This is a genomic window from Streptomyces marokkonensis (assembly GCF_008312835.1).
GTDB lineage: Bacteria > Actinomycetota > Actinomycetes > Streptomycetales > Streptomycetaceae > Streptomyces > Streptomyces marokkonensis_A.
Map to the genome: position 1 here is coordinate 110968 of NZ_VSKS01000004.1, position 56124 is coordinate 167091.

Below are 56124 nucleotides of genomic sequence, written 5' to 3' on the forward strand. Positions count from 1 at the left end.
GAAGATCACCTTGGCCAGTTCCGGCGCCTCACCGGTCAGCTCGCCGTTCTTGTCGATGTAGCCGAACGGGATCTCACCGGCGATACCCAGACGGACCACACCCGCGGCCTTGAGCCGGTCCAGCAGGTCACCGCCGTTCGTGCTCGCCTCCGTGGGCACGCGTGAGCAGCCCGCGGCACCCAGCGCGCCGAGCGCCGCGACCCCCGCGAGCAGCGATCGGCGTGAGGGCCCGGAACTCTTTCCGTCTGGTCTATGTGGTTGTCCTATAGGTGGAGCCATGGCGGCGCGGCTACCCGAAGCCATGCGAGTTATTCCGGCCGGTTTCGGCCCCGATTGCGGCCGGGCCGCTCTTGACCGGAGGAGGACGATGGAACGCATGGATGATCGATACATCGAGGTCGCGCTGGTCAAACGCCGTGTCACCTGTACGGCCCGGCTCCTGGACGACCGGGCGCCGATCACCTGCGAAGCCGTCTGGAAATCCCTGCCGCTGTCCGGCGACGTCTACCACGCCAAGTACGCGCGCAACGAGATCTACGCCCTCTTCCCGCCCTTCGCGGACACCGAACCGCCCCTGGAGAACCCGACGGTCACCCCGATCCCGGGCGATCTGTGCTACTTCTCCTTCGCGGGCGCCGAGCTGGGCACCAGGGCCTACGGCTACGACCGGGAGGTCCGCCCCGGCACCACCGTCGTGGACCTGGCCCTGTTCTACGAGCGCAACAACCTCCTCCTCAACGGTGACGTGGGCTGGGTCCCGGGCATCGTCTGGGGCCAGGTGGTGGACGGGCTGGACGCCCTGGCCGACGCCTGCAACGACCTGTGGCGCACGGGCGCGGCCGGGGAGACGCTCAGCTTCCGGCGGGCGTGACGCCCGCCTCGTACAGTGCGTGCGCCGCCCGCAGGACCAGCGCGTCCCGGTGCCGGGCGGCCACCAGCTGGAGCCCGATGGGCAGCCCGCCGGCGTCGGTGCCGACGGGCACGGTCGCGGCGGGCTGCTGGGTCATGTTGAAGGGGTACGTGAACGGGGTCCAGCCCGTCCAGCGGCGGTGGCCGGACCCCTGGGGCACCTCGGCGCCCGCCTCGAACGCCGTGACCGGCAGGGTCGGGGTGACCAGCAGGTCGTAGGTGTCGTGGAAACGGCCCATCCGGCGGCCCAGGTCCATCCGCACGTCCACCGCCGCCAGGTAGTCCGGCGCCGACAGGCGCGCGCCGACGCCGCAGATCTCCAGCAGCCCGGGGTCGAGCAGCTCCCGCCGCTCCCGGGTGAGGTGCTGGACCACCCGCGCCGCACCGGCGAACCACAGGGCGTGGAAGGCCTCCACCGGGTCGGTGAGATCCGGGTCGGTCTCCTCGACGTACGCGCCGAGCCCGGCCAGCCGCTCCACCGCGCGCCGCACCGCCGCCGCGACCGCGGGATCCACCCGCACCTGTCCGCCCAGCGACGGCGAGTACGCGACCCGCAGCCCGCGTACCCCGCCCGCGAGCCCGTCGGAGAAGGACCCGGACGCCGGTCCGAGCGCCGACCAGTCACGGGAGTCCGGCGCCCCGATCACGTCCATCAGCAGGGCCGCGTCCGCCGCGTCCCGGGTCATCGGACCGACGTGCGCCAGCGTGCCGAACGCGCTCGCCGGGTACAGCGGGACCCTCCCGTACGTCGGCTTCAGCGCGAAGATCCCGCAGAACGCCGCCGGGATCCGCACACTGCCCCCGCCGTCCGTCCCCAAGGCGAGCGGTCCCGCGCCCAGCGCCACGGCCGCCGCCGCGCCCCCGCTGGAGCCGCCCGCCGTGCGCGTCGGGTCGTGCGGATTGCGGGTGATCCCGCTGAGGGGCGAGTCCGTCACCCCCTTCCAGCCGAACTCGGGGGTCGTCGTCTTGCCCAGGAACACCGCGCCGTGCTCCCGCAGCCGGGCCACCGAGGGCGCGTCCTCGTCCCAGCGGCCCGCCGGGTCGATCGTCCGCGACCCCTTCAGGGTCGGCGCGCCGCGCAGCAGCAGGATGTCCTTCACCGTGACCGGCACCCCGTCGAGCAGCCCGCGGGGCTCACCCCGCCGCCACCGCTCCTCGGACGCGGCGGCCCGCTCCAGAGCTTCCCCGGCGAACAGCCGGACGAACGCGTTCACCTCCGGCTGGATCTCCTCCGCCCGCCGCAGCGCCGCGCGGGTCGCCTCCACGGGGCCGATCGCGCCGCTGCGGTATCCGTCGAGGAGCCGTACGGCGGTCAGTTCGGTGAGCTCGGACATCCGGCCTCCCGGGTACGTCAGTGACCGGGTACATACCCGCGCTGCTTGTCGACCACGTTCACCAGCGGCTCGCCCGCCGCCCACCGCTCGTACAACTCCACGAACTGGGCGCCGAGTTCGTCACGCCAGCCGACGGTGTCCCCGCTCATGTGCGGCGACACGACCAGTCCCGGGAGCTCCCAGAGAGGGCTGTCCGGGGCGAGGGGCTCGGTCGCGAAGACGTCCAGCGCCGCGCCCGCGATCCACCGCCCGCGCAAGGCCTCGGCCAGCGCCTCCTCCACGACCAGCTGCCCCCGGCCGATGTTGACGAAGTGCGCGGACGGCTGCATCACACCGAACCGGCGGGCGTCGAACATGCCCCGCGTCGCCTCCGTCAGCGGCGCGGCGGCGACCACCCAGTCCGCACGGGCCAGCAGCCGGTCCAGGTCCTCCGGGCCGTGGACGCCGGCCCGTGCGGTGCGCCCGACCAGCGCGGTCGTCACGCCGAGCGCCTCGAGGATGCGGCCGGTCTCCCGGCCGATCGGCCCGGAGCCGACCACACAGGCCCGGGTCCCGGCGAGCCCGCGCGACTCCCGGTGCCGCCAGGTCCGCTCCCGCTGCAACTGAAGCGTCCGCGGCAGATCCTTGGCGAAGGCCAGGACGAGGGCCGCCACGTACTCGGCGATCGGCCGGTCGAAGATTCCGCGCGCGTTGGTGACCACCGTGTCGGAGGCGGCCAGTTCCGGACAGAGCAGATGGTCCACACCCGCGCTCGCCGTGTGCACCCAGCGCGGCCGGGGCCCCGTGCCGGGCCACGCCCCGCGCACCGCGTGCGAGGTGAAGTCCCAGACCAGCAGGACGTCCGCGGACGGCAGACGCTCGGCGAGCGTCGACTCGTCCGCGTGCTCGATCCTGACCCGGCCGGTGAGCCTGCCGAGACGGGGGAGCGGTTCGGCGTCCAGCACGAGCAGCGTGGGGGTGGTCATGAGCCGCCGTTTCTCCGGGCCGGCCGGGGTCGTCGGGGAACGGAATGGCGGAGTCTGTGATGCGCGGATTGACCACGCTCGCACCCGAACCTACGGTCGTCAACACGGGCGTTCTCACGATCCGTCGTGTGCTCGTCTCCCAGCGTGAGGCCGGTGCTGACATGGACGTCTCCTTCCTCGGTGGCCCCGGCCCGCAGCGCGGTGTCGGTGTCGTCGCCCCCTTCGACTTCGCGCTGGACCGCGAGCTGTGGCGCTGGGTCCCGGACGACGTCTCCCTGCATCTCACCCGCACGCCGTACGTGCCGGTCGAGGTGAGCCTCGACCTCGCCCGGCTGGTCAGCGAGCACGAGACCCTCGGCGACGCGGTGCGCACCCTCCACGCGGTCGCGCCCGAGGTCGTGGCCTACGCCTGTACGTCGGGCAGCTTCGTCGGCGGGATCGTCGGCGAACGCGCCATGTGCGAGGCGATGAGCCGGGCCGGCGCGGTCCCGGCGATCACCACCTCCGGCGCACTCCTCGAGGCGCTGGTGGAACTGGACGTCCGCCGGGTCGCGCTGGTCACGCCGTACACCGTGTCGGTCACCCGGGCACTGGAGACCTACGTCGCGCGGGCCGGCGTCACGGTCACCGGCTGCGCGTACATGAGCCTGACCCGGCACATCTGGAAGGTCACCTACCGCGAGGTGGTGGACATGGCCCGGCGGGCGGCGGTCCCCGGACCGCTCGGCGCGGCGGCGGACGCGCTGTTCCTGTCCTGCACCAACCTCCCGACCTACGACGTCATCCCCCAGCTGGAGGCGGAACTACGCATACCGGTCATCTCGGCCAACCAGGTGACCATGTGGGCGGCGCTGCGCCGATTGGGTACCCGAGCGGTGGGACCGTATCAGGCGCTGATCGACGCGTCGGCGCGCTCCGGGACCGCACCGCCGGGCCGGGCGTCCGGTCCCGTACTGCCCGACGTGCCGGAAGAGAAGCAGCAGGAAGGCTGGACATGACCGCACTGGGATTCCTCTACCCGGGCCACTCCGCAGAGGACGACTATCCGCGTATCGAGCAGTTGCTGGGCAGCGACATCCGGGTGGACCTGGTGCACACCGACATCGGTGAGGACGCCCACCGGGTGGACGCCCTGCTGCAGATGGGCGCGCCCGAGCGGCTGGCGGCCGGCCTCCAGCAACTGCGCCTGTCGGGCGCCGAGGCGGTGGTGTGGGCCTGCACCAGCGGCAGTTTCGTGCACGGCTGGGACGGTGCCCACGAGCAGGTGCGCAACCTGGCCCGCGCGGCGGGCATGCCCGCGTCGTCCACCTCCTTCGCCTTCGTGCACGCGCTGCGGGAGATCGAGGCGCGGCGGGTCGCCGTCGGCGCCACCTACCCGGACGACGTGGCCGCGCTGTTCGCCGAGTTCCTGCGGGCCGGCGGCGTCGAGGTGACCGCGGTGCGCGGGTCCGGGATCGTCACGGCCGCGGAGGTCGGCACCTGGGGCGAGAAGGAGCTGTTCGCCCTGGCCCGCGCCGCCGACACCCCCGACTCGGACGCCCTGCTCCTGCCGGACACCGCCCTGCACACCGTCGCCCACATCCCCGCCCTGGAGAAGGAGCTGGGCAAGCCGGTCCTCACCGCCAACCAGGTCACGGCCTGGGAGTGCCTGCGCCTGGCCGACCGCCGGGTGAACGCCCCGGAACTGGGGGCGCTGTTCACCCGGGAGCCGATCGTGCAGGTATGACGGCGGAATAGACGGGGGGTGCCTCCTGTTGTCGAGCGGGGACACCGCACGGCGAGACACAGGAGGCACCCCACCGTGGCCGCAGACGACACCGCAGCCGACGGCATCCGAGGCACCGCCCGGGGGGACGCCCCCGTCCCGCTCTCGGTCCTCGACCTGGTCACGGTGGGCGCGGGCCGCACCGCCACCGACGCCCTGCGGACCAGCGTCGGGATCTCCCGCCTCGCCGAGTCCCGCGGCTACCACCGCTACTGGGTCGCCGAGCACCACTCCATGCCGGGCGTGGCCTCCTCCTCCCCGGCGGTCATCCTGGCCCACCTGGCCGCGCACACCGGCCGCATCCGCCTGGGCTCCGGCGGGGTGATGCTGCCCAACCACGCCCCGCTGGTCATCGCCGAGCAGTTCGGCACCCTGGAGGCCATGGCGCCGGGCCGGATCGACCTCGGCCTCGGCCGTGCCCCCGGCACCGACGGGGCCACCGCGGCCGCCCTGCGCCGCACCGACCGGCCGGACGAGGGCGCCGACGACTTCCCCCAGCAGCTCGCCGAGCTCACCCGCTTCCTGGACGACGACTTCCCCGACGGGCACCCCTACCGCCGCATCCACGCGGTGCCGGGCCCGGTGCAGGCCACCTCGCCCGGCGGCGTGCAGTCGCCGCACCGTCCGCCCGTCTGGCTGCTCGGCTCCTCCGGCTTCAGCGCCCGGCTGGCCGGCATGCTCGGGCTGCCGTTCGCCTTCGCGCACCACTTCTCGGCGCGGAACACGATCCCGGCGCTGGACCTCTACCGTGAGACCTTCCGCCCCAGCGAGGTGCTCGACGCGCCCTACGCCCTCATCGGCGTCTCCGCGCTGGCGGCGGACGACGAGAAGGAGGCCCGCCGGCAGGTGCTGGCCGCCGCGCTCAGCATGGTCCGGCTGCGCACCGGCCGTCCCGGCCTGGTCCCCACCCCGGAGGAGGCGGAGGCCCACCCCTTCACTCCCATGGAGCGGGAGTTCGTCGACTCCTGGAACGCCAACGTGATCCACGGCACCCCGGACGAGGTCCGCGCCGGCCTTGACGACCTGCGGAAGCGCACCGGCGCCGACGAGCTGATGCTCACCGCCAACGCCCACAGCGGTGACGTACGCCTGCGGTCCTACGAACTGATCGCCGACGTCTACGGATTGCCCACGCCCGCCTGAACCCCGGGCGTGCCCAGCAGCTCGGAGATGCGGTCCGGCGACACCGGACGCGAGTACAGCCAGCCCTGACCGGTGTCGCACCCGATCCGGCGCAACCGGGTGGCCTGCGCCGAGGTCTCCACGCACTCCGCGGTGACCGTCAGACCCAGCCGGTGGGCGAGCTGCACCATCGCCTCGACGATGACCTCGTCCGCCGGGCTGGCCTTGGCGGCGCGGTCCTCGAGCTGGAAGCCCCGGACGAAGGAGCCGTCCAGCTTCAGCACCGACACCGGCAGCCGGCTGAGATAGGCCAGGTTCGAGTAGCCGGTGCCGAAGTCGTCGATGGCGATGCGCACGCCCATGTCGCTGAGCGCCTTCAGGGCCTGGAGCGGCCGTCCGGACGAACCCATGACCGCCGACTCGGTCAGCTCCAGCTGGAGCAGCCGCGGTGCCAGGCCCGTCTCGTCGAGGATGTCGGCGACGTCGGCCACCAGGTCGGAGTCCCACACCTGACGGACCGCCACGTTCACGCTGACGAAGATCGGCGGCCCGTCGGGGTGCTCCACCTGCCAGTCGCGGGCCTGACGGCAGGCGGTGCGCAGCACCCAGCGGCCGAGCGGCACGATCGAGCCGTCCTCCTCCGCCAGTGAGATGAACCGATTCGGCGTCAGGGTGCCGAACCGCGGATGGTGCCAGCGGACCAGCGCCTCCACGCCGTGCACCCGGTCGTCCTCCATGCCCACCAGCGGCTGGTACTCCAGCGCGAACTCGCCCCGGTCGATGGCGGGGCGGAGCGCGGACGCGAGGGCCTGGCGGGTCACGCGGTGGGCGTTGCGCTCCGGGTCGAACAGCGTCCAGCGGGCCTTGCCGTCGGCCTTCGCCCAGTACAGCGTCGTGTCGGCGGCCTGCATCAGCGCGGTGGGCGTGGTCCCGGCGGCGTGCCGCTCGACCACCCCGATCGACGCCGAGACCGACAGCATCCGGCCGGAGAGGTCGAAGGGCGCCTGGATCGCGCCGAGCAGCGACTCGGCGAGATCGGCGAGCTGGTCGGTGCCGGTGGAGTCCTCGACCAGCAGTGCGAACTCGTCCCCGCCGAGCCGGGCCACCAGCGGCGTGCCGGTCCTGGTCCGGCCGGCCTCCTCCGCGCAGCGCGTCAGCCGCTCGGCGACGGCGGCCAGCAGCTGGTCGCCGACGCGGTGGCCCAGGGTGTCGTTGACGGCCTTGAACCCGTCCAGGTCGAGGTAGCACAGCCCGATCCGGCCGGTGCCGCTCTCCTCGTACGACTCCGCCTCCAGCGCGGCGGTCAGCCGTTCGAAGAACAGGGTGCGGTTGGGCAGCCGGGTCACCGGGTCGTGCATGCGCAGGTGCCGCAGGCGTTCCTGGAGTTCGCGGTGGTCGCTGATGTCGGCGACCGACAGCAGCACACCCCCGTCGTCGGCGGGCAGCGGGGAGACGGTCACCCGCACCCACAGCGCGTGTCCCTCGGGGTGCTTCAGCCGGCGCGTGCAGCGCAGTCTGGCCCGCCGTCCGCGCAGCATCTCCCGGTAGGCGTGCCAGGTGCGGGCGTCCGAGGCCAGGTCCACCAGGTCGGCGGCGGCGGCGCCGGTCAGCGTGCCGGGGTCGCGCCCGAGCAGGCCGGCGAGCGCGGCGTTTGCGCCGGTCACCGTGCCCTCGCGGTCGACCACGGCCATGGCGAGCGGCGCGGCCGTGAAGACGGAACGGTACGAGGGGGGCGACGGCGGCGACGGGGAACGCGGGGCGGGGGACCCGGTACCGGGAGATGTGATGATCTCACTCTCCGTGATCGTCGGCCGGTCGAGTTCCGTCGCGGGCGCCGGCCCTTCGGACGTTCCGCTCACCACTCGCTCCCGCAGTGCACTCGATCGCTGTCCGCCGCTGTCCGCGGCAGGAAAGTCTCTCAGTACCAGGAAATGTGCCGATCATAGAGGCCCGCGCCGGGGCCTTCCAGCCACTGTCCGGCCTCCAGGACGGTTACGCATCTCTGCCCGATCGTTTCTGCCCACGCCTGGACGGCTTCTGCGGGCCTCCGACCAGTTGTGACGTTCCGTGAGTGCGCGGGGTGTCGACTCCGCCCGGCTTCGTCCGGATTCCCGCCGTTCTCACCCGTCCGGTGCAGTTGAACAGGACGCAGTATGACAAATACCCACAGTCTGGGGGGCGGTGTCCCGCGAACCGTCTCCCGGAGGTCCCCGTGCCGCGTCAGCTCACCCCGAGAGGACTCGGTCGTGAGGCGCTGCGGGAGCGGCTGAGCCGATCGGGTGTACGGCCCCGGCTGCGCAGCACGGCGGCGATGTGCACGACCATGTCGGCGCTCGCGGCGACCTCGATGCTGAGCGTGCCCTCCGTCGCCGAGCCGTTCTCCGCGGAGCCCTGCGCCCTCACCCGCACCGACGCCCACCACTCCGAGGGCCTGGACACCTGGAACGCCGCCTACCCCCGCCCCGCCCGCCGGCTGGACGCGGTGATGGTGTTCCTGTCCTTCCCCGACGCGCACCCCCTGACCACGCCCGACGAGCTCGCCGCCGACCACTTCCCGGCGACCGGCACCTTCTTCCGGCGGGCCTCCTACGGCAAGTTCACCCTGCGCCCGCACCCCCTGCGGCAGTGGATCCGCATGCCGCGCCCGTCCACGGCGTACGCCATACAGCGCGACTGGACCGTCGCCCACCGCGCGGCCTATCTGCGCGACGCGCTCGCCGTGGCCGACCGGCACGTCGACTTCTCGCGCTACGACATCGTGTACTTCGTCGCCGATCCGGACGCGCCGGGCGTGGACTCCGACGCCACCAAGGTCGTCAACCTGGACCGTCCGCTGCGCGCCGACGGCACCGACATCCGGCGGGTCGTCACCGTGTTCGAGAACCACCCCCCGGACCGGCTCGTCCTCGCCCACGAGACCGGACACGTCTTCGACCTGCCCGACCTCTACCACCGGCCCGTGGACGGCAAGGGCGACTGGGACACCCATGTCGGCGACTGGGACCTGATGGGCAGCCAGTTCGCCCTCGCCCCGGATCTGTTCGGCTGGCACAAGTGGAAGCTGGGCTGGCTGGAACCCCGGCAGGTGCGGTGCGTGCGGGACGCGGGGCCGGTGCGGCTCACGCTGGAGCCGCTGGGGGCGGGACCGGGGACGCCGGTGACCGGGGCCGCGGGGGCGCCGTCCTTCGGCCTCGGGCGGGGCACCAAGCTCGCGGTGGTGCGCACCGGCGCCGACAGCGTGCTCGCCTTCGAGGCGCGCGGGCCGGTCGGCAACGACGCGGCGGCCTGCCGACAGGGGGTGCTGGTCTACCGGGTGAACAGCGGCACCCGGTCCGGGCGCGGACCCGTCGAGGTCGTCGACGCCCACCCGCACACCGAGGCCTGCTGGGAGGACTCCGTCTACCCGCCGCTCGCCGACGCGCCGGTCGCCCTCGGCGAGAGCTTCACGGTGCCGGGGGAGTCCGTACGGGTGGAGGTGGAGGGGCGCACGGCGTCGGGGGCGTGGACGGTGAAGATCACCACCGGCTGACCGGCGCGAGGTGGGTACGCAGAAGGCCCCCCGCGTGAAGCGGGGGGCCTTCTGCGTGTCGTGCGCCGCCAGGGACTCGAACCCCGGACCCGCTGATTAAGAGTCAGCTGCTCTAACCAACTGAGCTAGCGGCGCCTGCTGACGTCGTAGACATTAGCATCACGATCGGCGGGAGGAAAAATCGATATCCGCACGACCGCGCGGGCCGCCCGCACGGCCGCCCAGAGCAGCACCTCCGGGCCCGGCAGCCAGGGGCGACGGGTGTCCGGGGCGACCAGCCAGCGGGAGCCGGAGCGGGCGGCGGGCGCGGCCGCGCCGGTGAGGGCGGGGACGGTCACCGCGTCGCCGGTGCCGTGGCACAGCAGCGGCGGCACCCCGTCCGTCCGCGCGCCGCGCGCGTCCCACTCCTCCCACTCCATGAGGGCCGGCAGCCGCTGTGCCGTGCCCGGCGCGGCGAAGAGCAGCATCCGGCCGCGGAACTCCGCCACCGGACCCGAGCCCGGGCCCTCCTCCCACATCCGGTCCAGCATCCGGCGCCCGAAGACCGCGGGCGTGCTCACCACGTCGAAGACCACACCGCAGGGCAGCACCAACGGGGCGTCCGGACGCTCCCTCCACAGCGAGAGCGTGCTGCGCGGATGCGTTCCGGCCGAGGCGAGCCAGGCGGCACCGTCCGGGGTGACACCGCTGACGTCGGAGGCGTTCCGTGTGCTGCTCATGACGGACAGGTCTACCCGCCGTGAGGGAACGGTTCCGCAGAGTCGCCCGAACCGGTCACGCGGAGCCGGGTGAGCGAGTATCGTGCCCACCCGGCATATGCCACGCCCGTTCGAGCAGGGGCCCCGGCGCGGGGCTCACGCGAGGTCGGCGTGCCCCGGGCCCTCGCCGCCCCGCATCAGCTCACGGCCGAACTCGACCATCTTCTTCGCGTAGTCCTCGGTCCACTCGGCGCGCTCGGCGATGTCCGCCGCCGTCAGCCGGTCGAAGCGCCGGGGGTCGGCCAGCTGGGCCGCCGCCATCGCCTGGAACTCCGTCGCCCGGTCCGCCGCGGCACGGAACGCGAGCGTCAGCTCGGTCGCCCGCTCCAGCAGCGCGCGCGGATCCTCGATCGACTCCAGGTCGAAGAAGTGCTCGGGATCCGAGGCCGCCTCCGCGGGCTCGAACAGCAGGGGCGCGGGGCGTAGCCGCGGCTGCTCCCGACGCGGCGTGTGCTCCGCCATGACGTCTCCTTCACGTACGTCGCGATCGACCCCCAGGAAAGCGGGCCACCGTCCATTGTCCCGCGCCCCCGCAAGAGGGCCTCGTTCCGCCGGGAGCGGGACATCAGGGCCGCCACCCCACCCGGTGTTCCGCCAGGTGTGCCAGGACCGCGTGGTTGGCCTCCCAGCCGTCGGGGAACTTCACCAGCGTTCCCAGCTGGACCGGTTCCGTGGACGGGTAGTCGTCCAGGAGGCCGGTCACGCCCTCGCGGCAGACCACGATGCAGGCGTGGCGGTGGCGGGAGGCGAGGACGCACAGGCGGCCCGTTTCCAGGTGGAAGGCGGTGGCGTCGGGGCGCCCGGAGAGGGGGTGGAGGACGACCGTGACGTCGTACTCGCGGCCCTGGAGCCGGTTCGCCGTGTCGACGACCACATCCGTCACGCCGAGTTCCGCGAGTGCCGCGCGGATCGCCGCCGCCTGGTCGCGGTGGGCGGTGCCCACGGCGACGCGGTCCGCGGTGAGGGGGGTGGGATCGGGGGAGCGCTCGGAGGCCGCCGCCCCGCCGCGGTCCAGGAGGCGGCGGACGATCAGGGCCACCGACCGGACCGCCTCCGGGTCCGTGCGCGGGGTGTGGCGGGCGGGGAGTTCCAGCAGGCCCCAGCCGGATTCCGCCGCCTCGTCGATCACCCGGTCGGGGCCGGAACCGTCCGACGGGACGGAGAAGGAGAGCCCGCGGTCGCCGTGGTCCGTGCCGCTGCGGAACGGCGTGTACGGGTAGAAGGCGTCCGAGACCAGGGGCGCCGCCGAGGCGGGGAGGCGCCAGGAGACCGGCAGGCGGTGCTGCGGGAGCTCGGGGTTGTGGGCGAGCAGGGTCGTCACCGCGGAGCCGGAGGGGTCGTAGGACAGGCCCGCCCACTGTTCGGCGCCCACGATGGAGAACGGGTCGAGCTGACCCGGGTCGCCCACGAACAGCGCCCGCTCGAACAGGTTGGCCACGGCGAGCAGCGCGTCCGAGCGCATCTGGTACGCCTCGTCCACGATCGCGTGCGCCCACGGCTCGACGCCCTTGACGTGCGCCCACTTCGCCGCCGTGGAGATCACCACGGGCAGCCCGGTGAGATCGGCGGCCTTCGCCGACGTGCGTACGTGGTCCAGCGCGTCGAGCGCCTTGTCGTACGGGTCGGTGTCACTGCTGTGGAGGCGTCCCACCGGCAGGTCCGGGTTCTTCTCGGCGAGGCGGAGGACCAGGTCGTCGACCTGTGCGTTGGTCTGCGCCACCACCATCAGGGGGCGGCCCGCCTCCGCCAGCTCCAGCGCCGCCCGCACCACCAGCGTGGACTTGCCGGCGCCGGGCGGGGAGTCGACGACGACACCCCGCGCGGTGCCGTGCAGGGTGTCGTGGAGGATCGCGTCGGTGGCGCGGGTCGCGGCCGCACCCGGGTCGAACACGGCCCGCGGGGCAGGGGCGGTCACAGCACGTCCTCCTCGGTCACCGGGTCGGCGGGCTCCGGCGCGGGCTCCTCGCCTGGCGGACCGCCGTGGGTCCACGGGGTCTCCTCCGGGTCGGGCAGCTTCGCCCCGCCGCGCGGTTCGTGCTCGAACAGCGTGAAGCACACGCGGTCGCCCTTCTCGGGGACGGACCCCTCCTCGGGCTCCTTGCCCCTGCCCATCTTGTCCAGGACGCGCAGGACCAGCAGACCGCCCTCCGGCCCGTCCTCGTACCCCGCGAACTCCGCCGTCTGCGGCTTGCCGCCCAGCGAGCGGTACACCCGCGCCCGCTCGCCGAGATGCGGGCGGTCGTCCGTGCGGACGGTGACCAGCGGGCGCGGGCTCGGCCGCTTGCTCTCGCTGTACGCCATCACCACATCGGTGACCTCGCCCGCGAACGCCTCACCGGACAACCGCCGGGCCGCCATCACCAGCGGGTCGTCGAGCGCCTCCTGCGCCTCGAGGCGGGCCTGCTCGCGCTCGCGCGTGGCGAGCTTGTTCGCCGCGGTGACCGCGTCGTCGCGGCGCGGCTGCGGCGGCTCGCCGGCCGCCACCCGGTCCCGGTGCCCGGTGAACGACCAGCGGTCGCGCGTCCAGCGCTCCTCCACGCGCGCGCCCTCCGGAAGCTCCCGCAGCAGGTCGAGGCCCTGCCACACGGCCTTCCAGGTGGGCAGCGTGCGGCTCTCCACCAGCGCGCGGATCTCCCGCTCGGCGGCGGTCAGGGCGCCCAGGCGGTCGTCGGCCTCCAGGCCGTCCTCCGCCGCCGCGAGCGCGGTCCGGGCGCGGTCGTAGCGCTCGATGGCCGGGGCGAGCAGCTTGTTGTCGAACGCCGGATCGGTCGCCGGGCCCGCGGGCGGGCACAGCAGTTGCCCGTCCGCGTCCCGGGCGAGCTCGGCCTCCTGCGCGGCCTCGGCACCCGAGCGGCCCTCCGGCGGGGCGATCCAGGCGAGCAGCGCCCCCAGGTGCTGGTCCTCCAGCGTGGACTGTCCGGTCGCCCAGTGCCGGCCCAACACCTCGGTCATCGCCAGCAGCAGCGAGGAACCGGGCACCCTCGCCCGCTCCCCGAAGTGCGTCAGCCACCGCCCGAGCAGCGGCACCCGGGGCGGCGCCGGGAACGGGGTCTCCGGGTCCTGCTCCGCCGTGCGCCGGAACCGCGTGGAGCGCCCGAGCAGCCGTACGAGGTCGATGCCGGCCCGGCTCGGCACGACCAGCTGGGGCGCGTCCGCGCACAGCTCGACCTCGACCTTGACCCGCTTGCCCGTCCCGGGGTCGGTCTCGGAGCGCTCGGCGGCCTCCACGGCGTCCGCGAACCCGTCGACGTACGGCAGCACCACGTCGGCCAGCTCGGCCAGGAACGCGAACCGCAGCTCGCGGTCGCGCGGCTGCGGCACCACCAGCAGCCGCGGCGCGTCCCGGTCGGTGCCCACCAGCGCGCCGAGCGGGGCGCCCGCCTCACCGGCGGTGGTGAGCGGCACGAAGACCAGGGGACGCCCGGACAGATGCCGGTGCCGGACGGTGGCGGCGGGCTGGGCGCGGCCGGTGCTGACGGCCTCGAGCCGGGCGAGGGTGGCGATCAGCGACAAGGGGCCACCTCCACGGCGGCCGTCTCCAGTGCCTCCGCGCGCAGGGCCGCCGCCCTGCGCAGCGCGGCCACCGCCGGGTCGTCGGGATCACCGGCCTCCCCGCGGGCCGCCGCCAGCACCTCCCCGATCGTCGTCAGACCGCCCAGCTCCGCCCGTACCGGACGGCCCAGGCGGGTCACCATGTCCTGCGCGCGGGAACGGTCCCGGCAGTGGAAGGCCAGCTCGCACGCGGACAGGCACTCCGGCGCGTAGGTCGCCGGGACCGACTCCACGGCATCGGCCAGCCGCTCCGCGGGCAGCTCGGGCGAGAAGCACGTGCCCTCGGGGAGCGTGTCGGCGATCTCCTCGATGCGGGTGAGCCGGACCAGCTGGCGGGCGGTCACCGCACGCTGCTTGCGCACGTCCACGGCGGACGCGGTCGGCAGGTTGGAGAAGTCCTTGGGACACACCAGCAGGATCCGGTGCCGCACGCGCGGGGCCGGGTCCAGCCGCGCCGCGACCCGCTCCAGCGCCAGCACGTACACCGCCGCCTGGCGGGCCGCCGCGCCGACCTTCGCGGGGTCCGCGGCGCCGTCCAGCATCGGGAAGGACTTGATCTCCACGACCGTCCAGCTCCCGTCCGGGTGCACCACCACCGCGTCGGGCTCCAGGAAGGCGGGGGAGCCCGCGACGTCCAGCGCGAGCATCGGGTGGTCCAGCAGCGTCCACGCGCCGGGTGCCTCGCCGGCCTCGCGCAGCGCCAGCTCCGTACGGGCCGTTCGGCCCTCGGGGCCCTGCGCGGTCAGATCGGGCACGCACGCGCTGGCGGGCGGCTCGGCGCCGCGGTCCAGCTTCTCGTGGGCGAGGCGCAGCAGCTCCGTACCGCCGTCCGCCTTGACCTTCGCCTCGAACGCGTTGCCCCGGACGAACGCGAACTGCGACTGGCCGAAGACCGAGGGCGAGCCCAGCGCGCTCGCCAGCGCAGCCTTGTCCACCCCGGCGCCGTCGAGGATCGCGCGCCGTCTGCAGCCCGGGTTGGCGGCGAGGGCGGCCAGGGCGCGCGCGTCCAGCGCCTTGGCCGGTACCTCGGGACCGCGCAGCTCAGCGAGCCGGTGCCGGAGCCCCTTCCCCCGCGTCCGAGGGGGAGGCACCCGGTTCGGTCCCTGCTCCGTACCGCGACTCGTGATGCCGCTGCCGTGGAATTCGCTCACCCGCGGAAGTCTGGCATCCGGCACTGACAATCGAGGCAGGTGTGCCGGACGAGTCCGCCGGGACGGGTGCGGGGCGGGGCAGGAACCGGGCCTTCGCCAGGTCCGCGTACCGCATCACGACGGGGGCCAGCAGCAGGCCGGCACCCATGACGGCGGCGCCCGCGGCCGCGTCGAGGAAGTAGTGGTTCGCGGTGCCCATCACCACGATCGTGGTCACCAGCGGGTAGACGACGGCGGCGGTCCTCATCAGACGCGTGCGCCCGTACTTCCACAGGATCACGCCGCACCACAGCGCCCAGCCCACGTGCAGGCTCGGCATCGCGGCGTACTGGTTGGTCATGCCGCCGAGCCCGCGCGGGGCGCTCGCCTCACCGCCCCACCAGCCGTACGCGCTGTAGTGCGCCATCGTGTCCACGAAGCCGTGGCTCGCGTCGAGCAGCCGGGGCGGGCAGGTGGGCAGCAGGGTGAAACCGATCAGGCCGATGAACGTGGACGTCATCAGCCAGGTGCGGGCCGCGCGGTAGTGCACGGCGCGGGACCGGAACAGCCAGACGAGGATCGCCGGGGTCACCAGGTAGTGCAGCGACGCGTACCAGAAGTCGGCGGGTATCCCGATCCACGGTTCGCGGGTGAAGAGACGGTTCAGCGGGTGCTCGGCGTTGAGGAACAACGCCTTCTCCACGCGCAGGATCGCCAGACCGTGGTCCACGGCGTCGGTGACGTCACCCCGGACGAGCAGCCGCCCCGCCGAGTAGCAGGCGTACACCAGGAGGATGAGCGGCAGCTCGGTCCACCAGCGCAGCCGGGTCGCCGGGACCGTCTCGGTGCCCGGAGTCTCGGTGTGCGGCATCCGGTCGCTCCCCCTTCGTCCTCGCGCGCCGCTTGTCGGCGGCCGTTCACTCTACGGTGTGGGCGCGTCCCCCCGTGAGACGCCCTCGGCCCCGATAGACGCAAAGATCTCCCCCCGGGTTGCCCCCGACCAGCGTGCGCGATGATGGGGACGTCCCGCCTGCGAATTTCCCGGAAGGTACCCCATGGCACCGCGCATCCTGCTGGCCCGGCACGGACAGACGCAGTGGTCGCTGTCCGGCAAGCACACCGGCAGGACCGACGTACCGCTCCTGGAGGAGGGCCGGCGGGGCGCCGAGCTGCTGGGCGAGCGCCTGCGCCGGGCGCCGTACGACGGGCTGTCCGGCGTCGAGGTGCGCACCAGCCCGCTGGCCCGGGCGCGGGAGACGTGCGAGCTGGCCGGGTTCGGTGACCGCGCGGAGAGCTGGGACACGCTCATGGAGTGGGACTACGGGGCGTACGAGGGCATGACCCCGGCGGAGATACAGGCGTCCCGGCCCGGCTGGCTGATCTGGCGTGACGGGGTGCCCGGGGGCGAGAGCCTGGCCGAGGTCACCGCCCGTGCGGACGAGGTGGTGGGCTGGGCCCGGTCCGCCGACCGTGACGTGCTGGTCTTCGCCCACGGGCACATCCTGCGGTCGATCGGGGCGCGGTGGCTGGGGCTGCCGCTGGACTTCGCGGCGCGTGTCCGTCTCCATCCGACGTCGCTGTCGGTGCTGGGGTGGGCGTACGGGGAGCCGGCGATCGAGACGTGGAACGATCTGGGGCACCTGGTTCCCTGACATCCGCTGCGGGCAGTCGTGCCTCCCCCAGTGCCTCGATGGCCTGGGAGGTGCCCCCAGGGGCGATGGGGGTCCCCCCGCTCATGGGGGAGGAGCCGAGAGTGGGGGAGGGTTGGCGCGGCGGCACCCCGCCAACGCCGGGCTGCGCGACCACCCCCGGCCGGCACCCGCACAGGGCACCCCGTGAGCGCCGGCCCTGCGGAGGGGGCTGCCCGCGGCCACCGCGGCTGTCACACCGCCCGGGGCAGCGACGAGTGGCGGTCCAGGAAGGCCGAGACGCCCGCGGCGCGGCGGTGGGGGAGGAGGACCCGGGAGGTGCCCGCCAGCATCGTCCGGACCCGGGAGGACTGGACCTCGTTCAGCAGGTCCAGAACCCGCATGCCCGCCGCCGCCGCCTCGTCCGGCCGTCCTCCGCGGGCCAGGTCGTCCGCCAGCTCCGCCGTGTACAGGGCGATGTTGCGCGTGAAGTGCGGATCCTGCAGCTCCGCCGCCCGCCGCGCGTGCCGCGCCGCCCGCGGCCAGTCGCCCAGCGTCGACCAGCACTGCGCCTCGAGGCCCTCAAGCTCCGCCTCGCCGTAGAAGCTCATCCACTCGGGGTCCGCCTCCGAGGGCCCGCGCTCGAAGTAGGCGTCCGCCCGGGCCAGCGCCTGCTCGCACCCCGTGCGGTCGGCGAGCCCCGCCCAGCCGCCCGCCTCACGCAGCGCCAGCAGCGACATCAGCCGGGGGGAGCCCAGCGGCCTCGCCACCCGCTGCGCCGCCTGCGCCGCCCGCACCGCCTCCCGGGGCCGGCCCGCGTCCCGCGCGAGGAACGCCGTGTTGCAGAAGGCGTGCGCCTCCAGCCCCGGGTCCCCGGTCACCCGCGAGGTCGCCAGCGCCTCCGCGTAGTGCGAGCGCGCGTCGTCGAAGCGGCCCGAGTCGTGCGCCAGCCAGCCCACCGAGATGGCCAGCTCGCCGGCGCCCGAGTAGAGCCGGTCCGCGGTCCGCTGCCGGATCGCCCCGGCGTCCAGCAGCGCGTACGCGGCACGCAGGGGGGCCGCCGCTCGGCGGTAGAGCCCGTCCGCCCCGTGCCGGTCGTCCAGCAGCCGGATCCGGCGGACGGCCTCCTCCAGGGCGCCCGCGTCGCTCGCCCCCGCCCGGCGCACGGCGCGCTGCGCCGCCGAGGCGTCGGAGGCGAACCCGTAGGGGCTCAGTGAGGCGGCGGCCACCGTGGCGCCACCGCCGGTCATGAATGCGCGACGCAGCACGTCGCTCTCCTCGTGGTCGTGCGGGTCGTACGTGTCGTACCGGTCCTGCGTCTCATACGGCTCGTACGCCCCGCTGGTCTCACTCGTGGCGTTCGCCGGGTTCTCGGGGTGGTCCGCGGGGGTGTCCCCGGCGGCCCGGGCCCGGCGCCCGCGGACCGACGAGCGGGGCGCGAAGCCCAGGTCGGTCAGGGTGCGGCCGGGGAACATGTGCAGGAAGACCCGTTCATAGGCGTAGTTGGGGCAGCGGATCTCGCCCGCCTCCACCCGGTGCACGTACCGCGCGTCACAGCTGACCCGCTCGCCGATCTCGCGGGCGGCCCGCCGTACCGCCGCGGCGAACTCGGCCGGCGAGCGCGCACCGCGCAGCTGCCGGAAGACCAGGTTCGGCCGCGGTGGCCGATGGGGCGTGGACGAGGGCACCGTTGACGACGCCATGGCCGGGTCCTCTCTGCGAACCGTCGAACCATGCCGGGAACAGGGCGGGTGGTCCGTGTGCCACCCTGTTTCCGGCGGGCATGAACGTACCTGTTGTGACGGACTCACCACGCAGAGTTTGGCTACAAAACGGATATGTCCTCCGTGATCTGCCATGAACTGCCATCCTTTGCGGCGGACTTCCGCCGTAGCCGTTGACGGCCCGGCTCGTTGCACTCTGCGGACCGGGAGCCCGCCCGACTCCCGACTCGCTTGTCCAAGCAGGGATTCGTGTGGTGGAGGCCGGGGATGATGATGACCAGCCGGAGCGACGATCGGTTAGAACCGCCGTGCACGGACTGTGAGGTGGTCACGGTGCCGGCCCGCCAGGGTCTGGAGGCGGTCGACATCCTGCGGCGCGGAGCAGCCGGCGACGCGGTGGGCCTGGTGCTGCACGACGACGGCGGAGCCACGCTCGGCTTCCTGGTGCCGGCCGGGACGGCCGCCGCCTGGGACGTGCCGGGCAGCACCTGCACGGAGACCGACGGCCGCGGGCTGCGGCCGACCCCCGAGCCGCCGGTGGCGGGCTCGGACTGGCTGCTGCCGCCCGGCGAGGCGGATCTGGCGACGGACCCCGCGGTGCTGCGCGAGGCACTCGGCGAGGCGCAGCGGATGATCGAGGCGGCCGACAGCTGTTCCTGAGCCCCGGGCGGGCTCCCTCCCCGCGCGTGGGGGCGGTAAGACGGCCGGCCGCGGGCGCCTGGGACAATGAGGGCATGGGCAGGGCCAGGAGCGGTGGACGTGGACAGGGCGGCGGCGCGGAGGCCGTCACGGAGAACGTCGACGGCGGACTCGCCCGGCTCGTCCCCGACCGGGACCGTGCGCGGGCCTGGACCCTGCTGATCGACGGGGCCCCGCAGTCGCACGTCGACCTGGACGACCCGTCGTACCTGTCGTTCGAGTACCAGCGCCGCTTCGGCCATGTCGTCGATCTCGCCGCCCCGCCCGGCAAGCCCCTGCGGGCCGTGCACCTCGGAGGTGGCGCGTTCACCCTCGCCCGGTACGTCGCGGCCACCCGCCCCCGCTCCACCCAGCAGGTCGTCGAACGCGACGCGGCCCTGGTGCACCTGGTCCGCCGCGAACTGCCGCTGGACGCCCGGGCCCGGATCCGGGTGCGCTCGGCGGACGCCCGTGACGGGCTCGCCAAGGTGCCGGACGGCTGGGCCGGGCTGGTCGTCGCCGACGTCTTCGGCGGGGCCCGCACCCCGGCCCACCTGACGTCGACCGAGTTCCTCGACGAGGTCCGCAGGGCCCTCGCCCCCGGCGGGGTCTACGCCGCCAACCTCGCCGACGGGCCCCCGCTCACGCATCTGCGCGGTCAGATCGCCACCGCCGCCGCCCGGTTCGGGGAGCTCGCGCTGATCGCCGACGCGGCCGTGCTGCGCGGCAGACGGTTCGGCAACGCCGTCCTGGTCGCCTCCGACGCTCCCCTGCCGATCGCCGAGCTGACCCGGCGCGCCGCCTCCGACCCGCACCCGGGCCGGGTCCAGCACGGCAGGGAACTCCTCGACTTCACCGGCGGGGCCACCCCCGTCACGGACCTCGCCGCGGTCGCGTCACCGGCGCCGCCCGCGTCCGTCTTCCGCTGAACCCTCGGGTGACAGCGGTTCAGTACGTGCCGATCTCCACCCGCGGCGGGCCGTCGTGCCAGGTGCAGAACACCGACACCCGGTCGGCGCCCGAGGCGAACTCCACCCGGATCCACGTCTCCGTCTTCCACACCTGCATCGACCAGCCGGCGCCCGGGGTCGCCGACACCAGCGACGCGGACGTCTCGCCGAGGTCGAAGACCGCCCGGCCGCCCTTGGTGTCATAGCTCCTGACATCGCCGGATGCGGCCGGCGGGGGCGGGGCGGGGGACGTCGCGGGCGCACCGGTCCGGGAGGGCTCCGGCTCCGGTTCCGGCTTCCGGGACGCCGTGCCGGGCTCGTCCGACTCTCTCCGCGACTCCCCGGCGTCCTTCGAGGGCCCCGCGGACGGCCGCCGGGTCGACGACGACACCGCGCGCGACTCCTCCTCGGCCGCCGCGATGGGCAGGGCGCGGGGCGGGTCGTAGGCGGTGCCCTCCATCACGGTGCTGACGCCCCACCACGACAGCGTGACCGCCGCGCCCGTGGCGAGCAGCCAGGCCAGTACGTGTACGAGTCCTCTGCGCATCGTCGGCCCATACTGCCCCACGAGCCCCACGGGTGTCGCGCCCGAGGAGGTGCCCGGAGTTGTCCACAGGCCCCGACGGCCCCCGCCCGGCATGGCGTACGGTGCCGCCCATGGCAAGTGTTCTCGTGGTCGAGGACGACCAGTTCGTACGCTCGGCGCTGATCCGGCAGCTGACCGACGCCTCGCACACCGTGCGCAGCGTGGGCACGGCGCTGGAGGCGCTGCGCGAGGTCGCCCATTTCCGCTTCGACGTGGTCGTCCTGGACCTCGGACTGCCCGATCTCGACGGCTCCGAGGCCCTGAAGATGCTGCGCGGCATCACCGACGTGCCCGTGATCGTCGCCACCGCCCGGGACGACGAGACGGAGGTCGTGCGGCTGCTCAACGCCGGCGCGGACGACTATCTGACCAAGCCCTTCTCGGTGGAGCACCTCTCGGCCCGGATGGCGGCCGTGCTGCGCCGGGCGCGCTCCGGCGGCGGCGAGGCGGCGCCCTCTGCCGTGATCCGGGTCGGCGGGCTCACCGTCGACCCGCTGCGCCGGCAGGCCGAACTGGACGGCGTACGGCTCGACCTGACGCGGCGCGAGTTCGACCTGCTCGCCTTCCTCGCCGGGCGGCCGGGCGTGGTCGTGCCCCGCAAGGAACTGCTCGCCGAGGTGTGGCAGCAGTCCTACGGCGACGACCAGACCATCGACGTCCACCTGTCCTGGCTGCGCCGGAAGCTGGGGGAGACCGCCGCCCGGCCGCGCTACCTGCACACCCTGCGGGGTGTCGGCGTGAAGCTGGAGCCGCCCGCGCACGCGCCCCAAGCGGAGCCGCCGCGATGAGATGGGCCCTGGTGAAGGTGTCGCTGGCGGTGACCGCGATGGTCGTGGTCGCCTTCGCGGTGCCGCTCGGCCTGGTCATCCGGGAGATGGCCCGCGACCGCGCCTTCGCGGGCGCCGAGCGGGAGGCGGCGGCCGTCGCCCCCGCGCTGTCCATCACCACCGACCGCGACCAGCTCGAACGCGTCGTCGCGTCCGCCGGTTCCGGCGCCGCGATGGCCGTGCACATCCCGGCGGGCGCCGGCAGCGAGGCACTCGAGCTCGGGCAGCGGCGGGCCTCCGACGAGGACATCGCGGCGGTGCGGGAGCTGGGCCGCGCCTCCACCTCCACCGTGTCCGGCGGTTCGGCGCTGCTCCAGCCGGTGGCGCTGAGCTCCGGCGAGATCGCCGTGGTCGAGGTGTTCGTCCCCGAGTCCGAGGTCACCAACGGGGTCGGCACGGCCTGGGCCGTGCTCGCCGCGGTCGGAGTCGCGCTGATCCTCGGCTCGGTCGCGGTCGCCGACCGGCTGGGCGTCCGGATGGTGCGGCCCGCCCAGCGGCTGGTCGAGGGGGCGCACGAGCTGGGGGAGGGCAAGCTGGGCGCCCGGGTACGGGAGGAGGGACCGACCGAACTGCGGCTGGCGGCCGTCGCGTTCAACTCCATGGCCGACCAGGTCGTCCAACTGCTCGCCAACGAAAGGGAGCTGGCCGCCGATCTGTCGCACCGGCTGCGCACGCCCCTGACCGTGCTGCGGCTCAACGCCGCCTCCCTCGGCGACGGACCGGCCGCCGAGCAGACCCGGGCGGCGGTCGAGCAGTTGGAGCGCGAGGTGGACACCATCATCCGTACCGCCCGGGACGCCAAGCCGCAGACGGCCGCGGCGGGTCCCGGCGCCGGCTGCGACGCGGCCGAGGTCGTGCGGGAGCGGATGGCGTTCTGGTCGGCGCTCGCCGAGGACGAGGGCCGTAAATGGCGGGTGGCCGGGGCCGACCGGCCGGTGCGCATACCCGTGGCCCGCGCCGATCTGGCCGCCGCCCTCGACGCGCTGCTCGGCAACGTCTTCCGGCACACCCCCGAGGGCACCGCGTTCGCGGTCGACGTGCACAACGGCGAGGACGCGGTGATCGTCCTCGTCTCCGACGCGGGCCCCGGCATACCCGACCCCGAGGCGGCGATGGCCCGCGGCCGTGGCTCCGGCAGCGACGGCTCGACCGGGCTCGGCCTGGACATCGTGCGCCGGCTCGCGGAGGCCACCGGCGGGGACGTACGGATCGGTTCGTCGGTGCTCGGCGGAACCGAGGTGCGCGTCTGGATCCAGCTCGACGGACGCGAGCGGGCACCCCGGCGACGAGGGCACCGGGGGAGCGTACGCCGGCGTCGCGTGCCGGGCCGCCTGGCCGGGTCCTTCAACCGGTCCCGATCCCTTCCTTGAGCGCACCCCAAGGCCGGCGACGGCCACCCGCGTCACCCCGGTGATCGGCGTCGACGACGTCGTCACCGAGGTCTTCACGGTCGACGACGCCACCCAGTTGGTGAACTTCGCCAAGTCCAAGGGCCTCGGCCGGCTGTCGATGTGGTCCGGCACCCGTGACCAGCAGTGCCCCGGCGGCACCAAGCCGTCCGCCGACGCCACCTGCAGCTCGATCCTCCAGGACAGGTTCGCCTTCTCGAAGAGGCGTTCGCCGCCTGCAACTGGCCCACATCCCCTTCAGGGCACGCATGCGAACGGGGCGCGGTGCCCCCCTGGGCCACCGCGCCCCGCCCCCCCCGTACCCCCCGTACCCCGCGTCCCCCGTTCCCCGTTCCCCGGTGCCCGGAGCGGGTCAGATGCCCTCGGGCTCCGGGAGTACTCCCGACTTGGCCGCACGCGCGTACCACAGGGCGCTGGACTTCGGCGTGCGCTGCTGGGTGACGTAGTCGACGTACACCGCGCCGAAGCGCTTCTCGTAGCCGTAGGCCCACTCGAAGTTGTCCAGCAGCGACCACAGGAAGTAGCCGCGCACGTCCGCGCCGTCGGCGATGGCCCGGCGCACCGCCGAGAGGTGGCCGTGCAGGTAGGCGACGCGCTCCGGGTCGTGCACCTTGCCGTCGGCGTCCGGCTTGTCGTCGTAGGCGGCGCCGTTCTCGGTGATGTACAGCGGCAGCCCGGGTGCCTCACGGGTGTAGCGCATGATCAGCTCGTGCAGGCCGGTCGGGTCGACGGACCAGCCCATCTCGGTCCGGTCGCCCGGCGACTGGTGGAAGGCGACGTCGTCCGCGGCGGGCCACGGCGAGTGCGCGCTGGACCCGTGCCCGTCGGCCCGCGGGCCCTTGGCGTCCGGGTCGGCCGCCGACACCAGGGTCGGGGTGTAGTAGTTGAGGCCGAGCGCGTCCAGCGGCTGGTGGATCAGGTCCAGGTCGCCGTCCTCGATGCACGACCAGTCGGTGAGCGACGAGGTCGCCTCGAGCAGCGTCTCCGGGTAGGCGCCGTGCAGGATCGGGCCGTGGAAGATACCGCTGGACAGGTCGTCGATCTTGCGCGCCGCCACCCGGTCCGCCGGGTCGCTGGGCGACAGCGGGCGCACCACCGAGGAGTTGAGGCTGAGCGCGACCTGGTTGCGGGCCGGCATCACCGAGCGCAGCGCCTTGGTGCCCAGGCCGTGCGCCAGGTTCAGGTGGTGGGCCGCCCGCAGCGCGGCCGCCGGGTCGGTGCGGCCGGGCGCGTGCACGCCGGACGCGTAGCCCAGGAAGGCGCTGCACCACGGCTCGTTGAGCGTCATCCACTGTTCCACGCGATCGCCCAGTGCCTCGCCCACGAGCTGCGCGTACTCGGCGAAGCGGTACGCGGTGTCCCGCTCGGGCCAGCCGCCCGCGTCCTCCAGCTCCTGCGGCAGGTCCCAGTGGTAGAGGGTGACGGCAGGCTTGATGCCGCGTGCCAGCAGCTCGTCGACCAGCCGGCGGTAGAAGTCCAGACCGCGCTGCACGGCCGGGCCGCGGCCGGTGGGCTGCACCCGCGACCAGGAGACGGAGAAGCGGTAGGCGCCCAGGCCCAGGTCCGCCATCAGCGCCACGTCGTCGCGGTAGCGGTGGTAGTGGTCGACAGCGATGTCACCGGTCTCGCCGCCGGCCGTCTTGCCCGGCGTGTGGCTGAAGGTGTCCCAGATGGAGGGGGTACGCCCGTCCTCCCGCACCGCCCCCTCGATCTGGTACGCGGAGGTCGCGGCGCCCCAGAGGAAGGCGGGAGGAAAGGTCGCCGGGGTCGCCGGCGTTGCGGAGTCAGACATGGAAGCGCTCCCATAGGAGGTCGTGGAAGACCGACGAGTACGAAAGTAGAAGGTGAGGGGCCGAGGCGGCGGTGACCCGGCCCCCAGGGTGCGAAGGTGAGGTGTGCGTCAGCCCTTGACGGCGCCCTGCATGATGCCGCCCACGATCTGCTTGCCGAAGACGGCGAAGACCAGCAGCAGGGGCAGCGTACCCAGCAGCGCACCCGCCATGATCAAGGACTGGTCGGGGGTGTACCCGCGGCCGAGGCCCGCGACCGCCACCTGCACGGTCGGGTTGCCGGTCTGGGTCAGCACCAGGAACGGCCACAGGAAGTCGTTCCACGCCTGCACGAACATCAGCATGCCGAGCACGGCCATCGCCGGCCGCGCGGCCGGGAACACCACGTGCCACACCACGCGCCAGCTGCTCGCGCCGTCGACCCGGGCGGCCTCGATGACCTCGTCGGGCAGCGCCTGAAGCAGGTACTGCCGCATGAAGAACACACCGAACGCGCTCACCAGCGACGGGAAGATGACCGCCTGCAGCTGGTCGGTCCAGTCGAGCTTGGCCACCATCATGTACAGCGGGATGATGCTGAGCTGCGGCGGAACCATCATCGTGCCGATGACCAGCAGCATCAGCGCGTTGCGGCCCTTGAAGCGCAGCTTGGCGAAGGCGAACCCGGCGACCGTCGACAGCACGACGATGGTCACCGCGGAGATACCCGCCACGATCGTGGTGTTGAGGAACGCCTCGCCGAGATTGGCGTCCTTCCAGGCGATCTCCAGGTTCTTGAACAGGTTCGAGCCGAACCAGACCGGCGGCGGGGTCTGCGCGAGGCGCTGGTTGTCCCGGGAGGCGGCGATCGCGGTCCAGACCAGCGGGAACAGCGACACGAGCGTGAACACGATCAGGATCACGTACGCGATCGGACCGCCGTGCAGCGTGCCACCCGCCCGCGCGGACTTCGGCAGGCGCGAGCGCTTCTGCTTCGAGGCGGGTGATGTCTCGGGGGGCGTCACAGTCGTCGTCACGGCCACACTCCTTAACTGCTGGCGCGCAGCCGGCGCGAGATGAGCTGGTTGATGATGCCGATGACGATCAGGATCGCGAACATCGTCCAGGCGATCGCCGAGGCGCGGCCCAGGTGCTGGTTGACCCAGCCCTGCTCGTACAGGTACAGGCCGAGCGTCTGGAACTGGTGCTCCGCCCCGCCCGACGCGCCCTTGTTGGGGTCGAACAGCAGCGGTTCGCCGAAGACCTGGCTGGCGCCGATCGTCGAGACGACCACGGTGAACAGGATCGTCGGGCGCAGCGAGGGCAGCGTCACATGGAGGAACTGCTTCCAGCGGCTGGCGCCGTCCAGCGCCGCCGACTCGTACAGGTCCTGCGGGATCGCCTGCATCGCGGCCAGGTAGATCAGCGCGTTGTAGCCGGTCCATCGCCAGATGATGATGGTCGACACGGCGATCTGACCGGGCCACTTGTCGTCCTGCCAGGCGATCGGATCGATCCCGACCGCGCCGAGGGCCCAGTTGATCATGCCGTAGTCCCGTCCGAAGAGCAGGACGAACACCAGGGTCGCGGCGGCGATCGAGGTGGCGTACGGCGCGAGCATCGCGACCCGCCAGAAGGTCGAGGCGCGGAGCTTGTAGTTGAGGATGTGGGCGATGCCCATGGCGATCATCAGCTGCGGGACGGTCGAGATGATGCCGATGGTCAGGGTGTTCTGCGCCGCGTTCCAGAAGAAGTCGTCGTCGAAGATCCGGGTGTAGTTCTTCAGTCCGACCCAGTTCATGTCGGTCGGCGCGGTCAGCTCGACCTGGTGCAGCGAGGCCCAGCCGGTGTAGATCAGCGGGAACAGCCCGAAGGCCGCGAACAGCAGGAAGAACGGCGAGACGAACGCGTACGGGCTCCAGCGTGCGTCGCGCTGCCAGCGGCGGGACAGTTTGGTCCGGCGCCGGTCTTCCTTGTCCGTGGAAGGGCCGCCGGGCGCACGGCCCGGGGCCGCGCCCCCCTTGACGGGGGACGCGGCGGTGTCGGAACGGGTGGCCATGCGGGTCACTTGTCCAGGTTGTTGTCGATGGTCTTGGTGGCCGTCTCCCAGGCTTCCGCGGCGGACTTGCCCTTCGTCACCAGGATGACGCCGTTGTCCGTCAGACCCTGCTGGATGATCTGGTCCTTCGGGCCGATGACCTGGACCGGGATCTGCTTGGCGGCCTCGGAGAAGATCGTGCCGATGGGGGCGTCACCCGTCATGTCGTTCTTCGCGCCGGTCACCTCCGGGCTGTCGAACGCGGCCTGGGCGCTCGGGAAGCTGCCCTGCACCTCGAACAGCTTCGCCTGCTGCTCGGGCGCGGTCAGCCAGGCCACCAGCTTCTTGGCCTCTTCGACGTTCTTGCCGTTCTTCGGCACGCTCAGGAAGGAGCCGCCCCAGTTGCCGGACTTGGGGGCCACGGCCACGTCCCACTTGCCGGCCGCGTCGGGCTGCGACTTGCCCTTGATGTAGCCGAGCATCCACGGCGGGCAGGCCATCGCGGCGAACTTGTTGTTGGCGATCGTCTGGTCCCAGGCCGGCTGGAACTGCGTCTGGGCGCCGACCAGGCCCTTCTCGGCGGCCTCGGCGGTCAGGTCGAAGGCGTTCTTGACGGCCGGGTTGCTCTTGTAGATGACCTCGCCGGAGGCGTCGTAGAACTTCTCCTCCTCACTGCTGAGGATCGCGTTGATCAGACCGCCGGGGGAGTCGAGGAAGGTGGTGCCCTTGGGGCCCTTCTTCTTGTAGTCCTCGCCGACCTGCACGAACTTCTTCCAGTCGCCGGCCCACAGCTTCGCGACCTCTTCGCGCTCGCTGGGCAGCCCGGCCTTCTCGAACAGGTCCTTGCGGTAACAGATCGCCATCGGGCCGACGTCGGTGCCCAGACCGACGGTCTGGCCGTCCTTGGTGGTGGCCTGCTCCCACTTCCAGTCCAGCCAGTTCTCCTTCTTCACCCCCGGCGCCTTGGAGAGGTCCTCGAGCTTGGCCGCCTGGGTGCTCACGATCTCGGCGATGTTGCCCACTTCGACGGCCTGGACGTCCTGCAGGCCGCTGTTGGTGGTCAGGTGGTTGAGCAGAGCGGGGTAGTAGTTCTCGTTCCGCTCGACGACGTTCTCTTCGATGTTGATGTCAGGGTTGAGCTTCTCGTACTCGTCGTAGAGTCCGGCTTCCTTGAAGCCCATGGTGCCGAAGAGACCCATGGTGATCGTGGTCTTGCCCTCGCCGCCGCCGGACGAGGAGTCGGAGTCGTCTCCACCGTCGTCGGCACAGCCGGCCAGCAGCCCGGTGCCCAGCGACACCACGGCCGCGATGGCCAGGGCCTTGCGGGCGATGGGCTTCCCCCCGCCCGACCGCTGCCGGGAGAGGGGGAGGGTACGTGCTCGCATTGCGTCCTCCTGTTGCCCTGACGTGCCGACCCCCCGGCCGACGGCTCTGTCGGACCCGTATCGTGCGTTGCGGCTCGGGTGGGGAACGTGCGGGTTGTGTATGTGTCAGGTACCGTGGGAGCGCTCCCACAGGTGATGTGTTGAAGAGTCCCGGGTCCGGGCGGGGGTGTCAAGGGAGCAGACGTGGCAAACCGCGTTCAGTTATCTGCCTGTTAACTTGACGCCGGGACCCGCCTTCGGAGCCCTCGAGTCCGCACGCTGCCCTCCCGGCGGTGGCCGACGCCACTGAAGGGGCTGTTACATTCCAGGCCAGCGTGACATACGAAGGAAGGCGGAGCCGATGGCAAGCCACGGAGCGCGGGGCCGGAGCGGCGGCCGTCCCACCCTCGAAGAGGTGGCCGCGCGCGCCGGTGTCGGCCGAGGCACGGTCTCCCGGGTGATCAACGGCTCGCCCCGGGTGAGCGACGCGACCCGCGCCGCGGTGGAGGCGGCGGTCGCGGAGCTCGGTTACGTCCCGAACACGGCCGCCCGCGCCCTGGCCGCCAACCGCACGGACGCCATCGCCCTGGTCGTGCCCGAGCCGGAGACCCGGTTCTTCGCCGAGCCGTACTTCTCCGACATGCTGCGGGGCGTCGGGGCGGCGCTGTCGGACACCGAGATGCAGCTCCTGCTGATCTTCGCGGGCAGCGACCGGGAGCGGCAGCGGCTCGCCCAGTACCTGGCCGCCCACCGGGTGGACGGCGTCCTGCTGGTCTCGGTGCACGCCGACGACCCGCTGCCCGACATGCTGTCCCAGCTGGAGATCCCCGCGGTGATCAGCGGCCCCCGCTCGGCCGCGGAGACGCTCACCTCGGTCGACTCCGACAACTACGGCGGCGCCCGGCAGGCCGTCGAGCACCTCGTCGGGCGGGGCCGGCGCACCATAGCCCACATCACCGGCCGCCTCGACGTGTACGGCGCCCAGCGGCGCATCGACGGCTACCGCGACGCCCTGCGCGACGCGGGCCACGAGGCGGACGACCTGCTGATCGAACCGGGCGACTTCTCCGAGGAGGGCGGCCGGCGCGCGATGGCGGCCCTGCTGGAGCGCCGCCCCGACCTGGACGCCGTCTTCGCCGCCTCCGACGTCACCGCTGCCGGTGCGCGCCAGGCCCTGCGCGAGGCGGGCCGCCGCATCCCCGACGACGTGGCGCTGGTCGGCTACGACGACTCCGCGATCGCCCGCCACATGGACCCGCCGCTGACCAGTGTGCGCCAGCCGATCCAGGAGATGGGCCGCGCGATGATCGACCTCCTCCTCGCCGAGGTCGCCGACCGCCGCCCGCCGGCCTCGCGGGGCCTGGAGCGCCGCCAGATGGTGCTGGCCACGGAACTGGTCGGCCGCGCCTCCTCCTGAGCCCCGGGGCGTCGACGCCCGCGCGGGTCCCGGGTCGCCTCCGCGGCGCGCGCGAGCCCTGTGCCCGGGGCAGGCGCTGTCATTCGGTGCGGCGCCTCAGCGCGGCGAGGGTCTCCCCGACCAGCGCCCGCGCCCCGGCCACCGTCGCCGCCAGCGACTCCGCGGTCCCGCCGGGCGCCCCCAGCACGCCGCGGACCCGCGGGCCGAAGCCGGCCGGCGCGGCCGGCAGCGTCTCGGCGACAGCGAGCGCGCCCTTCTCGTTGAGGCACCAGCGCCGGTCGTCGGCGAACATCGCCTGCACCAGCACCCCGACGGCCCGGGACAGACACAGCGAGACGTAGAGGGTGTCCGCCCGCGCCGCGCCCTTCGCCGCCGCGCCGGCCAGGAACTCCGCCTCCCAGGCTCCCGCGGTGAGCGCCTCTCGCAGCGGCTCGGGGTAGGCCGAGGTCAGGCGCCGGAGGTCCGTCAGCGCGCCGGACGGGTCGGCCAGTACCTGACCGAGCGCCACCTCGCCCGCGTAGCAGGGCGACCAGAACCCGAGCGGATGACCTGCCTGCACGCCGACTTCGTACCGGCCCTCGCGGCAGTCCGCCCACACCCGCTCGACCCGGTCCAGGTCCCGCAGGATCCAGTCCACCGCCACGCCGTCGGCCCGCAGCCACGCACCGCCGTTCACCCACGGTCCCCAGCCGCCCGGACCGGCCACCTCCCCATCGGGGCCGGCCAGCGCGCGCAGAGCGGCGAGATCGAGCTCGCCACGGTAGTAGACGCCGAGGTCCCAGTCCGATTCGGGCCCGTGCTCCCCGCGTGCCCGGCTGCCGCCGAGCATGACTCCGACGACGCCCGGAACCTCGGCCAGGCGGTGGGCCATGTCCTCGATGATCACCCGCACGGAGCAAGTGTGGCATCCGCCGACCCGGCGGGCCGGCCGTTGTCCGCCCGTGGCCGCCGGAGGCGGTGCCCGGACGACGAAAGAGGCCGATGACCCGCGTTCACGCAGGTCATCGGCCTCTTGTGCGAGGGTGAGTGACGGGACTCGAACCCGCGGCATCCTGGACCACAACCAGGTGCTCTACCAGCTGAGCTACACCCACCATGGCCTTGTCGGTTGAGGTCAGTGACTTTCCCCGACCGGCCGAGAAAAAGTGTACAGGGTCCGAAGGGGTGCTCGCGCACGGCTTTTCCCGGGGGCCCCCGAGGACCCCTCGGCGCCTCTACTGAGCGGGCAGCACGTGCTTGGCGGCGATCTTCCGCGCGGTGTCCGAGTCGGGGCCCGGCTGCGGTACGAAGACGGCCTCGCGGTAGTAGCGCAGTTCCGCGATGGACTCGCGGATGTCGGCGAGGGCGCGGTGGTTGCCGTTCTTCTCGGGGCTGTTGAAGTACGCCCTCGGGTACCAGCGGCGGGCCAGCTCCTTGATGCTGGACACGTCCACGATGCGGTAGTGCAGGTAGTCCTCCAGGGTCGGCATGTCCCGCAGCAGGAAACCGCGGTCGGTGCCGACGGAGTTGCCGCACAGGGGTGCCTTGCCGGGCTCCTTGACGTGTTCCCTCACATAGTCGAGGACCTGCCGCTCGGCGTCCTCGAGCGTCGTGCCGCCGGGCAGCTCGGCGAGCAGCCCGGACGCGGTGTGCATCTCCCGCACCACCTCCGGCATCGTCTCCAGGGCCCGCTCCGGCGGGCGGATGACGATGTCCACGCCCTCGCCGAGCACGTTCAGCTCGGAGTCGGTGACGAGGGCGGCCACTTCGATGAGCGCGTCGTCCGACAGCGAGAGGCCGGTCATCTCGCAGTCGATCCACACCATGCGATCGTTCATGTGTCTAACCTTACGGCTCGGTGCGCCGCGCGGACCCCGGTGGGCGTACCCATGGTGTCGGTGTGAACGTCACCGGGGCGGAAGCGGGGCGGGCCGGAGGCCGATGCCTCCGGCCCGCCCCGGCCGGTCACGTCACGGTGCGCTCCGCTGGCCGGGCACGCCCGAGGCCGTCAGGGACGGGCCCAGGGCGCCGGCCGCCGCCGTGCGGCGGGACTGGTGCGGCAGGGGGCTGTCCGGGTGCAGCGTGGGCGGCATCGGGTGCCCGGCGTGGCCCTGCTGGTGGGAGGTGAGGGACCCCTGGGTGTTCGGGGTGCCCTCGCCGTCCTGGTTCCGGTCGGACTGCGGGCGCCGCGCGCGGTACGCGGCCCGGTAGGCGGCCGGGGACGAGCCCAGCTGGCGCCGGAAGTGGCCGCGCAGCGCGACCGGTGAGCGGAAGCCGCACCGGCCGGCGACCTCGTCCACCGAGTAGTCCGACGTCTCCAGCAGGCGCTGCGCCTGGAGCACCCGCTGCGTGATCAGCCACTGCAGCGGCGCGCTGCCGGTCAGTGAGCGGAAGCGGCGGTCGAACGTACGGCGGCTCATGTACGCGCGGGCCGCCAGCGTCTCCACGTCGAACTGTTCGTGGAGGTGCTCCAGCGCCCAGGCGACGACCTCCGCGAGCGGGTCGGCGCCGATCTCCTCGGGTAAAGACCTGTCGAGGTAGCGCTCCTGGCCGCCGCTGCGGCGCGGCGGGACCACCAGGCGCCGGGCGAGTGCCCCGGCCGCCTCGTTGCCGTGGTCCGTGCGCACGATGTGCAGGCACAGGTCGATCCCGGCCGCGGTGCCCGCCGAGGTCAGCACGTCGCCGTCGTCCACGAAGAGTTCCCGTGGATCGACGTGCACCGACGGATAGCGTTTCGCCAGCGTCGGCGCGTACATCCAGTGTGTGGTCGCGGGCCGGCCGTCCAGCAGTCCCGCCGCCGCGAGGACGAAGGCGCCGGTGCACAGCCCGACGATGCGGGCGCCCTCCTCATGGGCCCGGCGCAGTGCGTCGAGCGCCTCCTCCGGTGGCGGGGAGGTGATCGAACGCCAGGCCGGCACCACGACGGTGCCCGCCCGGGATATCGCCTCCAGGCCGTGTGGCGCGGTGAGTTCCAGGCCCCCCGTGGTCCGCAGCGGGCCCTCCTCGCCGCCGCACACCAACAGGCGGTAGCGCGGCACGCCGGCGTCCTGGCGGTCAACCCCGAACACCGACAGCGGGATGGAACTCTCGAAAATGGGGCCGCCGCTGAACAGCAGCACCGCGACGATCTCCTTGCGGCGTCGCCCGGAGAGTTTCCGGGCCGCGGTTTCCGGCGCGGCAGTGGAGTCGTGGCTCATACTGCTAAGCCCCCCTCGGTGGTCGCGGCTCCTCGGTTGTGTCGCTCCTGCACGTTTCCCCTCGGTCCTGCACGAGTCCCCCGCCGTACGACAGTCAAGATCGAATCTACTGCGTCCTGTTGCGGCCAGGTGGCCAGTTCGTCACCCGGCAGATTGTCGACTTGGCAACTTGGCGTGAAGCATTCGATCACGAAGGGTTGCACTCGCGGGGCGTGCAGGGAAGTGCGCCTTGTCGCAGTGGCCAATCCCCGTAGGGTGCGCAGGGTCCACGGGACCCTTTCCGTGCAGGTCGAACGGGGGTTGGGGGGTGGTGGGGGTACGGCATGCACACCAGTGGGAAGTTGGCTGAAAAGATACGGGCGCGGGCGCGGAAACCGGTCAGCCGACCGGTGTATCCCCGCCACCGCGCGGCCGGCCCCCTCGCACCCCGGTCCCGGCCCGTCGGAGCCCGCCCCCGCGGGACCCCGGCTCCCCGGACGGCGGCCGTGCGGTGAGCCGCTGCGAGCGGCGCATCGGCAGCCGGCAGGCGCCGGTGACGGCGGCGAGACCGAACGCGACCCCGGCGGGCGGCGTCGCACGGTCCCGCTCGGGGGTGGGGCCGGGTCCGGACATCAGGTGCTCCCTGTGGCGTGGCTCACGGGGTTCAACGCGCGGCCTGCCCGTCGGTCACCGCGGGTCCGGGGCGGTCGGCCCGGAGGGCCCCACTCTTGCCGCCAAGTGAATCCCGCGCAAACCACCTGTACAGGGCAGCAACCATTGCGTGACGGGCGGCCCCTCGTGCATGCTCCGGGGAACCCGCCTGCCGGTATGCGCGGGGTCTGGGCTTAGGAGGCGTGCCGCCGTACCCTTGGGGGTATGGGGTTGGGAAGACCATTCCCGGACACAGCTCCGCCGCACACTGTCGTCCCCCATAGAAGGATCACACCCCCGAGACAGCCATGGCCGGTCACGAATTCTTCGAACCCGCGGACCGCAAGCGGCCGGTCGCCGATCCCACGGCGGCCGAACCCCTGTCGGCGGAGGAATCACGTCACCCCTGCGACCCCGCCTTCCGGCACGGGGTGGTCGTCGGCTTCGACGGCTCCACCTCCAGTGAACGGGCCCTCGCGTACGCCATCGGCATGGCGAGGCGCTTCGGCTCGGGCCTGATCATCGTCCATGTGGCCAACCGGCTGCCCACCACGGTGTGGGCCGGTTGCGAGCCCCCGGTCTTCGTGGACGTCCCGGACCACCGCACGGAGGTGCTCGGGCTCGAGCTCGCCTGTGCGGACTACCTCGCCGAGGTGCCCTGGATCCTGGTCGAGCGTGGCGGTGACATCTGCCACGAACTCGAAGAGGTGGGGCGGGAGTACGAAGCCGATGCGATCGTCGTGGGTTCCACCCACGGTCTCGTGGGGCGGATCTTCGGGTCCGTCGCCGGGAGGCTGGCGAAGCGGGCGCAGCGGCCGGTGGTTGTGATTCCGTAAGTCGTCACGGGCCCCCGTGTGTTGGCCGGCAACACACGGGGGCCCGTTCTGTCGGTTCGGCCCGTGCGGGCGCGTCGGGGTTCTCGCGCGGTTCCCCGCGCCCCTGGGGTGCTGGTCGCCCCGTGCGTTGGAGCAGCGCGGCGATTCGGCCCGAGCCCTTGAGGGCTACTCGACCGTGACCGACTTGGCCAGGTTGCGGGGCTTGTCGATGTCCCTGCCGAGGGCCAGGGCCGTGTGGTAGGCGAGGAGTTGGAGGGGGATGCCCATCAGGATCGGGTCCAGTTCGTCCTCGTTCTTGGGGACGAGGACCGTGTGGTCGGCCTTCTCCTGCTCCTGGTGGGCCACGGCGACGATCCGGCCGCTGCGGGCCTTGATCTCCTCCATGGCCGCGCGGTTCTTCTCCAGCAGGTCGTCGTCCGGGACGATCGCGACCGTGGGGAGCGCCGGCTCGATCAGGGCCAGCGGGCCGTGCTTCAGCTCGGAGGCCGGGTAGGCCTCGGCGTGGATGTAGGAGACCTCCTTGAGCTTCAGGGAGGCCTCACGGGCCACCGGGTAGCCCCGGACGCGGCCGATGAAGAGCATCGAGCGGGCCTCGGCGTACTCCAGGGCCAGCTTCTTGATCTCCTCCTCCTGCTCCATGATCTCGGCGATCTGGCCCGGGAGCCGGCGCAGGCCCTCGATGATCCGCTTGCCGTCGCGCACCGACAGGTCACGGGTGCGGCCCAGGTGCAGGGCGAGCAGGGCGAAGGCGACCGTGGTGTTGGTGAAGCACTTGGTGGACACCACGCACACCTCGGGGCCGGCGTGCACGTAGACGCCGCCGTCCGCCTCGCGGGCGATCGCGGAGCCGACGACGTTGACCACGCCCAGCACCCGCGCGCCCTTGCGCTTCAGCTCCTGCACGGCGGCCAGCACGTCGTACGTCTCACCGGACTGGGAGACCGCGATGTACAGGGTGTCGGGGTCCACGACCGCGTTGCGGTAGCGGAACTCCGAGGCCGGCTCGGCGTCGGCGGGGATGCGGGCCAGCTCCTCGATCATCTGCGCGCCGATCATGCCGGCGTGGTACGAGGTGCCGCAGCCGAGGATCTTCACCCGGCGGATCCGGCGCGCCTCGCGGGCGTCGAGGTTGAGGCCGCCGAGGTGCACGGTGGAGAAGCGGTCGTCGATCCGGCCGCGCAGCACCCGGTCCACGGCCTCGGCCTGCTCGTGGATCTCCTTGTGCATGTAGGTGTCGTGGCCGCCCATGTCGTACGAGGCCGCCTCCCACTCCACGGTGGTCGGCTCGGCGGTCGTGCGGGTGCCCTCGGTGGTGTAGGTGCGGAAGTCGTCCGCCTTGAGGGTGGCCATCTCGCCGTCGTCCAGCGTGACGATCTGCCGGGTGTGGGCGACCAGCGCGGCGATGTCGGAGGCGACGAACATCTCCTTCTCGCCGATGCCGAGGACGACCGGGGAGCCGTTGCGGGCCACGACGATGCGGTCCGGGAAGCCGGCGTGCAGCACGGCGATGCCGTAGGTGCCCTCGATGAGGCGCACGGTCTCGCGGACCTTGTCCTCCAGCTTCTCGGCCGTCGAGCGGGCGATGAGGTGGACGAGGACCTCTGTGTCCGTCTCGGAGAGGAACTCGACGCCGTCCGCCTCCAGCTTGCGGCGCAGGTCGGCGGCGTTGTCGATGATGCCGTTGTGGACGACGGCGACCTTGCCCTCGGCGTCCAGGTGCGGGTGGGCGTTCACGTCGGACGGGGCGCCGTGGGTGGCCCAGCGGGTGTGCGCTATGCCGGTGGTGCCCTTGAAGCGCGCCGGGACCTTCGCCTCCAGGTCGCGCACCCGGCCCTTGGCCTTGACCATCTTCAGGCCGGTCGTCTTCGGGGACGTGACGACGATGCCCGCCGAGTCGTAGCCGCGGTACTCCAGGCGCTGCAGGCCCTCGAGCAGCAGGGGGGCGACCTCACGCCTGCCGATGTATCCGACGATTCCGCACATATGCGTATGTTCCTAGCCGTAGACGATGCGGCGCAGCTGCCGGAGCGAGAGCTCGGGCGGTGCCACCGCTCGGTATCTGAGGTCCGCCTCGATCCGTTCGAAGATCGCCGCGTTCACCAGGCCCTGGGCCTGGAGTTCACGGTGGCGGCGACGGACGTACTCCTCGGTCGTCTCGTCGAAGTAGGCGAGCACGTCCTGGATCACACGCAGCGCCTCGCCCCGGCTGAGGGGCGTGGACCGCGTCAGATGATCAACAAGTTCGTCGTGCACCCGATGATCCTGGGGTACCGGAGGCCGTTTCGCAAGAAACGTGCCCGAATTCGGGCAGGCGATGCCGGGCGGACGTTACATGCGCTTGAGGATCGCCTGTTTGGCCAGGGTGAACTCCTCGTCCGTGAGCACCCCGGACCGGTGCAGCTCGCCCAGCTCCCGCAGCCGGCGCAGCAGGGCGTCGTGGTCGTCCTCGGCGGGGGAGGGCGCCGGCTGGGGGCCGGCCGCCTCCGGTTCCTGGGCGCGCTCGTCGACGGGGGCGGCGGGGTGCGGCAGACGGGCCTGGACGGCGGCGGCGACGAGCGCCATCAGGGGGTCCTTCTTGAAGCCCCACAGCTCCACCGAATTGGGGTCGTACTTGGCCGGGGCCTTGGTGGGGGCGTTGCGCACGAAGAAGCGCAGGTGCCCGTTCTCCAGACCGGCCGCCGGCTGCCACTCCACGCCGGTCAGGTCCGTCACCGCGAGGGTGCGGGGGCCGGCGGCGGCCTTGGCGTCCTCCGTCTTCCAGTTCCACTCCAGCCGGACGCGCTCACCGTCGAAGCTCACCGTGCCGTCCCCGGCGGACACGGACAGCGGCACGGACGGGCCGGGCAGCAGGTACCCGGTCACCGGGTCGGAGGGGACCTGGTCCAGCAGCAGGGCGGTGCGGACCTCCTCCGTGAAGTACTCGGCGACGCCGTAGCGGTCGGAGTCGACGACGAGCTGGTAGGGGTCGTGCGGCTCGGTGAGCCGGCCGCCGGCCGCGTGCAGCAGCGGATCGGCGCCGTCCCGCAGCCGCAGCCTGAGCCGCCCCGCCTTCTTGCCCTGCTCGAACGAGATCCCCGCCAACGCGCCCAGGGGAAGCACCAGTTCACCCAACGTCCTGCGGAGCAGGCCGACGTTCTTGTCCCGTCCGGGAGTCAGTCGCAGGACCTCCCCGTCGAACGTCCATGTGCCGTCCTTCTGGATGATTTCCGCCATGGGGTGATTGTTTCACCGGACCTGCGGGAGAGTGGTCCATACCCTGTCCGGCTTCCCTTGCGGAGCCACGGAGTTGAGAAGGGAGCGCGTGTGAGACGGCAACGACGGCACCACGGAACGACTCCCCGTACCACCCGGCTGCTCGGATCCCTGCTGCTGGTCATGGCGGCCGGGGCCGTCATGGTGGGAGCGGCCCCCGCGCAGCGCGAGACCGCGCGGGACACGTCCCCCGTTCCGCTGGACCGGGTGATCCCGGCCCCCGCCTCGGTGGACCCCGGCGGATCCCCGTACCGCATCACCGAGGACACCCGGATCCGGGTCGACGGCTCCCGCGAGGCCCGCCGGGTCGGCGAGTACCTCGCGGACGTCCTGCGGCCCTCCACCGGCTACCGGCTGCCGGTCACCGACCACGGCAGGGGCGGTATCCGGCTCCGGATCGCCGAGGGCCCCTACGGCAGCGAGGGCTACCGCCTGCACAGCGGCCGCTCGGGAGTCACCCTCACCGCCGCCGGTCCCGCCGGGCTCTTCCACGGCGTGCAGACCCTGCGTCAGCTGCTCCCCGCGGCCGTCGAGGAGGACTCCGAACAGCCCGGCCCCTGGCTGGTGGCGGGCGGCACCGTCACGGACACCCCGCGCTTCGGCTGGCGCGGCGCCATGCTCGACGTCTCCCGGCACTTCTTCTCCGTCGACGAGGTCAAGCGCTACATCGACCAGATCGCCCTGTACAAGATCAACAAGCTGCACCTGCACCTCAGCGACGACCAGGGCTGGCGCATCGCCATCGACTCCTGGCCGCGCCTGGCCACCTACGGCGGCTCCACCGAGGTCGGCGGCGGACCCGGCGGGTACTACACCAAGGCCGACTACCAGGAGATCGTCCGCTACGCCTCCTCCCGTCATCTCGAGGTCGTCCCCGAGATCGACATGCCGGGCCACACCAACGCCGCCCTCGCCTCCTACGCCGACCTGAACTGCGACGGCGTGGCACCCCCGCTCTACACCGGTACGGAGGTCGGCTTCAGCTCGCTGTGCGTCGGCAAGGAGATCACGTACGACTTCGTGGACGACGTGGTGCGGGAGATCGCCGCGCTCACGCCCGGCCGCTACCTCCACATCGGCGGAGACGAGGCGCACTCCACCCCGCACGAGGACTTCGTGGCGTTCATGGACCGGGTGCAGCCGGTCGTCGCGAAGTACGGCAAGACCGTGATCGGCTGGCACCAGCTGACCGGCGCGAACCCGGCGAAGGGGGCGCTCGCCCAGTACTGGGGCCTGGACCGCACCAGCGGCGCGGAGAAGGAGCAGGTGGCGGAGGCCGCCCGCAACGGCACCGGACTGATCCTCTCCCCGGCCGACCGGGCCTACCTCGACATGAAGTACGACAAGAACACACCGCTCGGGCTGTCCTGGGCGGGGTACGTCGAGGTGCGGCGGTCCTACGACTGGGACCCGGGCGCGTATCTGCCGGGTGTGCCGGCGTCCGCGGTGCGGGGCGTCGAGGCGCCGCTGTGGACGGAGACGCTGTCGGACTCCGGGGAACTGGAGTACATGGCCTTCCCCCGGCTGCCCGGGATCGCCGAGCTCGGGTGGTCGCCGGCGGCCGCGCACGACTGGGAGGACTACCGCGTGCGGCTTGCCGCGCAGGCGCCGCGGTGGGACGCGCTGGGGATGGGCTACTACAAGTCGCCGCAGGTGCCCTGGTCGTGATGCGGCTGCGGCGCCGTGGGGGCTGGTCGCGCCCGCGCGGCGGAGCCGCATGGTGACGGGGCCCGCGCCCCTGGTGTGCTTGCCCTGAGGGTGTTTCCAGCGACGGGCACCCCGGAGGACCGTACTCCGGGGTGCCCGCCCGTTCGTGGGTCAGAAGTCCGCGAGGGGGTTCTTCAGGGTGCCGACCAGCTGGAGGGCGCCGGACGGATCCGTCAGGTCGACCATCTGCTTGTTGTCGCGCAGCTGGAGGCGGTTCAGGCAGGACAGGGCGAACTCGGGCGCGAACATGTCGTACCGGGCGAACTTGTCGGCCAGTTCCGGCACCGACGCCTGGTACTCGCGGGTGACCTCCGCGACCGTGCGCCAGAAGCCGTCCTCGTCCAGGACGCCCTCCTCGGCGAGGTCGGCGGCGAGGAAGCGGAAGAAGCAGTCGAAGACGTCCGTGAAGACCGACAGGAGCTTCGTGTCGTCCGGGACCTCGACCCGGATGCGGGAGACCTCCGGTGGCAGCACCGCGTCCGGGTCCATCACCGCGATCTCCTCGGCGATGTCCTTGTAGACCGCCCGGCGCACCACCCCGTCCTCCAGCACGAGGATCACGTTCTCGCCGTGCGGCATGTACACCAGGTCGTAGGCGTAGAAGCTGTGCAGCAGCGGGACGTAGTACGCCCGCAGGTAGTGCCGCAGCCACTCGGCCGGAGCGAGCCCCGAGCGCTCGATCAGCGCGCCCGCGAAGGACTTCCCCTCGTGGTCGAGGTGGACCAGGGAGGCCATGGTGGCGAGCGACTCGCCGTCCTTCAGGGACGGCACCGGGCTCTCCCGCCACAGCGCGGCCAGCATCTTGCGGTACGGCGAGTAGCGGTCCGTGGCCTGCTCGTACTCCAGGTGCCGGTAGCCCACGGCGGCCCGCTCCCGGATGATCGTCAGCCCCGTGGCCCGCAGCACCGGGTCACTGTCGACGATCCGGGCCAGCCAGTCGTTGATGGCCGGGGTCGCCTCCATGTAGGCGGCGGACAGTCCGCGCATGAAGCCCATGTTGAGGACGGACAGCGCCGTCTTCACGTAGTGCTTCTCCGGGTGCGACCGGTTGAAGAACGTACGGATGGACTGCTGGGCCAGGTACTCGTCGTCGCCCTCGCCCAGGCAGACCAGGTGCCGGCGGGCGACCTCGGCGGCGAAGGTGACCGACAGCTTGTTCCACCACTGCCAGGGGTGGACGGGGATCAGGAGGTAGTCGGCGGGGTCGAGATCCTGGTCGCGCAGGATGCGGTGGAAGCCCTCGACGGTCTCCTCGCCGAGCTCCTGCCGGATGAACGACTCGTACTCGATCCCCGCCCCCGCCGTGAACGCGGCCCGCGAGCGGTGCGCGGCCAGCCACACCAGTTTCACCGGGTTCGCGGCCTCCGGCGCGTACGCCAGGTACTCGTGGATGCCGAAGCCGAGCCGCCCGTTGTTGGCGACGAAGCAGGGGTGGCCCTCGGTCATGCCGGTCTCGATGGCCTGGAAGCCGGCGTCGACCAGCTCGGCGACCGTGACCTGCGGCTTGGTGAGCTTGTAGCAGGTGCCGGAGAGGGTGGAGGAGATCTCCTCCAGGTACACCGGCAGGATCTCGCCGCTCAGGCCCAGGGACTTCTGCAGCTCGACGAAGAAGTCGAGTGCGGCGAGCGGGAGTTCGGCGCCGTCGCGGTGGCGGGTGATCGAGGCGGCGTCGATCTGCCAGTGGTCCAGGGCACGCAGCGTCGCCGTGAAGGTGTACCGGGTCAGGCCGTCGTCGCTGCGGACGGCGTACCCGCCGTCGCCGGTGGGCTCCGGCGTGATGATCCGCTCGTGGGCGAACTCGGCGAGTGCCTTGCGGATCAGCAGGCGGTTGGCCCGAGCCCAGCGGTGGGGGGACAGATGCGCCACGGCGTCGGACAGGGTCATGCGGACACTCCTCGGGCGGCCTCGAACTGCTCGCGGGTGCAGAAGCTCAGCAGCGCGCGCTTCTCCGGCTTGTCGATCTCACGCTCGGGCACGAAGCCCACGGCCTCGTTCAGCGCGTGCACGGCCTTGTTGCCCACGTCCGGCTCGACCACCACGCGCCGGGTGTCCGGGTCGGCGAACAGCTCCTCCATCACGGCGGTGATGACGGCCCTGGTGAAGCCGTGGACCGGCCGGTCGGTCGGCGCGACCAGGAAGTGCATGCCGACATCGCCGGGCTCGGGGTCGTACAGGCCGACGAGTTCGACGTACCGGGGGTCGTACTTCTCCATCAGGAAGGCCGGTTCGCCGTCGTGCAGGCCCAGGTAGGCGTGGTGGTGCTCGTGGGCGGCGATGCGCATGTACTCGCGCTCGACGTCCTGGAGCTCCGCGTCCTGCATCATCCAGAACGCCGCCTTGGGGTCGGTGACCCAGCGGTGCAGCAGCTCGGCGTCCTGAAGCGGGTCGAGGGGGCGGACGGTGAACGTACCGATGCTCATACGGCGAACTCCTGGAACGCGATGGTCTTCTCGACCGGGTAGTACTCGGTGCCCAGCAGTTCGCGGATGATGGACGCGTTCCGGTACGGGCCCATGCCCAGGTCGGGGCTGGTGATGCTGTGCGTGTGGACGCCGGCGTTCTGCAGGAAGACGCCGCGGCCGGTGACGTCGATGGCGTAGTTGCGGGCGACGTCGAAACGCCCGTGGCCGTCGAAGCGGATCCGGTCGCGCACCGGGTCGAGGAAGGCCGGCGGCTCGTAGTGGTAGCCGGTGGCCAGCACCAGGCCCTCGGTGCGGATCTCGAAGTCCTTGCCCTGCTCGTCCTGGTGGAGGCCGAGCGTGTACTCGCCGTCCTCGTACCGGGCGGTGGTGAGGGAGGAGTTGGTGAGCAGCCGGGTGGGCACCGGACGGTCGCCACTCTCGACGCTCTTCTGGTACAGCAGGTCGAAGATGGCGTCGATCAGCTCCGAGTTGATGCCCTTGAACAGGCCCTTCTGCTGCTTCTCCAGCCGGTAGCGGGTCTCCTCGGGCAGCGCGCGGAAGTAGTCGATGTAGTCCGGGGACGTCATCTCCAGGGTCAGTTTCGTGTACTCCAGCGGGAAGAACCGCGGGGAGCGGGTGACCCAGTTGAGCTGGTAGCCGTGGACGTCGATCTCGGAGAGCAGCTCGTAGTAGATCTCGGCGGCGCTCTGCCCGCTGCCGACGATCGTGACCGACTTCTTCTCCCGCAGCTCCGCCTTGCGGTGCACGTACCGCGCGGTGTGGAAGAGGCCGCCCTCCAGCCCGCGGCACGGCTCCGGGACGAACGGCACGGTCCCGGTGCCGAGCACCAGGTGCCGGGCGCGGTACGTCCGCCCGGCCGCCGTGGCCACCGCGTACAGCCCGTCCCTCTCGTCGTACGTCACCTCGGTGACCGTCGTGCCGAAGCGGATGCTGCTCAGCTTGCCGGCGGCCCAGCGGCAGTAGTCGTCGTACTCGACCCGCAGCGGGTAGAAGTTCTCCCGTATGTAGAACGAGTACAGCCGGCCCTTCTCCTTCAGGTAGTTGAGGAAGGAATACGGGGACGTCGGGTCGGCGAGGGTGACCAGGTCCGACATGAACGGCGTCTGGAGGTGGGCGCCGTCGAGGAACATCCCGGCGTGCCACTCGAAGTCCGGCTTGGACTCCAGGAAGACGCCGTTCAGCTCGTCGATGGGCTCGGTGAGGCAGGCGAGGCCGAGGTTGAAGGGGCCCAGGCCGATCCCCACGAAGTCGTAGGTGGTTTCCGGGGCGTCAGCAAGCGCGGTCAAGGGACTCTCCCAGGTACTGCTCGGCGTGGCCGGCGATCAGGTCGAGGACGGCGGTGATGTCGGCCGTCGTGGTCTCGGGGTTCAGCAGGGTGAACTTCAGGTAGTGGCGTCCGGCCACCTTGGTGCCCGCGACCACCGCGTCACCGGAGGCGAACAGGGCCTTGCGGGCGTAGAGGTTGGCGCGGTCGATCTCGGCGGGGTCGGTGACGGCCGCCGGGATGTAGCGGAAGACCAGGGTGGAGAGGGCCGGCTCCACCACGACGTCGAAGCGGGGGTCGGCGGCCAGCAGCCTCCAGCCCTCCGCCGCGAGGTCGCACACCTCGTCGAAGAGCCGGCCGATGCCGTCGGCGCCCATCACACGCAGCGTCATCCACAGTTTGAGCGCGTCGAAGCGGCGGGTCGTCTGCAGGGACTTGTCCACCTGGTTGGGGATGCGCTCGGTCACCATGCGGCGCGGGTTGAGGTACTCGGCGTGGTAGGTGGCGTGCCGCAGCGTGGCCGCGTCGCGGACCAGCACGGCCGACGAACTGACCGGCTGGAAGAAGGACTTGTGGTAGTCGACGGTGACGGAGTCGGCGTGCTCGATGCCGTCGATGCGGCCGCGGTACTTCAGCGAGGCGAGCAGTCCGCAGCCGTAGGCGGCGTCGACGTGCATCCAGGCGCCGTACTGCTCGCACAGCCCGGCGATCTCGGGCAGCGGGTCGATGGAGCCGAAGTCGGTGGTGCCGGCGGTGGCGACGACGGCCATGGGGACCAGGCCCGCTTCGGCGCAGCGCTCCAGCTCGTGGGCGAGGGCGACGGTCTGCATGCGCTTGTCGTGGTCGACGGGTACCGCCACCACGGCGTCCGGTCCGAGGCCGAGCAGCTTCGCGGACTTCTGCACGCTGAAGTGGCTGACCTCGGAGGCGAAGACCCGCAGTTTCGCCAGGTGGTCGGTCTTGGCCTCCTCGCGGGCCAGCAGCAGCGCCTGGAGGTTGGACTGGGTGCCGCCGGAGGTGAACACGCCGTCGGCGGCCGGGCCGAGGCCGATGCGTCGGGTCGTCCAGTCGATGATCTTCCGCTCGATCAGGGTGCCGCCGGCCGACTGGTCCCAGGTGTCCAGGGAGGAGTTGACGGCGGAGAGCACCGCCTCGCCGAGCACGGCCGGGATGACGACCGGGCAGTTGAGGTGGGCGAGGTAGCGGGGGTGGTGGAAGTAGACCGCGTCCCGGAGGTAGACGTCCTCCAGCTCGTCCAGCACCGCGGCGGTGTCGTGCAGCGGCCGGTCGAGGTCGATCGCGTCGATGCGCGGCGCGAGGGCGTCGACCGTGACGCCGGTGAACGGCCGTTCGGTGGTGGCGAGTTTGGCGGCCACCCGCTCGACTCCTTGGATCACTGAGCGTCGGTAGTGCTCCGCGGTGGTGTCGTTGAGCAGGTGCGAGCGCATGTGGGGGTCCTCCGGTGGGGACGGTCCGGTGCGGGGAGCGGATTCCGCAATGCGTACTTAGGTTAGCCTAAGCTAAGTTTCCCAGGGAGGTGCGGTTTCGGCCGTGATCGTGATCACTCCGGCGCCAGGGGTGATGGAGCGTCGACTTGCCTCGCTACGCGGCCTGTTCGCGCAGCTGCTCCTCCGTCAGCCCCCGTCGCCAGTAGCCCACGAACGTCACCCGCCGGCGGTCGACGCCGCGTTCGGCGACGAAGTGGCGCCGCACCTGCCTCACGCAGCCCGCCTCCCCGGCGATCCAGACGTACGGCCGTGCGGCGGGCGGGAGTCCGGCGGCGCGGAGGCTGTCCAGCGCCATGGGGGAGCCCTGGGACCGGGCGGCCGCCCCCTCCCGGACGAACCAGGTGATCTCCGCGTCGGCCTCGGTCGCGAGGTCCTGGACGTCCCCGGAGTGCGGCACCTCCAGCCACACCCGGGCGCGGGTGCCGGCCGGGAGGGTCTCCAGGACGGCGGCGGTGGCCGGCAGGGCGCTCTCGTCGGCCCAGAGCAGCACCAGGTCGCTGTCCTCGGGCGGACGGAAGCGGATCGCGCGGTTGTCGGCGACCGCGGGCCCGAGCAGCAGCACCCGGTCACCCGCGGCGGCCCGGGCGGCCCAGCGGGAGGCCGGGCCCGCCTCGGCGGACGCGCCGGCCTCCCCGGTGATGCCGTGCAGCACGAAGTCGACGTCGACCTCGGTGGTGCGCCCCCAGGCGTCCGCGCGCAGCCCCCGGAGCGTGTACGAGCGCATCACCGCCCGTACGTCGTCGGGCAGTTCGCGCCAGCCGTGCCACCATCCGTCACCGAGTTCCAGCGGCACGGCGGGCTCGCTCTGCCCGGGGTGCGGCAGGAACAGCGACAGGGACTGGTCGCGTCCGTCGGAGCGGAAGTCGCGCAGTTCCGGGCCGGTGAAGGTGACCCGGACCAGGGACGGGCCGAGCCGCCTCGTCGCTGCGACCTGGAGGGCGAAGAAGCGGAACGGGGCGGCTACGGCGGTGGTCACGTATGGCTCCGGGGAAGGAGGGTGGTGTCAGGGACGGTCAGGCGACCTTCTTGGCCTTCTCGATGGCCTCGGCGAGGCTCTCCACCAGCGGGGCGCACTTGTCGTAGGACAGGATCGGCTCGGCGGAACGCGCGATGACCTGACCGGCCTTGACCGCCGGGAGCTTCTTCCAGGTCGCCTCGGTGATGTCGGCGGGCTGGATGGCCGAGGTGCGGTCGTCCATCATGATGAGGTCGGCCTGGTACTTGTCGACGTTCTCCCAGCTCAGGCTCTCGAACCAGCCGCCGCCCTCGGCCTTGGCCTTCTCCGGCGGCTCGACGAAGTTCACACCGAGGGCCTTGAAGTACTCCAGGTCTATGGAGAGGTTGGTGCCGGAGACGTAGAAGAGCTCCGGGCTCGCGGAACCGGCCATCACCCTGATGCCGGGGTTGGCCTTTGCGGCCTTGCGCAGGCGCTCCGAGGCCTCCTCGAACCGCTTCTTGGCCTCGGTGGCCTTCGCCGCCTTCATGTCGCCGCCCAGGGACTCGGCGAGCTCCCACATCCGCTGGAGCGGGGCGGTCAGCTGACGGTCGTAGACGGAGATGCCGACGCTCGGGGCGAGCTTGGCGATCTTCTCCTTGGACGCCTCGGGGACGTACCAGAGGGTGCCGGCGTCGTCGAACATCGTGGAGATCAGTACGTCGGGCGCGAGCGTCGCGTACTTCTCGACGTTGAACTGGTCCCAGACGTTGCCGAGGACGGTCACCTTGCTGATGTCCATGTCGCCGGCCTGGACGTCGGCCTTGCCGTCCTTGGTCTTGGTCGGTCCGAAGACGCCCTTGACCTGCACGCCGTAGTCGTACAGCGCGGCGGCCACACCGGTGAACGCGACGATGTTCGCGGGCACCTTGTCGAGCTTCACCGTGGTGCCGCGGTCGTCCTCGAAGGACCACGGGCCTGACTTGGCGTCGCCGCCACCCGCCGAGCCCGAGTCGCCGCTCTTCGCGTCGTCGTCACCGCAGGCGGTGAGCACGGCGCCGAGTCCGAGGGCGCCACCGGCGGCGAGCAGTCCCCGACGGGAGAAGCGGGCGGTTCTGGCGTTCGACATGGGTGGGTCTGCTTTCGTGCGTACGGAGCCTGCCTGGCCGAGATCAGGGTTTAGGTTAGCCTAACCTCATGATCTGTCCAGAGGGCGCCCGGTGTCAGTCCCTGCCGTACCGGAGGAAGGCGGACGTGTCCACCGCCCAGGGACCGAACGGGACCCGGTCCCCGAAGATGTACGGGTCCTTCTCGCTGTAGCGGTTCCCGCAGGGGGCCGAGTGCACCTCGATCGTGCCGGTGCGGGGATCGACGATCATGTAGCGGGGGATGCCCATCGCGGGGTACTCGCGGAGCTTCTCGCCGTAGTCGTTGTCCGGGTTGGACGGCGACACGATCTCGACGACCGCCAGCACCTGGGTCGCGTCGACGGCGAGGCCTTCCTCGTCGAGCACGGACTCGGGAATGACGACGGCGTCGGGGCGGCGCATGCGGCCGATCGCGGGATGCTCGACCTCGGGCCCGTTCTCGCAGACGTAGCCGGGATGCGTGGTGGGGAGTTGCTCGTTGAGTTGGTTACGGATGCGGCGGACCGTGCCCTCGTGACGCTTCGACGGGCACATCATGGCCAGTATCGGACCCGACGGCCCGATCTCGACGCTCCAGGCTCCCTGCAGGCGCTCGGCGAGAGCCCCGAGCTCCTCGGCGATCGCGCGCATCTTGGCGTAGTCCATGGCCTCAGCGTACGAGGCGGAATGCCGGTCCGCGCCGCGACCGCGCGGACCGGCCCCGGGACTCAGCCCGTCAGCCCCAACTCGCGTGCGATGAGCATCCGCTGGACCTCGCTCGTGCCCTCGCCGATCTCCAGGATCTTCGAGTCGCGCCACATGCGAGCCACCGGGTACTCGTTCATGAACCCGTAGCCACCGTGGATCTGGGTGGCGTCGCGGGCGTTGTCCACGGCGACCGTGGAGGAGTACAGCTTGGCCAGCGCCGCCTCCTTCTTGAAGGGCTCGCCGGCCACCAGCCGGCTCGCGGCGTCCCGCCAGGCGAGGCGGGCGGTGTGGGCCTTCATCTCCATGTCGGCGATCTTGAACTGGATCGCCTGGTTGGCGCCGATCGGGCGGCCGAACGCGTGCCGCTCCCTGGCGTACTTCACCGACTCGTCCACACAGCCCTGCGCCAGGCCCGTGCCCAGCGCCGCTATGGCGATGCGGCCCTCGTCGAGGATGCGCAGGAACTGGGCGTAACCGCGGCCCTCCTCACCGAGCAGGTTGGCGGCCGGCACGCGGACGTCCTGGAAGGACAGTTCGCGCGTGTCCGACGCGTTCCAGCCGACCTTCGAGTACGGGGCCGCGACCGTGAAGCCCGGGGTGCCCGACGGGACGATGATCGCCGAGATCAGCGGCTTGCCGTCCGGCTTGCGGCCGGTGACCGCCGTGACCGTGACCAGGCCCGTGATGTCCGTGCCGGAGTTGGTGATGAAGCACTTCGTGCCGTTGATGACCCATTCGTTCGCCGACTCGTCCAGACGCGCCGTCGTACGGGTCGCGCCCGCATCGCTGCCGCCGTCGGGCTCCGTCAGGCCGAACGCGCCCAGGATCTCGCCCGAGCACAGCCGGGGGAGCCACTCGCGCTTCTGCTCCTCGGTGCCGAAGAGGTGCAGCGGCATGGCGCCGAGGGAGACCCCGGCCTCCAGCGTGATGGCCACCGAGGAGTCGACCCGGGCCAGTTCCTCCAGGGCCACGCCGAGGGCGAAGTAGTCGCCGCCCATGCCGCCGTACTCCTCGGGGAACGGCAGGCCGAACAGGCCCATCCGGCCCATCTCCCGCACGATCTCGTAGGGGAACTCGTGCCGCTCGTAGAAGTCACCGATCTTCGGCGCCACCACGTCGTGCGCGAACTCCTCGACCGTACGGCGGAGTTCTTCCAGTTCGGGGGAGAGCTTGTGGTCCATGGTCGTTCACTGCTCCTGGTGGGAGAGGGCTCGTACGGTGCGGGACGGGCTGGGTCGGCCCAGGTGGGCGGCCATCCAGACGCTCGTGGCGACCAGACGGCCGAGGTCGACCCCGGTGTCGATGCCGAGGCCCTGCAGCATCCACACGAGGTCTTCGGTGGCGAGGTTGCCGGTGGCGGACTTCGCGTACGGGCAGCCGCCCAGTCCGCCGGCGGAGGCGTCGACCGTGCCGACGCCCTGCTGGAGCGCGGCCAGCGTGTTGGACAGGGCCTGGCCGTAGGTGTCGTGGAAGTGCACGGCCAGCGCGCTCACCGGGACGTCCGCCCCGGTGAGCGCGGTGAGCAGGGCCGTCACATGTCCCGGGGTCGCCACCCCGATGGTGTCGCCCAGGCTCAGCTCGTCGCAGCCCATGTCCAGCAGGGCCCGGCACACCCGCACCACCCGGTCGACCGGGACCGCGCCCTCCCACGGGTCGCCGAAGCACATCGAGAGGTAGCCGCGGACGTGCACGTCCCGCGCCTTCGCCCGGGCCACCACCGGTTCGAACATGGCCAGCGCCTCGTCCACCGTGCGGTTGAGGTTGGCCTTGGCGAAGGACTCCGTGGCGCTGGCGAAGACCGCCACCCGCCGGACGCCCAGCGCCAGCGCGCGGTCCAGGCCTCGCTCGTTCGGCACCAGGACCGGCAGCTCCACCGGCAGGTCGGCGACGGCCGGGTACAGGTCCTCGGCGTCCGCCAGCTGGGGCACCCACTCGGGGCGGACGAAGCTCGTCGCCTCGATGGTGGTCAGGCCGGTCCCTGCCAGGCGGCGGACGAACTCCGCCTTGACGGCCGTGGGGACGGTCGCCTTCTCGTTCTGCAGGCCGTCGCGCGCGCCCACCTCGTGGATGCGCACGCGCGCGGGCAGGCCCTCGGCCGGTACGGCCATGGGCAGGCCCAGTTCCGGGGCGTTCATGCCGTCTCCTCCGTCACGGGGGCGATCACGGCCAGCACCTGGTCCATGGCGACCGTCGTGCCCGGGGCCACGTCCAGTTCGGTGACCGTGCCGGCGTGCGGGGCGGAGATGACGTGCTCCATCTTCATCGCCTCCACCACCAGCAGGCTCTGGCCCGCGCTCACCTCGTCGCCGACGGCGACCTTCACCACCGTCACCGTGCCCGGCATCGGCGCGGTCAGCGAGTCGGCGCCCGCCTGACCCGCCCGGGTGAGGGACGCGGCGACCGGGTCGTGGTCGCGCACGTGCCAGGCGTCGCCGTCGCGGCCCAGCCAGGTGCCGTCCGCCGCGGTGGCGAAGCTGTGGGTGACGCCGTCGAGCGCGAGGGTGAACCGCTCGCCGCCCACCGGCCCTGCGGACCCCCGCAGCGGGGTGCCGGACCCGGGAAGCAGCAGTTCCGTCCCGCCGTCCGGCGTGCTGCGCACGCGCACGGTCACCGGGTCCCGGCCCGCCACCCGCAGGTGGTGCGCGGTCCAGGCCCGCGAGCCGCCCAGCCGCCAGCCGTCGGCGGTGTCGAACGGATCGGCCCAGCCGGACCCGCCGGCGGGCGCGAGGCGGGCCTGCCGCAGCAGTGCCGCCGCCGCGTACGCCTCCGCCGGCACCTCGTCCGGTACGAGCCCGTCCACCTCGCGCTCCACCAGGCCGGTGTCCATGTCGCCGCCGGCCACCGCCGGGTGCGCGAGCAGCCGCCGCAGGAACCCGGCGTTGGTCTGCACGCCCAGCGTCACCGTCTCCGCGAGGGCGGCCCTCAGCTTGCGCAGCGCTGTCGCGCGGTCGGGGCCGTACGCGATCACCTTGGACAGCATCGGGTCGTAGAGGCTGCCGACCTCCGTGCCCTCGCTCAGCCCGGAGTCGGTGCGTACGCCGGCGCCCTGCGGCTCGCGCAGCCTCAGCACCGTGCCGCCGGAGGGCAGGAAGCCGCGGGCCGGGTCCTCCGCGCAGACGCGCGCCTCGACCGCGTGGCCGGTGAGCCGGATGTCCTCCTGCCCGAACGGCAGCGGCTCGCCCGCCGCCACCCGCAGCTGCCACTCCACCAGGTCCAGGCCCGTGACCAGCTCGGTGACCGGGTGCTCCACCTGGAGGCGGGTGTTCATCTCCATGAAGTAGTACGACGAGGGGTCGTTGCCCGGGACGATGAACTCCACCGTGCCCGCGCCCCGGTAGCCGCACGAGCGGGCCGCCTGGACCGCCGCCTCGCCCATCGCGGCCCGGGTCTCCTCGTCGAGGAGCACACTGGGCGCCTCCTCGATGATCTTCTGGTGCCGGCGCTGGAGCGAGCACTCGCGCTCGCCCAGGTGGACGACGCCCCCGTGGCCGTCGGCCAGCACCTGGATCTCGATGTGCCGGGGGCGGTCGATCCACCGCTCGACCAGCAGGGTGTCGTCGCCGAAGGAGGCGCGGGCCTCGCGGCGGGCCGCGGCGATCTCGTCGGCCAGCTTCGCCGCGTCCCGCACCAGGCGCATGCCCTTGCCGCCGCCGCCCGCCGAGGGCTTCAGCAGCACCGGCGTGCCGATCTCCCGGGCCGCGTCGGCGAGCTGTGCGTCGGTCAGTCCGCTGCCGCTGGAGCCGGGCACGACCGGCACCCCGGCCGCCCGCACCGTCTCCTTCGCGCGGATCTTGTCGCCCATCAGGGAGATCGCGTCGGCCGGGGGCCCGATGAACACCAGCCCCGCCTCTGCGCACGCCCGCGCGAACCCGGCGTTCTCGGCGAGGAAGCCGTACCCCGGGTGGACCGCCCGGGCGCCGGTGCGGGCGGCGGCCTCCAGCAGCCGCTCCACCGACAGATAGCTCTCCGAAGCCGCCGCCGGGCCGATCCGCACCGCCGTGTCGGCCTCCCGGACGTGCCGGGCGTCGGCGTCCGCGTCGGAGTACACGGCCACCGAGCGCACGCCCATCGACCGCAGGGTGCGGATCACCCGGACGGCGATCTCGCCCCGGTTGGCCACCAGCACCGTCTCGAACATCTGCTCTGTCATCGTCAGGGGTCCCCTCACATCCGGAAGACGCCGAACTGAGGGTCACTCAGTGGCGCGTTGGCGCACGCGGTCAGGGCCAGGCCCAGGACCTGCCGGGTCTCCATCGGGTCGATCACGCCGTCGTCCCAGAGGCGGGCCGTCGCGTAGTAGGCGTTCCCCTGACGCTCGTACCGGTCGCGGATCGGGGCCTTGAAGGCGTCCTCGTCCTCGGCGGGCCACTCCTCGCCGCGCGCCTCCATCTGGTCCCGTTTCACGGTCGCGAGGACCGAGGCGGCCTGCTCGCCGCCCATCACCGAGATCTTGGCGTTGGGCCACATCCACAGGAAGCGGGGGGAGTACGCCCTGCCGCACATCGAGTAGTTGCCCGCCCCGTACGACCCGCCGACCACCACCGTCAGCTTCGGCACCCGCGTGCAGGCGACCGCGGTGACCATCTTGGCGCCGTGCTTGGCGATGCCGCCCGCCTCGTAGTCCCGGCCCACCATGAAGCCCGAGATGTTCTGCAGGAACACCAGCGGGATGCCGCGCTGGTCGCACAGCTCGATGAAGTGGGCGCCCTTCTGCGCGGACTCGGCGAACAGGATGCCGTTGTTGGCGACGATGCCCACCGGATGGCCGTGGATCCGCGCGAAGCCGGTGACCAGGGTCTGCCCGAACTCCGACTTGAACTCGGCGAAGCGGGAGCCGTCCACGACGCGCGCGATGACCTCCCGTACGTCGTAGGGGGTGCGGGAGTCGACCGGTACCACCCCGTACAGCCCGGCGGGGTCCACCTTGGGCTCGACGGCCCGCTCCACCTGCCAGGGCAGGGATCCGCGCGCCGGGAGCGTGGAGACGATGGTCCGCACGATCCGCAGCGCGTGCGCGTCGTCCTCCGCGAGGTGGTCGGTCACGCCCGACACCCGCGAGTGGACCTCGCCGCCGCCCAGCTCCTCCGCCGTGACCACCTCGCCGGTGGCCGCCTTCACCAGGGGCGGGCCGCCGAGGAAGATCGTGCCCTGGTTGCGCACGATCACCGCCTCGTCGCTCATCGCCGGGACGTACGCCCCGCCCGCCGTGCAGGAGCCGAGCACCGCCGCGATCTGCGGGATGCCGGCGCCGGACATCCGGGCCTGGTTGTAGAAGATCCGCCCGAAGTGGTCCCGGTCCGGGAACACCTCGTCCTGCATCGGCAGGAAGGCGCCGCCCGAGTCCACCAGGTAGACGCAGGGGAGCCGGTTGTCGAGGGCCACCTCCTGCGCGCGCAGGTGCTTCTTCACCGTCATCGGGTAGTACGTGCCGCCCTTGACGGTGGCGTCGTTGGCCACGACCACGCACTCGCGGCCGGAGACCCGCCCGATGCCGGCGATCACGCCGGCCGCCGGGGCCTGCCCCTCGTACATCCCGTCGGCCGCCAGCGGGGCCAGTTCCAGGAAGGGCGAGCCGGGGTCGAGGAGGGTGTCCACGCGGTCGCGCGGGAGCAGCTTCCCGCGCGCCGTGTGCCGTGCCCGCGCCCGCTCGCCGCCGCCGAGCGCCGCCGCGGCCAGCTTGCCGCGCAGTTCCTCGACGAGGGCGCGGTGCGCCTCCTCGTTGGCCCGAAAGGCCTCCGACGCGGGATCGGCCGCGCTGTGAAGCTCCGGTGCCTCATGCATCCTGCGGGTCCCCTCACCTTGTTAATGAGCGTTAACGCATTTCCTCCAGGTTAACGAGCGCTAACCTCGCTGTCTAGAATCGTCTCCATGGCCACCAGAACCGACGCCCCCACCCGCCGCGAGCAGATCCTCAAGGAGGCCGCCCGGCTCTTCGCCGAGCGCGGGTTCCACGGCGTCGGGGTCGACGAGATAGGCGCCGCGGTCGGCATCAGCGGACCCGGGCTCTACCGGCACTTCGCGGGCAAGGACGCGATGCTCGCGGAGCTGCTGGTGGGGATCAGCGGGCAGCTGCTGACCGGCGCGAAGCAGCGCCTGAGGGAGGCCGGCGGGGTGGCCCCCGAGGCGGTCCTCGACTCGCTGATCGAGGGGCACATCGACTTCGCGCTCGACGACCGCCCCCTCATCACCCTGCACGACCGTGAGCTGGACCGCCTCCGGGACACCGACCGCAAGCTGGTCCGCCAGCTCCAGCGGCAGTACGTGGAGCTGTGGGTGGAGGTGGTGCGCGGGCTGTACCCGGACCTGGCCGAACCGGCCGCCCGCTCGGCCGTCCACTCGGTGTTCGGCCTGCTCAACTCCACCCCGCACCTGACCCGCCCCGGCTCCCTGCCGGGCCGCACCGGGACCGCCGAGCTGCTGCACCGGATGGCGCGGGGCGCGTTCGCGGCGGCGGGCGCGCGATGACCCCGGTGGAGTGACGGGCGGCGACGGCCCGGCGGAGTGACGAGCGTTACGGGCGGTCCGGTCTGGACGGCTGTGGATACTCGCCGGTATCTTAGATCTGAGCAAGCGCTTAGACATGCCCAGGTACTGGAGGTGGCGGACAGTGCGCCGTACGGTTTTCAACGAGGATCACGAGGCGTTCCGCGAGACGATCCGCGCCTTCATCGAGGCCGAGGTCGTCCCCGTCTACGACGAGTGGTTCGCGGCGGGCCAGGCGCCCCGCGACTTCTACTACAAGCTCGGTGAGCTGGGCATCTTCGGCATCAGCGTGCCCGAGGAGTTCGGCGGCGCGGGCATGGACACCCACAAGTTCGAGGCCGTCCTCTACGAGGAGACCGCCCGCGCGGGCGTCCAGTTCGGCGGCTCCGGCGTGCACGTGCTGCTCGCCCTGCCCTACCTCAAGATGCTGGCCACCGACGAGCAGAAGAAGCGGTTCCTGCCGAAGTTCGTCACCGGCGAGGAGATGTGGGCCATCGCGATGACCGAGCCGGGCACCGGCTCCGACCTCGCGGGCATGAAGACCACCGCCAAGCTGAGCGAGGACGGCACCCACTACGTCCTCAACGGCGCCAAGACCTTCATCACCGGCGGCGTCCACGCCGACAAGGTGATCGTCTGCGCCCGCACCGCCGCCCCGACGGCCGAGGACCGCCGCCACGGCATCTCCCTGTTCGCCGTCGACACCAAGTCCGAGGGCTACTCCGTCGGCCGCAAGCTCGACAAGCTCGGCCTGAAGACCTCCGACACCGCCGAGCTGGCGTTCGTCGACGTCAAGGTCCCCGTCGAGGACCTGCTCGGCGAGGAGAACAAGGGCTTCTACTACCTCGGCCACAACCTGGCCTCCGAGCGCTGGGGCATCGCCTTCGGCGCCTACGCGCAGGCCAAGGCCGCCGTCCGGTTCGCCAAGCAGTACGTGCAGGAGCGCACCGTCTTCGGCAAGCCGGTCGCCCACTTCCAGAACACCAAGTTCGAACTGGCCGCCTGCCAGGCCGAGGTGGACGCGGCCGAGGCCGTCGCCGACCGCGCCACGGAGGCCCTCGACGCCGGCGAGCTCACCCCGGCCGAGGCCGCCAGCGCCAAGCTGTTCTGCACCGAGGTCGCGCACCGCGTCATCGACCGCTGCCTCCAGCTGCACGGCGGCTACGGCTACATGAACGAGTACCCGATCGCCCGCCTGTACGCGGACAACCGCGTCAACCGCATCTACGGCGGCACCAGCGAGATCATGAAGTCGATCATCGCCAAGGACATGGGCCTGTAAGCCCCGCGAAATCCCTGGCGTATACAACTGACCCCATGAGTCAGGCACTTCAGGAGCTCCTCGATCTGCTCGACCTCGAGCAGATCGAGGAGAACATCTTCCGCGGCCACTCCCGCCCCGCCGTCGTCCCCCGCGTCTTCGGCGGGCAGGTCGCCGCGCAGGCGCTCGTCGCCGCGGGGCGGACCGTCCCCGAGGAGCGGCCCGCGCACTCCCTGCACGCTTACTTCCTGCGTCCCGGCGACCCCGGCGCACCGATCGTCTACACCGTCGACCGGATCCGCGACGGCCGCTCCTTCACCACCCGGCGGGTGGTCGCGGTCCAGCACGGCAAGCCGATCTTCCACCTCTCGGCGTCCTTCCAGACCTATGAGGAGGGCCTGGACCACCAGGAGCCGATGCCGCCGTCCCCCGACCCGGACGCACTGCCCACCTCGCAGGAGCGCCTGCGCGGCTACGCCCACCTCGCCCCCGAGGTCGTGGACCGCTTCCTGGAGGCACGCGCCGCCGTCGACCTGCGCTACGTCGACGAGCCGCCCTACGGCCGCTTCGGCGAGCCCCGCGAACCGCACTCCCAGGTGTGGTTCCGCACCAACGGCAAGCTCGCCGACGACCCCCTGCTGCACGTCGTCCTCGCCACGTACGTCTCCGACATGACGCTGCTGGACTCCGTCCTCCTCGCCCACGGGCGCGGCGGCTGGGCCGTCGGTGACGTCGTCGGCGCGTCCCTGGACCACGCCATGTGGTTCCACCGTCCGTTCCGCGCCGACGAGTGGCTGCTGTACGACCAGCAGTCCCCGTCGGCCCACGGCGGCCGGGGCCTCGGCCAGGCCCGCATCTACACCCAGGACGGCCGCCTCGCGGTCTCCGTCATCCAGGAGGGCGTGGTCCGCGTCCCGCGCGGCTAGCCGGTCATCCGCGTCCCGCGCGGCCAGCCGGTCAGACGGCCAGCCCGGCCTCCGCCAGCAGGTACGCCGTCATCGGGTCGTAGTGGCGGGGGCTGGTGACGTGGTCGTCGAGGGGGACCGTCACCTGGACGGTGCCCTCGGACTCGGCGAGGAACAGGGCCGGGTCGTTGCTGTCGGCGTAGCCGACGGAGTCGACGCCGTACTGCCCGGCCGCGCCCGCCCAGCCGTGGTCGGCGACGACCAGGTCGGGCAGCGGCCTGCCCTCGCGCTCCAGGGCGGTCAGGATGGCCTTCATCGGCTCCCCGGAGTGGGTGTGCCACAGCGTGGCACCGTGCTCCAGCATCGCCACGTCCGCGAACTGCATCACATAACCCTCGTCCGTCGTCAGCCCGTCCGGGATGACGACGATCTCGCAGCCGGCCGCCCGCAGCGCGG

General features: G+C 72.3%; 50 protein-coding genes, 2 tRNA genes and 1 pseudogene (2 of these 53 cut by a window edge). 17 read left to right on the top strand and 36 right to left on the bottom strand.

Translation table 11 applies throughout. From position 1 onward, the window contains the following. Positions 1-279, bottom strand: the start of a protein-coding gene (gene ehuB, locus F1615_RS08900) for an ectoine/hydroxyectoine ABC transporter substrate-binding protein EhuB (RefSeq protein WP_149548598.1). The gene continues 639 nt to the left of window position 1, outside the view; only the first 279 of its 918 coding nucleotides appear in the window; its start codon is at positions 277-279; its stop codon lies beyond the left edge, outside the window. A gap of 97 nt (positions 280-376) precedes the next feature. On the opposite strand from ehuB, the gene F1615_RS08905 reads away from it, so the two are divergent. Then, positions 377-871 (top strand): DUF3830 family protein, encoded by a 495-nt coding sequence (locus tag F1615_RS08905; RefSeq protein ID WP_167533695.1) that lies wholly within the window; start codon positions 377-379, stop codon positions 869-871. Here F1615_RS08905 and F1615_RS08910 read toward each other — a convergent pair. Together F1615_RS08910 and F1615_RS08915 are read right to left on the bottom strand one after the other, a co-directional pair. Then, positions 852-2243, bottom strand: a complete 1392-nt coding sequence (locus F1615_RS08910; RefSeq protein ID WP_149548347.1) for an amidase — start codon at positions 2241-2243, stop codon at positions 852-854. The two genes, F1615_RS08905 and F1615_RS08910, sit on opposite strands and share 20 nt — an antisense overlap. A 17-nt stretch (positions 2244-2260) precedes the next feature. Further along, a complete protein-coding gene (locus F1615_RS08915; RefSeq protein WP_149548348.1) occupies positions 2261-3208 on the bottom strand; it encodes a D-2-hydroxyacid dehydrogenase in 948 nt (315 codons plus the stop codon). A gap of 161 nt (positions 3209-3369) precedes the next feature. Between F1615_RS08915 and F1615_RS08920 the strand changes: the two genes are divergently transcribed. The 3 genes from F1615_RS08920 (at position 3370) to F1615_RS08930 (ending at position 6116) form a co-directional block, all read left to right on the top strand. Beyond that, positions 3370-4206, top strand: coding sequence for a maleate cis-trans isomerase family protein (locus tag F1615_RS08920; RefSeq protein WP_149548599.1), 837 nt, complete (start codon positions 3370-3372; stop codon positions 4204-4206). Beyond that, positions 4203-4934, top strand: coding sequence for a maleate cis-trans isomerase family protein (locus tag F1615_RS08925; RefSeq protein ID WP_149548349.1), 732 nt, complete (start codon positions 4203-4205; stop codon positions 4932-4934). Before F1615_RS08920 ends, F1615_RS08925 begins: the two co-directional genes overlap by 4 nt. A 75-nt stretch (positions 4935-5009) precedes the next feature. After that, entirely contained in the window at positions 5010-6116 is a 1107-nt protein-coding gene (locus F1615_RS08930) for an LLM class flavin-dependent oxidoreductase (RefSeq protein WP_149548350.1), read from the top strand. Here the strand turns inward: F1615_RS08930 and F1615_RS08935 are convergent. Beyond that, complete coding sequence (locus F1615_RS08935; RefSeq protein ID WP_149548351.1) at positions 6092-7954, bottom strand: putative bifunctional diguanylate cyclase/phosphodiesterase; 1863 nt, start codon at positions 7952-7954, stop codon at positions 6092-6094. The genes F1615_RS08930 and F1615_RS08935 overlap by 25 nt on opposite strands. A gap of 452 nt (positions 7955-8406) precedes the next feature. Between F1615_RS08935 and F1615_RS08940 the strand changes: the two genes are divergently transcribed. After that, positions 8407-9624 (top strand): M6 family metalloprotease domain-containing protein, encoded by a 1218-nt coding sequence (locus F1615_RS08940; RefSeq protein WP_149548600.1) that lies wholly within the window; start codon positions 8407-8409, stop codon positions 9622-9624. Positions 9625-9685: 61 nt separating this feature from the next. On the opposite strand, the gene F1615_RS08945 is transcribed toward F1615_RS08940, so the two are convergent. The 7 genes from F1615_RS08945 to F1615_RS08975 all read right to left on the bottom strand — a co-directional run bounded on the left by F1615_RS08945 (position 9686) and on the right by F1615_RS08975 (position 15935). Next, positions 9686-9759, bottom strand: a tRNA-Lys gene (locus F1615_RS08945). After that, positions 9750-10343 (bottom strand): bifunctional DNA primase/polymerase, encoded by a 594-nt coding sequence (locus F1615_RS08950; RefSeq protein ID WP_149548352.1) that lies wholly within the window; start codon positions 10341-10343, stop codon positions 9750-9752. Before F1615_RS08950 ends, F1615_RS08945 begins: the two co-directional genes overlap by 10 nt. A 135-nt stretch (positions 10344-10478) precedes the next feature. After that, positions 10479-10844 carry a hypothetical protein gene (locus F1615_RS08955; protein WP_149548353.1) on the bottom strand — a complete coding sequence of 122 codons (366 nt, stop codon included), beginning with the start codon at positions 10842-10844 and terminating at the stop codon, positions 10479-10481. 103 nt (positions 10845-10947) lie between these two features. Next, a complete protein-coding gene (locus tag F1615_RS08960; protein WP_149548354.1) occupies positions 10948-12297 on the bottom strand; it encodes an AAA family ATPase in 1350 nt (449 codons plus the stop codon). Then, the gene (locus F1615_RS08965; protein ID WP_149548355.1) at positions 12294-13895 is read right to left on the bottom strand and encodes a hypothetical protein; all 1602 of its coding nucleotides are present in this window, start codon (positions 13893-13895) and stop codon (positions 12294-12296) included. The genes F1615_RS08960 and F1615_RS08965 overlap by 4 nt, the downstream gene beginning before the upstream one ends. Further along, on the bottom strand, positions 13886-15025 hold the full coding sequence (locus tag F1615_RS08970) for a hypothetical protein (protein WP_149548356.1): 1140 nt from the start codon (positions 15023-15025) through the stop codon (positions 13886-13888). Before F1615_RS08970 ends, F1615_RS08965 begins: the two co-directional genes overlap by 10 nt. After that, entirely contained in the window at positions 14976-15935 is a 960-nt protein-coding gene (locus F1615_RS08975; RefSeq protein ID WP_149548357.1) for a phosphatase PAP2 family protein, read from the bottom strand. Before F1615_RS08975 ends, F1615_RS08970 begins: the two co-directional genes overlap by 50 nt. 184 nt (positions 15936-16119) lie before the next feature. Here F1615_RS08975 and F1615_RS08980 point away from each other — a divergent pair, with 184 nt between their 5' ends. Beyond that, positions 16120-16716, top strand: a complete 597-nt coding sequence (locus F1615_RS08980) for a histidine phosphatase family protein (protein ID WP_149548358.1) — start codon at positions 16120-16122, stop codon at positions 16714-16716. Positions 16717-16946: 230 nt separating this feature from the next. On the opposite strand, the gene F1615_RS08985 is transcribed toward F1615_RS08980, so the two are convergent. After that, positions 16947-18395, bottom strand: a complete 1449-nt coding sequence (locus F1615_RS08985) for a hypothetical protein (protein ID WP_149548359.1) — start codon at positions 18393-18395, stop codon at positions 16947-16949. 291 nt (positions 18396-18686) lie between these two features. Between F1615_RS08985 and F1615_RS08990 the strand changes: the two genes are divergently transcribed. Next, the gene (locus F1615_RS08990) at positions 18687-19076 is read left to right on the top strand and encodes a hypothetical protein (RefSeq protein ID WP_149548601.1); all 390 of its coding nucleotides are present in this window, start codon (positions 18687-18689) and stop codon (positions 19074-19076) included. Between the two features lie 74 nt (positions 19077-19150). Further along, on the top strand, positions 19151-20023 hold the full coding sequence (locus F1615_RS08995; RefSeq protein ID WP_149548360.1) for a spermidine synthase: 873 nt from the start codon (positions 19151-19153) through the stop codon (positions 20021-20023). 19 nt (positions 20024-20042) lie between these two features. On the opposite strand, the gene F1615_RS09000 is transcribed toward F1615_RS08995, so the two are convergent. Next, positions 20043-20591 carry a hypothetical protein gene (locus tag F1615_RS09000; protein WP_149548361.1) on the bottom strand — a complete coding sequence of 183 codons (549 nt, stop codon included), beginning with the start codon at positions 20589-20591 and terminating at the stop codon, positions 20043-20045. 110 nt (positions 20592-20701) lie between these two features. Here F1615_RS09000 and F1615_RS09005 point away from each other — a divergent pair, with 110 nt between their 5' ends. The 3 genes and pseudogenes from F1615_RS09005 to F1615_RS36180 form a co-directional block, all read left to right on the top strand. After that, entirely contained in the window at positions 20702-21418 is a 717-nt protein-coding gene (locus tag F1615_RS09005; RefSeq protein WP_208818276.1) for a response regulator transcription factor, read from the top strand. Continuing rightward, a complete protein-coding gene (locus F1615_RS09010) occupies positions 21415-22827 on the top strand; it encodes a sensor histidine kinase (protein ID WP_149548362.1) in 1413 nt (470 codons plus the stop codon). Before F1615_RS09005 ends, F1615_RS09010 begins: the two co-directional genes overlap by 4 nt. A gap of 22 nt (positions 22828-22849) precedes the next feature. Continuing rightward, a pseudogene (locus F1615_RS36180) lies at positions 22850-23068 on the top strand (chitinase); the annotation flags it as partial. A gap of 150 nt (positions 23069-23218) precedes the next feature. Here F1615_RS36180 and F1615_RS09020 read toward each other — a convergent pair. The 4 genes from F1615_RS09020 to F1615_RS09035 form a co-directional block, all read right to left on the bottom strand. Further along, positions 23219-24658 carry a GH1 family beta-glucosidase gene (locus F1615_RS09020; protein WP_149548363.1) on the bottom strand — a complete coding sequence of 480 codons (1440 nt, stop codon included), beginning with the start codon at positions 24656-24658 and terminating at the stop codon, positions 23219-23221. 108 nt (positions 24659-24766) lie between these two features. Further along, positions 24767-25672 (bottom strand): carbohydrate ABC transporter permease, encoded by a 906-nt coding sequence (locus F1615_RS09025; protein WP_149548364.1) that lies wholly within the window; start codon positions 25670-25672, stop codon positions 24767-24769. Between the two features lie 11 nt (positions 25673-25683). Then, positions 25684-26694, bottom strand: a complete 1011-nt coding sequence (locus F1615_RS09030; RefSeq protein ID WP_149548365.1) for a carbohydrate ABC transporter permease — start codon at positions 26692-26694, stop codon at positions 25684-25686. Positions 26695-26699: 5 nt separating this feature from the next. Next, positions 26700-28058: an ABC transporter substrate-binding protein gene (locus tag F1615_RS09035; RefSeq protein WP_149548366.1), complete on the bottom strand. Its 1359-nt coding sequence runs from the start codon at positions 28056-28058 to the stop codon at positions 26700-26702. A gap of 340 nt (positions 28059-28398) precedes the next feature. Between F1615_RS09035 and F1615_RS09040 the strand changes: the two genes are divergently transcribed. Further along, positions 28399-29454 (top strand): LacI family DNA-binding transcriptional regulator, encoded by a 1056-nt coding sequence (locus tag F1615_RS09040; RefSeq protein ID WP_149548367.1) that lies wholly within the window; start codon positions 28399-28401, stop codon positions 29452-29454. A gap of 79 nt (positions 29455-29533) precedes the next feature. Here F1615_RS09040 and F1615_RS09045 read toward each other — a convergent pair whose 3' ends face one another. From F1615_RS09045 to F1615_RS09060, 4 genes are all read right to left on the bottom strand, one after another. Further along, positions 29534-30325 (bottom strand): nucleotidyltransferase domain-containing protein, encoded by a 792-nt coding sequence (locus F1615_RS09045; protein WP_149548603.1) that lies wholly within the window; start codon positions 30323-30325, stop codon positions 29534-29536. A 150-nt stretch (positions 30326-30475) separates the two neighbouring features. After that, positions 30476-30548 (bottom strand) — tRNA-His (locus tag F1615_RS09050). A gap of 120 nt (positions 30549-30668) precedes the next feature. Beyond that, positions 30669-31271 (bottom strand): oligoribonuclease, encoded by a 603-nt coding sequence (orn, locus tag F1615_RS09055; protein WP_149548368.1) that lies wholly within the window; start codon positions 31269-31271, stop codon positions 30669-30671. A 132-nt stretch (positions 31272-31403) separates the two neighbouring features. Beyond that, positions 31404-32630, bottom strand: coding sequence for a helix-turn-helix domain-containing protein (locus F1615_RS09060; protein WP_149548369.1), 1227 nt, complete (start codon positions 32628-32630; stop codon positions 31404-31406). Positions 32631-33568: 938 nt separating this feature from the next. On the opposite strand from F1615_RS09060, the gene F1615_RS09070 reads away from it, so the two are divergent. Beyond that, a complete protein-coding gene (locus tag F1615_RS09070; protein WP_149548371.1) occupies positions 33569-34096 on the top strand; it encodes a universal stress protein in 528 nt (175 codons plus the stop codon). A gap of 165 nt (positions 34097-34261) precedes the next feature. On the opposite strand, the gene glmS is transcribed toward F1615_RS09070, so the two are convergent. From glmS to F1615_RS09085, 3 genes are all read right to left on the bottom strand, one after another. Further along, positions 34262-36079 (bottom strand): glutamine--fructose-6-phosphate transaminase (isomerizing), encoded by a 1818-nt coding sequence (gene glmS / locus F1615_RS09075; protein ID WP_149548372.1) that lies wholly within the window; start codon positions 36077-36079, stop codon positions 34262-34264. 12 nt (positions 36080-36091) lie between these two features. Further along, on the bottom strand, positions 36092-36349 hold the full coding sequence (locus tag F1615_RS09080) for a hypothetical protein (protein WP_037931703.1): 258 nt from the start codon (positions 36347-36349) through the stop codon (positions 36092-36094). A 75-nt stretch (positions 36350-36424) separates the two neighbouring features. After that, positions 36425-37309, bottom strand: a complete 885-nt coding sequence (locus F1615_RS09085; RefSeq protein WP_149548373.1) for a DUF4429 domain-containing protein — start codon at positions 37307-37309, stop codon at positions 36425-36427. Positions 37310-37471: 162 nt separating this feature from the next. Here F1615_RS09085 and F1615_RS09090 point away from each other — a divergent pair, with 162 nt between their 5' ends. After that, positions 37472-39016, top strand: coding sequence for a beta-N-acetylhexosaminidase (locus F1615_RS09090; protein WP_425385631.1), 1545 nt, complete (start codon positions 37472-37474; stop codon positions 39014-39016). Positions 39017-39166: 150 nt separating this feature from the next. Here F1615_RS09090 and F1615_RS09095 read toward each other — a convergent pair whose 3' ends face one another. The 11 genes from F1615_RS09095 to F1615_RS09145 all read right to left on the bottom strand — a co-directional run bounded on the left by F1615_RS09095 (position 39167) and on the right by F1615_RS09145 (position 52800). Continuing rightward, positions 39167-40939 carry an IucA/IucC family protein gene (locus F1615_RS09095; protein WP_149548375.1) on the bottom strand — a complete coding sequence of 591 codons (1773 nt, stop codon included), beginning with the start codon at positions 40937-40939 and terminating at the stop codon, positions 39167-39169. Continuing rightward, positions 40936-41475 carry a GNAT family N-acetyltransferase gene (locus F1615_RS09100; RefSeq protein WP_149548376.1) on the bottom strand — a complete coding sequence of 180 codons (540 nt, stop codon included), beginning with the start codon at positions 41473-41475 and terminating at the stop codon, positions 40936-40938. The genes F1615_RS09095 and F1615_RS09100 overlap by 4 nt, the downstream gene beginning before the upstream one ends. After that, positions 41472-42764, bottom strand: coding sequence for a lysine N(6)-hydroxylase/L-ornithine N(5)-oxygenase family protein (locus F1615_RS09105; protein ID WP_149548377.1), 1293 nt, complete (start codon positions 42762-42764; stop codon positions 41472-41474). The genes F1615_RS09100 and F1615_RS09105 overlap by 4 nt, the downstream gene beginning before the upstream one ends. Continuing rightward, the gene (gene desA / locus F1615_RS09110) at positions 42748-44190 is read right to left on the bottom strand and encodes a lysine decarboxylase DesA (protein ID WP_149548378.1); all 1443 of its coding nucleotides are present in this window, start codon (positions 44188-44190) and stop codon (positions 42748-42750) included. The genes F1615_RS09105 and desA overlap by 17 nt, the downstream gene beginning before the upstream one ends. A 154-nt stretch (positions 44191-44344) precedes the next feature. Then, a complete protein-coding gene (locus F1615_RS09115) occupies positions 44345-45226 on the bottom strand; it encodes a siderophore-interacting protein (RefSeq protein WP_149548379.1) in 882 nt (293 codons plus the stop codon). A 37-nt stretch (positions 45227-45263) separates the two neighbouring features. Then, on the bottom strand, positions 45264-46313 hold the full coding sequence (locus F1615_RS09120) for an ABC transporter substrate-binding protein (protein ID WP_149548380.1): 1050 nt from the start codon (positions 46311-46313) through the stop codon (positions 45264-45266). A 94-nt stretch (positions 46314-46407) separates the two neighbouring features. Continuing rightward, positions 46408-46977: a Uma2 family endonuclease gene (locus F1615_RS09125; protein ID WP_149548381.1), complete on the bottom strand. Its 570-nt coding sequence runs from the start codon at positions 46975-46977 to the stop codon at positions 46408-46410. Positions 46978-47039: 62 nt separating this feature from the next. Next, positions 47040-48200, bottom strand: a complete 1161-nt coding sequence (locus F1615_RS09130; protein ID WP_149548382.1) for an acyl-CoA dehydrogenase family protein — start codon at positions 48198-48200, stop codon at positions 47040-47042. A 6-nt stretch (positions 48201-48206) separates the two neighbouring features. Continuing rightward, the gene (locus F1615_RS09135) at positions 48207-49154 is read right to left on the bottom strand and encodes a hydroxymethylglutaryl-CoA lyase (RefSeq protein ID WP_149548383.1); all 948 of its coding nucleotides are present in this window, start codon (positions 49152-49154) and stop codon (positions 48207-48209) included. Continuing rightward, a complete protein-coding gene (locus F1615_RS09140) occupies positions 49151-51157 on the bottom strand; it encodes an acetyl/propionyl/methylcrotonyl-CoA carboxylase subunit alpha (protein ID WP_149548604.1) in 2007 nt (668 codons plus the stop codon). Before F1615_RS09140 ends, F1615_RS09135 begins: the two co-directional genes overlap by 4 nt. A gap of 26 nt (positions 51158-51183) precedes the next feature. Further along, positions 51184-52800 (bottom strand): carboxyl transferase domain-containing protein, encoded by a 1617-nt coding sequence (locus F1615_RS09145; RefSeq protein WP_149548384.1) that lies wholly within the window; start codon positions 52798-52800, stop codon positions 51184-51186. Positions 52801-52887: 87 nt separating this feature from the next. Between F1615_RS09145 and F1615_RS09150 the strand changes: the two genes are divergently transcribed. The 3 genes from F1615_RS09150 to tesB all read left to right on the top strand — a co-directional run bounded on the left by F1615_RS09150 (position 52888) and on the right by tesB (position 55689). Then, entirely contained in the window at positions 52888-53484 is a 597-nt protein-coding gene (locus tag F1615_RS09150; RefSeq protein ID WP_149548385.1) for a TetR/AcrR family transcriptional regulator, read from the top strand. A gap of 142 nt (positions 53485-53626) precedes the next feature. Next, positions 53627-54784, top strand: coding sequence for an acyl-CoA dehydrogenase family protein (locus F1615_RS09155; protein ID WP_149548386.1), 1158 nt, complete (start codon positions 53627-53629; stop codon positions 54782-54784). Between the two features lie 35 nt (positions 54785-54819). After that, positions 54820-55689: an acyl-CoA thioesterase II gene (gene tesB, locus F1615_RS09160; protein ID WP_149548387.1), complete on the top strand. Its 870-nt coding sequence runs from the start codon at positions 54820-54822 to the stop codon at positions 55687-55689. A 31-nt stretch (positions 55690-55720) separates the two neighbouring features. Here the strand turns inward: tesB and F1615_RS09165 are convergent, their stop codons facing one another. After that, positions 55721-56124 carry the 3' portion of a phosphatase gene (locus tag F1615_RS09165; protein WP_149548388.1) on the bottom strand. 388 nt of this gene lie beyond the right edge of the window, so 404 of the gene's 792 nt are visible here — the last part of the coding sequence; its start codon lies off the right edge, out of view; it ends in the stop codon at positions 55721-55723.

Bases quoted from the DNA above. Each gene is read 5' to 3' on its own strand.
- F1615_RS08980 (WP_149548358.1), top strand. From the start codon at position 16,120: ATGGCACCGCGCATCCTGCTGGCCCGGCACGGACAGACGCAGTGGTCG.
- F1615_RS09030 (WP_149548365.1), bottom strand. From the start codon at position 26,694: ATGGCCACCCGTTCCGACACCGCCGCGTCCCCCGTCAAGGGGGGCGCG.
- F1615_RS09060 (WP_149548369.1), bottom strand. From the start codon at position 32,630: ATGAGCCACGACTCCACTGCCGCGCCGGAAACCGCGGCCCGGAAACTC.
- desA (WP_149548378.1), bottom strand. From the start codon at position 44,190: ATGCGCTCGCACCTGCTCAACGACACCACCGCGGAGCACTACCGACGC.
- F1615_RS09145 (WP_149548384.1), bottom strand. From the start codon at position 52,800: ATGCATGAGGCACCGGAGCTTCACAGCGCGGCCGATCCCGCGTCGGAG.
- F1615_RS09045 (WP_149548603.1), bottom strand. From the start codon at position 30,325: ATGGCCCACCGCCTGGCCGAGGTTCCGGGCGTCGTCGGAGTCATGCTC.
- F1615_RS08925 (WP_149548349.1), top strand. From the start codon at position 4,203: ATGACCGCACTGGGATTCCTCTACCCGGGCCACTCCGCAGAGGACGAC.
- F1615_RS09120 (WP_149548380.1), bottom strand. From the start codon at position 46,313: ATGTCGAACGCCAGAACCGCCCGCTTCTCCCGTCGGGGACTGCTCGCC.
- F1615_RS08950 (WP_149548352.1), bottom strand. From the start codon at position 10,343: ATGAGCAGCACACGGAACGCCTCCGACGTCAGCGGTGTCACCCCGGAC.
- F1615_RS09130 (WP_149548382.1), bottom strand. From the start codon at position 48,200: ATGGACCACAAGCTCTCCCCCGAACTGGAAGAACTCCGCCGTACGGTC.
- F1615_RS09090 (WP_425385631.1), top strand. From the start codon at position 37,472: ATGGCGGCCGGGGCCGTCATGGTGGGAGCGGCCCCCGCGCAGCGCGAG.
- F1615_RS09010 (WP_149548362.1), top strand. From the start codon at position 21,415: ATGAGATGGGCCCTGGTGAAGGTGTCGCTGGCGGTGACCGCGATGGTC.
- F1615_RS08940 (WP_149548600.1), top strand. From the start codon at position 8,407: ATGTGCACGACCATGTCGGCGCTCGCGGCGACCTCGATGCTGAGCGTG.
- tesB (WP_149548387.1), top strand. From the start codon at position 54,820: ATGAGTCAGGCACTTCAGGAGCTCCTCGATCTGCTCGACCTCGAGCAG.
- F1615_RS09070 (WP_149548371.1), top strand. From the start codon at position 33,569: ATGGCCGGTCACGAATTCTTCGAACCCGCGGACCGCAAGCGGCCGGTC.
- F1615_RS08920 (WP_149548599.1), top strand. From the start codon at position 3,370: ATGGACGTCTCCTTCCTCGGTGGCCCCGGCCCGCAGCGCGGTGTCGGT.
- orn (WP_149548368.1), bottom strand. From the start codon at position 31,271: ATGAACGATCGCATGGTGTGGATCGACTGCGAGATGACCGGCCTCTCG.
- F1615_RS08975 (WP_149548357.1), bottom strand. From the start codon at position 15,935: ATGCCGCACACCGAGACTCCGGGCACCGAGACGGTCCCGGCGACCCGG.
- F1615_RS09095 (WP_149548375.1), bottom strand. From the start codon at position 40,939: ATGACCCTGTCCGACGCCGTGGCGCATCTGTCCCCCCACCGCTGGGCT.
- F1615_RS09135 (WP_149548383.1), bottom strand. From the start codon at position 49,154: ATGAACGCCCCGGAACTGGGCCTGCCCATGGCCGTACCGGCCGAGGGC.
- glmS (WP_149548372.1), bottom strand. From the start codon at position 36,079: ATGTGCGGAATCGTCGGATACATCGGCAGGCGTGAGGTCGCCCCCCTG.
- F1615_RS09005 (WP_208818276.1), top strand. From the start codon at position 20,702: ATGGCAAGTGTTCTCGTGGTCGAGGACGACCAGTTCGTACGCTCGGCG.
- F1615_RS09150 (WP_149548385.1), top strand. From the start codon at position 52,888: ATGGCCACCAGAACCGACGCCCCCACCCGCCGCGAGCAGATCCTCAAG.
- F1615_RS09140 (WP_149548604.1), bottom strand. From the start codon at position 51,157: ATGTTCGAGACGGTGCTGGTGGCCAACCGGGGCGAGATCGCCGTCCGG.
- F1615_RS08910 (WP_149548347.1), bottom strand. From the start codon at position 2,243: ATGTCCGAGCTCACCGAACTGACCGCCGTACGGCTCCTCGACGGATAC.
- F1615_RS09035 (WP_149548366.1), bottom strand. From the start codon at position 28,058: ATGCGAGCACGTACCCTCCCCCTCTCCCGGCAGCGGTCGGGCGGGGGG.
- F1615_RS08905 (WP_167533695.1), top strand. From the start codon at position 377: ATGGATGATCGATACATCGAGGTCGCGCTGGTCAAACGCCGTGTCACC.
- F1615_RS08995 (WP_149548360.1), top strand. From the start codon at position 19,151: ATGGGCAGGGCCAGGAGCGGTGGACGTGGACAGGGCGGCGGCGCGGAG.
- F1615_RS09020 (WP_149548363.1), bottom strand. From the start codon at position 24,658: ATGTCTGACTCCGCAACGCCGGCGACCCCGGCGACCTTTCCTCCCGCC.
- F1615_RS09125 (WP_149548381.1), bottom strand. From the start codon at position 46,977: ATGGACTACGCCAAGATGCGCGCGATCGCCGAGGAGCTCGGGGCTCTC.
- F1615_RS09100 (WP_149548376.1), bottom strand. From the start codon at position 41,475: ATGAGCATCGGTACGTTCACCGTCCGCCCCCTCGACCCGCTTCAGGAC.
- F1615_RS09085 (WP_149548373.1), bottom strand. From the start codon at position 37,309: ATGGCGGAAATCATCCAGAAGGACGGCACATGGACGTTCGACGGGGAG.
- F1615_RS09040 (WP_149548367.1), top strand. From the start codon at position 28,399: ATGGCAAGCCACGGAGCGCGGGGCCGGAGCGGCGGCCGTCCCACCCTC.
- F1615_RS08990 (WP_149548601.1), top strand. From the start codon at position 18,687: ATGATGACCAGCCGGAGCGACGATCGGTTAGAACCGCCGTGCACGGAC.
- F1615_RS08985 (WP_149548359.1), bottom strand. From the start codon at position 18,395: ATGGCGTCGTCAACGGTGCCCTCGTCCACGCCCCATCGGCCACCGCGG.
- F1615_RS08955 (WP_149548353.1), bottom strand. From the start codon at position 10,844: ATGGCGGAGCACACGCCGCGTCGGGAGCAGCCGCGGCTACGCCCCGCG.
- F1615_RS09000 (WP_149548361.1), bottom strand. From the start codon at position 20,591: ATGCGCAGAGGACTCGTACACGTACTGGCCTGGCTGCTCGCCACGGGC.
- F1615_RS08915 (WP_149548348.1), bottom strand. From the start codon at position 3,208: ATGACCACCCCCACGCTGCTCGTGCTGGACGCCGAACCGCTCCCCCGT.